We start from the raw sequence: 57,671 nt of genomic DNA, 5'->3' as shown, positions 1-57,671 counted from the left end.
GAGCAGGTCGACCTGCTCGAACGCTGCCTGGAAGTCGCGCTGGACGAGCGTCCGGACCTTCTGCGCGGACCCGTAGTAGGCGTCGTAGTAGCCGGCGCTCAGCGCGTAGGTGCCGAGGATGATGCGGCGCTTCACCTCGGGCCCGAAGCCGGCTTCGCGCGTCGCGGCCATGACGTCCTCGACGGTGGCGCCGTTCTCGGGCGTCACGCGGAGCCCGAAGCGGACGGAGTCGAACTTCGCGAGGTTCGACGACGCCTCGGCCGGGAGGATCAGGTAGTACGCGCTGATCGCGTAGGCGAACGAGGGGGCGTCGATCTCGACGACGACGGCGCCGGCCGACTCGAGCAGGGCCACGGTCTCCTGGAAGCGCTGGGTGACACCGGCCTGGAAGCCCTCGCCACCGGCCAGCTCCTTCACCACGCCCACGCGCAGCCCGCGCAGCGTGTCGGCCTGCAGGCCTTCTCGCGCGGCGGCGGCCATCGAGGGCCAGGCGTCGGGGATGCTCGTGGAGTCGCGGGGGTCGTGCCCGCCGATCACGTCGTGCAGGAGCGCGGCGTCGAGGACGGTCCGGGACACCGGGCCGACCTGGTCGAGGCTGGACGCCAGGGCGATCGCACCGTAGCGGCTGACGCCGCCGTACGTGGGCTTCACACCGACGGTGCCGGTGACGGCACCCGGCTGACGGATGGACCCGCCGGTGTCCGAACCGAGGGCGAGCGGGGCCTCGTGCGCGGCGACCGCGGCCGCCGAACCGCCGCCGGAGCCGCCGGGGATGCGGTCGAGGTCCCACGGGTTGTGCGTCGGGCCGTACGCCGAGAACTCGGTGGTCGAGCCCATCGCGAACTCGTCCATGTTGGTCTTGCCGAGCGGGACGAGACCGGCGGCACGGAGCTTCGCGACCGGGGTGGCGTCGTAGGGCGGCACCCAGCCTTCGAGGATCTTCGACCCGGAGGTCGTCGGCATGTCCTGCGTGCACAGGACGTCCTTGATCGCGATCGGCACGCCGGCGAGCGGACCGAGGTCGTCCCCGGCGGCACGGCGGGAGTCGATCGACTTCGCCGCCGCGATGGCGTTCTGGTTGACGTGCAGGAAGGCGTGGACGTCGCCGTCCACCGCCTGGATGCGGTCGAGGTGCGCCTGGGTCGCCTCGACGCTCGAGACGTCGCGCGCCACGAGGGCGTCGGCGAGCGCAGCGGCGCTCAGCTTCGTGATGTCGTCAGTCACTGGTCTTCGCCCTACTGTTCTTCGCCGAGGATGGCCGTCACGCGGAACCGTTCGCCGTCGGAGTCGGGGGCGCCCGAGAGCGCCTGCTCCTGCGTGAGGGTCTGGCCCACCACGTCGGGTCGGGTGACGTTGCCGAGCGGCACGGGGTGGCTCGTCGCCGGCACGTCCGGGGTCGCGACCTCGGTGACCTTGGCGACGCTGTCGACGATGTGCGACAGCTCCCCCGTGAGCTTCTCGATCTCTTCGGGCGTGAGTGCGATACGTGCGAGGTTCGCCAGGTGGGCGACCTGCTCGCTCGTGATGTCAGGCATGGTGCTCCGTCGATCGGTTCGTGGATTGCGCACCAGTCTATTGGAGCGTCAGTGGCCCTTCTGCTTCCCCGTCTGCTTCTGGGGAGACTGCTGCTGCCCCTGCTGCGCTGTGGACGTGGAGTCCCCCGGCGTGGAGCCGGTCGGCGTACTGGGCGACCCGTCAGCCGCCGCACCGGCCGAGGAGTCCGACGACCCGTTCGACGACGCGTCCGACGACGAGTTGGACGACGAGTTGGACGACGTGTGGCTGGTCTGCCCGATCATCGCCGCGTTCGGGGTCGGCAGCGTCCCGCCACCGACGGTCTGGTCGAGGTAGGACATCATCGACCTCCCGACGCCGAACTTCGCGCTGTACCCGGTGGTCCCCTGCAGGAACGGCCAGTTCGCGAGGCTCACGCTGCCCTGCACGTTGCCGATCCACGTCGCGTTCGTGTACTTCGTGCTCGAGGTGACGAGCCAGTTCTGCACGTCGCCGTCGGTCGTCCCGGTCTTGGCGAACTTCGGGACGCTGTCACCAGGGTTCGCGCTCGCGGCCGTGCCCGAGCCCGTGAGGACGCCCTGCAGCGCGTAGTCGACCGTGCCGGCCACGTCGGCCGCGACGCCCCGCGTGCAGGACGCGGGCGTCGGGGTGATCGTCGTGCCGTCGGCCTCGGTGACCGAGTCGATCGCGGTCGGCGTGCAGACGACACCGCCGTTCGCGAAGCCCGCGTAGGCCTCGGCGAGGTCGATCGGCGACAGGTTGTTCACGCCGAGGATGGACGACGGGGTCTGTCCGAGCGCGCCGCCGGATGCCGGGTGGATGCCCATCGCCTGGGCGACCCCGGCGATCTTGCACAGGTCGAGCTGCTTGCCCATCGCGGCGTACGCGGTGTTGATCGACTCGGACGTCGCCGCCTGCACCGTCATCGACGCGGGCACCGATTCGGCGTTCGACACCGGCCAGGTGCCGCCGCTGACGTTCTGGCAGGAGTTCGTGAACTCGGAGTTCTGGAAGGTGTGCTCCGTCGTCGACACCGACTGCGACAGCGTGTGCCCGGTCGCGAGCCACTCGGCGAGCGTGAACACCTTGTAGGTGGAGCCGGTCTGGAAGCCGCCGGAGTTGCCGTAGCCGCTGTCGGCGCTGTAGTTGACGGCGGTGGAGCCGGCCGCGCCGGTGTCGCCCTGGGTGTACGCGGTGTTCTGCACCATCGACAGGATCCGACCCGTCCCCGGCTCGACCGTGACGTTCGACCCGCCGACGTCGACGCCGGCCATCGTCGACGGGACGTAGGTCGACAGGGCGGTCTGCGCCCGGGACTGCAGGTCGAGGTCGAGCGAGGTGTGGATCTCGAGGCCCTTGGTGTCGAGCGTCGCGATGCGCTCGGCGGCCGTCTTGCCGAACGCCGGGTCCTGCAGCACCTGATCGCGCACGTAGTCGCAGAAGTAGCCCGCGTCGTACCCGCTCGCGGCCGACGAGCAGCCGTTCGCCGTGGCGGTGATCTTCGGCGTGATCGGCGTCGCCTTGGCCTGGTCGAGCTGCGCCTTCGTGATGTCGTGGTGGACGTACATCCGCTGCAGGACGTAGTCGCGGCGTTCCTTGGTCGCGGCGTAGCCGTTCTTCGCGCCGTTGTCCGTGTTCGTGGGCTGGTCGATGCGCAGGTTCGACGGGTTGTTCAGGATGGCGACGAGCGTGGCGGACTGCACGAGCGAGAGGTCCTTCGCGTGCACGCCGAAGTAGTACTCGGCACCGGCCTCGGCGCCGTAGACCCGGCCACCGAGCCCGACGAGGTTGAGGTACCCGGTGAGGATCTGGTCCTTCGAGTACTTCTTGTTCACGGCGATCGCGTACCGCATCTCCTGGAGCTTGCGCTGCGGCGTCACGCCGGCCGCGTCCTGGTAGCAGGCGGCGACCTTCTTCTCGGTGTCGGCCGCGTCCTTGCCGGTGAGCTCCTCGCACTGCTGCACGAGGACGTTCTTGACGTACTGCTGGGTGATGCTCGACCCGCCCTGCACGTCCCCGCCGACGACCGTCGCCGCCGCGCCCCGGAGCGTCCCGACGACGTCGATGCCGCCCTCGTCGTAGAAGCGCGGGTCCTCGGTGTCGATCGCCGCCTGCTTGAGGGACTTCGCCATCGCGTCGGACGCCACCGTGGTGCGGTTCTCGGCGTAGAACGACGCGATCTTGACCTGGTGCCCGTCCTTCGTCGCGTAGACGGACGACACCTGCTGCGGCGTCTGGATGTCGAGGTAGCTCGGCAGGTCCTCGAAGAAGGACACGGCACCGGACGTCCCCTCACCGGCGACGGCGACCGCGGGCGTGACCGCCACGGCGACGAGCATGCCGGCCAGCGCCGACATCGCCACGAACGTCAGGAGAGCACCAGGCCATCGCACCACACGCATGGGGGCACGGTACGAGGGCGGTCTGGACTGGTTCTGCCGCGGAACGAGTCCTGGCTGCGCCCGTGTTCAGGTTGCCACCCAGGATCAGTCGCGGGGCTGGAGGTCCTGTGGTCGCACGAGGTACATGTCCGGCGACGCCTGCGGCATCCCCTCACCGCCGCGCTCGCCCCGACGCACCTGCTCGCGGACGAGGTCGCCCCGACCGACGGCGATGAGCGCCACGTCGTGCAGCGACGCGGTCCCCGGCTTGAGGTAGTCGTTGTGGCCGACCGGTCGACGGAAGACGTCACCGGCGTCCTGGGCGTCGACGCCGCCGGTCAGGTCGAGCACGGTCGAGCCGAACCCCGCGGCTCCCGGGTCGGTGCCGAAGTACCCGGACCCGGCGACCGGGTCGCTGTGCGCGTCGCCGACGAAGACCTGCCCGCTGCCGACGGCCAGGTCGGCGGCGGAGCGGACGTCGCTCCCCGGGGACCCCAGGACGGTCAACGAGTCCGCGCGCATCCGTCCGGACGCCAGCGCCATGAGCGCGGTGGTCGACCCGTACGAGTGGGCGACGATGTTCACCCGCGGCTCGTCGCCGGCTCGGACCGCTCGGAGTCCGCCGACCGTGCGCGCGAGCCGGTCGGCACCGGTCTTCGCGAGGCCGAGGGACATGATGTTCGACAGGTCCGGCGTGCGGTAGCCCATCCAGGCCACCACGGCGACGCCGTTCCCCGACCCGGGAGCCGCCAGCCCGGCGACCGTCGCCTGTTCGGTGTACAGGTCGTTCGCGGTGTTCGTGAAGTCCGCCATCTGCCCGGTGACGGTGAAGAACATCCCGGGGACCACGACCGTCACGTCGGCGGCGGTCGCCAGGTCACCGACGGCGATGGCGGCCCGACCGGACCCCCGGGTGTCGAGCGTGATGAGGGAACGGTCCGGGGCGCCGACCTCGTGCACGAGCGCGTCGCGGACCTGGCCGAGCATGGCCTTCACGGCGGCACCGGCGGCGGCGTCGGCGAGTCCGCGGGCGAGGACGGCTCGGTTCGCGCGGTCGCGTTCGGCGTACGGCACGCCGTCGAGGTTGCCGATGACGGACGGTGCGCAGGAGGTCAGCGCCTCGCGCTCGTCGTCGTCGAGTCCCGACCACCAGGCGGCCACCTCGGCGGCGGTCGGCGGGTCGTCCTCGGCGGTCGCGAGCACGCGCCGGTCGCGATCGGCCCGGAACAGGTCCGCACGGTCGAGCGAGGACAGGTCGTCGAGGAACGCCCGACCGTGGTCGACGGTGACGTCGCCCGGCGCGGACATCGAGCTGGTCCCCGAGACCGGCGCGGACGTCGTGCCGGCCACCGAGACCGGCGCGGACATCGTGCCGGTCACCGAGACCGACGCGGACGTCGTGCCGACCACCGAGACCGACGCGGCGAGATGTACCCCGGTCATGACCGGTCGGGGTACTGAGGGTCCTTCAGGGACCTCGGCGACGGCGCGCACGACGGCAACCGACTGGACGGCGGGCACGACCGGGGCCTCGACCACTCCGAATGAGTGCATCGAGGCGGTGAGCAGAGCCGCGGCGATGAGCAGCATTCGGGTCTCCCCCGGGAAGGCCGTCCCGTCGCCTCCCTGCAGACGACGAGTGATGCTCCGTCAAGTGTATGGAGAATACCCGTCCGAGGGACGTGCGCGATGCAACTTGTCCCCTGAACTGGGTGCAGGACATGGCGCGCCGCGGTCGCCGGACAGTGCCCGGTCGTGCTCCTGAGCGGAACTCAGCCCTCGGTGCCGCCCTCGGCCTCGTCGTCTACCGCGTCGCCGAGCGCCGCCGGCCCCTCGGTGACGAGCACCCGGAACTGCTCGGCGTCGATGATCCGGACGCCGAGCTGCTCGGCCTTCGTGAGCTTCGATCCGGCTCCGGGACCCGCCGCGACGAAGTCCGTCTTCTTGCTCACGCTCGAGGCGGCCTTCCCACCGGCGGCGATGATCGCTTCCTGCGCACCTTCCCTGCTGTACCCCTCGAGAGACCCGGTCGCGACCACCGTGAGCCCGCTGAGCACACCACCCTCGACGGCCGCGGCGCCGGGCCCGGGGTGGCCGGGTGTCGTGAACTGCACGCCGGCCGCCGTCCAGCGGTCGATGATCTCGCGGTGCCAGTCGACCTCGAACCAGTCGAGCAGCGCGTCCGCGATGATGCCGCCGACACCGTCCACCGCGGCGAGTTCCTCGCGCGAGGCAGACCGGATGGCGTCGAGGGAGCCGAAGTGGTTCGCGAGCGCGCGCGCCGCCACCGGACCGACGTGCCGGATGCTCAGGCCGACCATGATCCGCCAGAGCGGCTTGGTCTTCGCGGCGTCGATGTTCGCGAGCATCTCGAACGCGTTCTTCGACGGGTACCGGCTCGGTTCGCCCGTGTAGTCCGCTCCGCGTGCGTCGGGGTCGAACGGCGGATCGGTCTTCTTGCGCGCCCGGCTGAACGGGGTGACCCGCTTCGGCGCACCGTCGTCGGTGGTCTTCTCCATGCCGGTCTCGGCGTCGCGGACGATGACCTCGATCGGGACGATGTCCTCCATCGTCAGGTCGAACAGCCCGGCCTCGGTGTCGAGCGGCGGCTGCTCGGGGTGCAGGGGCTGCGTCAGGGCGGCCGCGGCGACCTCGCCCAGCCCCTCGATGTCGAGCGACCCACGCGACGCGATGTGCTCGACGCGGCCGCGCACCTGCGCCGGGCAGCTCTTCGCGTTCGGGCAGCGGAGGTCGATGTCGCCCTCCTTCGCCGGGGCGAGGGGTGTGCCGCACTCGGGGCAGTTCGTCGGCATCACGAACTCGCGCTCGCTGCCGTCCCGGAGCTCGACGACCGGCCCGAGCACCTCGGGGATGACGTCGCCGGCCTTGCGCAGCACGACGGTGTCCCCGATGAGGACGCCCTTCGCCTTGACGACCTGCTGGTTGTGCAGCGTGGCCTGACGGACGACCGAGCCCGCGACCTCGGCCGGGGCCATCACCGCGAACGGTGTCGCGCGACCGGTCCGGCCGACGCTGACGACCACGTCGAGGAGGGTCGTGTGGACCTCTTCCGGCGGGTACTTGTACGCGATCGCCCAGCGGGGTGCGCGCGAGGTCGACCCGAGTTCCTCGTGCAGGGCGAGGTCGTCGACCTTGATCACGATGCCGTCGATCTGGTGCTCGACCGAGGCACGTCGCTCGCCGTAGTCCTTGACGAAGGCCAGCACCTCGTCGATGGAGTCGAAGACCCGGTAGTGGGAACTCGTCGGCAGGCCCCACGTCGCGAGGAGCTCGTAGACCTCGGACTGTGCGCGGACGTCGGTGTCCCGCTCGAGTTCGGGGACGGGCCACGCGCCGATGCCGTGCACGAGCATGCGGAGGCGGCGCAGCCGGTCGACCATGAGTTCGCGCTTCGCCTCGGACTTGCCCTCCTCCTTCTGGCGGAGGGACCCGGCGGCGGCGTTCCGCGGGTTGGCGAACAGCCGCTCGCCCGCGTCGCGCTGCCTGGCGTTGAGTTCGTCGAACTGCTCGACCGGGAAGAAGATCTCGCCACGGACCTCGACGATCGGCGGGTGGCCGGAGCCGGACAGCCGGTCCGGGATGGTGCCCATCGTGCGGACGTTGCCGGTGACGTCCTCGCCGACGACGCCGTCGCCGCGGGTCGCGGCCGAGACGAGCCGACCGTTCTCGTACCGCAGGTTGATCGCGAGCCCGTCGATCTTCAGCTCGGTGAGGAAGCGGACGCGCTCGGCGCCGGCGTCGCGCTGCACCTTCACCGCCCAGTCGACGAGTTCGTCGGGGCTGAACACGTTGTCGAGGCTGAGCATGCGCTCGGCGTGCTCGACCGGTGCGAACTGCACGGTCTGTGCCTGCCCGCCGACGGTCTGCGTGGGGCTGTCGTCCGTCAGCAGCTCCGGGAAGCGCCGCTCGATCGCGTCGAGTCGGTGGACGAGCGCGTCGTAGTCGCCGTCCGCGACCGTCGAGCCGTTCTCGTCGTAGTAGGCGTGCCGCAGGTCGTTGATCAGCGACCGCAGCCGGTCGACCTCGCGCTGCGCCTGCGCCGCGTCGAGTGCGGCGGGGTCGATCGTCTCGAACGTCGAGTCCGCGGGCGTCGTGTCGCTCATGCCTCCAGTTCTACCGGCAACCACCGACCGGACGCGCAGCGACCGGTCGGCCGGGAGCGTCGAGCGCTCAGACGGTGGCCGGGACCGCCGAGACCGTGGCGTCGATCGTGCACTGTCCGAGCACCCGCGTGCCGACGTAGACCACCGCGGTCTGCCCCGGCGCGACGCCCGAGAGCGGCTCGTCGACGTCGATGACCAGCTGGCCGTCGGTGACCCGTGCGGTGGCCGGCACCGGGTCGGCGTGCGCCCGGATCTGCACGTCGCACGCGAACGGCACGGCGGGGTCGGCCGGTGCCGTGCCCGCCCAGGTGAAGCGCGACCCGGACATCGAGGTCACGTCGAGCGCCTCCTTCGGGCCGACCACGACGGTGTTCTCCTTCGGGCGGATCTCGAGCACGAACCGGGGCTTGCCGTCCGGTGCTGGCCGTCCGAGGTGCAGGCCCCGACGCTGTCCGACGGTGTAGCCGGTCGCACCCTCGTGCGCGCCGACGACCGTGCCGTCGCGCTCGACGACGTCGCCCGGCGCGGTGCCGACGCGGTCCGCCAGCCAGCCGCGGGTGTCGCCGTCGGGGATGAAGCAGATGTCGTAGGAGTCGGGCTTCTGCGCCACGGTGAGGCCTCGCGCTGCTGCCTCGGCTCGGACCTCGTCCTTCGAGGGCGTCGCGCCGAGCGGGAACATCGCGTGCTGGAGCTGCTCCGCAGTGAGGACGCCGAGGACGTACGACTGGTCCTTCGCCCACGCCGCCGAACGGTGCAGCTCGCGCGACCCGTCCGGCCCCGTGACGATCGAGGCGTAGTGCCCGGTGCAGACGGCGTCGAACCCGAGGGCGAGCGCCTTCTCGAGCAGCGCCGCGAACTTGATCCGCTCGTTGCACCGCATGCAGGGGTTCGGCGTGCGACCGGCCTGGTACTCGGCCACGAAGTCGTCGACGACGTCCTCCTTGAACCGGGCCGAGAAGTCCCACACGTAGTACGGGATGCCGAGCGCGGACGCGGCGCGCTGGGCGTCCATCGAGTCCTCGATCGTGCAGCACCCGCGGCTGCCGGTGCGGAGGGTCCCGGGCATGCGACTCAGCGCGAGGTGCACGCCGACCACGTCGTGCCCGGCGTCGACGGCCCGTGCCGCGGCCACCGCCGAGTCGACCCCACCGCTCATCGCCGCCAGAACTCGCATGCCTCCAGGGTAACCCGCCGCCGAAGCGGTACCGCGGGCGTACCGTTGCACGAGCGATGACCTCCGAGACCCCTGCCTTCGACTTCCGGTCGGTCCTGCTGTCCGGGTTCCTGCCCGCCGCGCTCTTCGCGATCGGCGAGGGCGCGATCATCCCGATCATCCCGATCGCCGCGGACTCCCTCGGCGCGAGCCTCGCGTTCGCGGGCTTCGTCGCGGCCCTGATCCTCGTCGGCGAGCTCATCGGCGACGTCCCGTCCGGCGTCGTCGTCGCCCGGATCGGTGAGCGCAACGCAATGATCGGCGCCGCCGTGGTGTCCGTCGTCGGCCTCCTGGTCTGCACGATCGCGCCGAACCCGTGGGTCCTCGCCCTCGGGGTGTTCCTCGTCGGTGTCTCCACCGCGGTCTTCGCGCTCGCCCGGCACGCGTACATGACCACCGCGATCCCGCTGCACATCCGGGCCCGGGCGCTGTCGAGCCTCGGCGGGGTGTTCCGCTTCGGGTACTTCGTCGGCCCGTTCATCGCCGCCGGTGTCGTGCACCTGACGGGCACCACGCAGAGCGCGTTCTGGATCCACATCGTCTGCTGCCTGCTGGCGGCGCTGACGCTCGTCGTCCTGCGCGACCCGGCGACGGGCGCACGCGGCTTCCGGAGGCCGAGCCGCGCCTCCCGGCCCGCGACGGACGACGCGAGCGACGGGACCGTCGCGACCACCGCCGACACGACCGGCCGACCGGCCGCGACCGAGCCGCCGACCGACACCGGGGCGCAGTTCGTCCAGGAGGAGGCGCACGGCCTCTTCCGCACCATCCGCGCGAACCGGGCCGTCCTCCTCCGACTCGGCAGCGGCGCCGGCCTGATCGGCGCGCTCCGCGCCGGCCGCCAGGTCATCCTGCCGCTCTGGGCGGTCAGCGTCGGGCTCGACGACTCCACCGCGGCCCTCGTCATCGGCATCGCCGGCGCCGTCGACTTCGCGCTGTTCTACACGAGCGGGCAGATCATGGACCGGTGGGGACGGCTCGCGAGCGCCCTGCCCTGCATGGTCGGCCTGAGCATCAGCTACTTCCTGCTCGCCTGGTCCGGACACCTCGACGCCCGAGTCGGGTGGTTCGTCGCGATCGCGATGGGGATGTCGCTCGCGAACGGCGTCGGGTCCGGCATCCTCATGACGCTCGGCGCGGACCTCGCGCCCCGGGACCACCCGGCACCCTTCCTCGGCGCCTGGCGGTTCACCGGGGACTTCGGGCAGGCCGCTGCGCCGCTCCTCATCTCCGGCGTCACCGCCGTCGCGTCGATCGCCGTCGCGAGCGGGGTGATGGGCGTCCTCGGCCTCGTGGGTGCCGGCATCCTGCTGCGGTACGTGCCGCGGTACCTCCCCCGCACGCTGCGCTGACGCTCCGGCGTCCGCCGGCGGGTCCAGGAGGCACGGCTCGCTCCCGGCATGCCGGTCGCCCTCGGTAGACTGCCGCTGCTCGCGGGAGTGGTGGAATCGGTAGACACGCAGGATTTAGGTTCCTGTGCCCCTGGCGTGAGGGTTCGAGTCCCTCCTTCCGCACCAGAGGTTGCGTCCTCACGCATCTCATACCACCGAGGGACGTTGCCGTCATCCGCGGACGGTACCCTCGTCCTGCGGGACGACTCCCCGTGCCCCGCCTCCACGACCGGAAGAACCATGCACTCCGTCGCACTCGCCCTGATCCCCTGGCTGGATCCGCAGTACATCCTCGACAACTTCGGGGCCATCGCCGTGTTCGTGGTGTGCGCCATCATCTTCGCCGAGACCGGGCTGCTGGTCGGCTTCATCTTCCCGGGCGACAGCCTCCTCGTGATCACCGGCCTCTTCGCCTTCGACCGCGGCGGCGAGATCGGCGGCATCCCGGTCTGGGTCGCGGCGCTGATGATCGCTGCCTCGGCGTTCCTCGGCGGCGAGCTCGGCTACTACATCGGCAAGAAGGCCGGCCCCCCGATCTTCGAGCGCAAGGAGAGCGGGCTCTTCTCGAAGGCCAACGTCGACCGCACGAACGCGTTCTTCCACCGCTTCGGACCGCTCGCCGTGATCCTCGCCCGCTTCGTCCCGGTCGTGCGGACCTTCCTGCCGATCGCCGCCGGTGTCGGCCGGATGAACTACAAGAAGTACTCGCTGTACAACGCGATCGGCGCCGTCATCTGGGGCGTCGGCGTGACGTTCCTCGGGTACTTCATCGGGCACATCCCGTTCGTCGCGCACATCGTCCGCGAGTACATCGACATCATCCTGCTCGCGGCCGTCGTCGTGACGGTGGTGCCGATGGCGCTGACGTACGTGCGGAACGCACGCAAGGCCAAGCGCGACGAGGCCGCGGCCGAGGCGGGGACCGAACCGCAGCGCTGACGGTCCCGTCCTGCCGGACAGGAGGCGCGGTGGGGGGGGGCCCCGCGCCTCCTGTCCGTCCGCTTCGTCGCTTCGCCGCCGCGCCGCCGGGTCGCCGCTTCGCCGCCGAGCGGGCGAAGTACGTCACCCTCGGCGCGTCCAGTCGACACGTTCCGCCCGCTCGCCGGCGCGCATACGGCGTGTTCTACCCGCTCGACGCCCGGCCCGGTCCGGCGTCGGCCCCGTCGCCGCAGCCGCCGGGTCACCGCTTCGCCGCCGAGCGGGCGAAATACGTCACCCTCGGCGCGTCCAGTCGACACGTTCCGCCCGCTCGCCGGCGCGCATACGGCGTGTTCTACCCGCTCGACGCCCGGCCCGGTCCGGCGTCGGCCCCGTCGCTTTCGCCGCGCGGTCGCGCGGGCGCTTCGCGCAACCAAAGACACCCGGAACCACGTCGCGACGTAGTTCCGGGTGCCGTTGGTTGTGCGCCGTCGCCGACGCGAGTGCCCGTCAGACGCCGAAGTGTTCCCGCACCACGGGCGCGATCCCGCGGAACGCCTTGCTGCGGTGCGAGAGCGCGTTCTTCTCCTCGCGCGTGAGCTCCGCCGACGACCGGTCGGAGTCGTCGGACCGGAACACCGGGTCGTACCCGTGCCCGCCGGTCCCGGTCGGCTCGGTCAGCACCTCGCCGTTCCACACCGCCTCGACCACGTGCTCCTCGCCCTCGGGCGTGACGAACGCCGCCGCGCAGACGAAGGCCGCGGTCCGCTCCAGCACGCCCTCGAGGTTCCGCAGCAGCAGCGCGATGTTGTCCGCATCGACCCGGGTGCCGGCGTAGCGCGCCGAGTGGATGCCGGGCGCACCGCCGAGCGCGTCCACGGCGATGCCGGAGTCGTCGGCGAGCGCCGGGAGGCCCGTGTGCGCGACCGCTGCGCGTGCCTTGATGAGGGCGTTGGCGGCGTAGGTGTCGCCGTCCTCGACCGGCTCCGGGCCGTCGTAGCCGATGAGCTCGACACCTTCGCCCAACGCCGAGCCGAGGATCTCGCGCAGTTCGACGACCTTGCCCTGGTTGTGCGTCGCGAGGACGACGGTCCCGGTCACAGTCCGAGCACCTCGCGCTGGACGGCCGCGAGGGACTGGTTGCCGGCGAGCCCGAGGTCGAGCAGCGTGTTGAGCTCGTCGCGGTCGAACGGCGCGTGCTCGGCCGTGCCCTGCACCTCGATGAACTTCCCCGACCCGGAGGTGACGATGTTCATGTCGGTGTCGGCGGCGGAGTCCTCGGTGTACGCGAGGTCGAGCATCGGCTCGCCCTTGACGATCCCGACGGAGATGGCCTGCACGCTGTCGAGCAGCGGGGTCGCCTTCTTCCCGACGAAGCCGCGCTCGCGGCCCCACTCGATCGCGTCGACCATGGCGACGTACGCGCCGGTGATCGACGCCGTGCGGGTACCGCCATCGGCCTGCAGCACGTCGCAGTCGATGACGAGGGTGTTCTCGCCGAGGCCCTTGGTGTCGACGACGGCACGCAGGGAGCGTCCGATGAGACGCGAGATCTCGTGCGTGCGACCGCCGACCTTGCCCTTGATCGACTCGCGCTGCATGCGCTCGTTCGTCGAGCGGGGCAGCATCGAGTACTCGGCGGTGACCCAGCCGGTGCCCTTTCCGGCGAGCCAGCGCGGGACGCCGTTCGTGAAGGACGCGGTGCAGAGCACCTTGGTGTTGCCGAAGGAGATGAGCGCGCTGCCCTCGGCCTGCGTGCTCCACCCCCGCTCGATCGTGACGGGACGGTGGTCGGTCGCGGTGCGGCCGTCGATGCGGAGCGTGTCGGTCATGGGGTCCTTTCGATGCGGGGCAGCGTGATGGCCCCGGTCTGGAGGTGGCCGACGCTGGAGACCTCGGGGCCGAGGAAGCGTCGGGCGAGCCGGATGAAGCCGTTCTTGTCGTCGCCGGTCGCCTCGAACGAGTAGGTCGGCGGCTCGGTGGTGGTGCGTTCGAGTCCGTGTTCGACGAGTCGGCGGTACACGTCGTTGGCGGTCTCCTCGGCGCTGGAGACGAGCGTCACGTCCGGACCCATCACGTACTGGATCGCGGCGGACATGAGCGGGTAGTGGGTGCAGCCGAGCACGAGCGTGTCGACGTCTGCAGCCCGGATCGGTGCGAGGTAGCCCGCTGCGACCTCGCGGAGTGCCGGGGAGGAGGTGTCCCCGGCCTCGACGAACTCGACGAACCGCGGGCAGGCGGCGAGGCTGAGCGTGATGTCCGAGGCGACCGCGAAGGCGTCCTCGTAGGAGCGCGAGGCGATGGTGCCGACCGTGCCGATCACACCGATGCGTCCGGTGCGGGTCTGCTTCACGGCGGCGCGTGCGGCGGGCTGGATGACCTCGACGACGGGGATGCCGTACGCCTGCTCGTACCGTTCGCGGGCATCCCGGAGCACGGCGGAGGACGCGGTGTTGCATGCGATCACGAGCGCCTTCACCCCCTGCTCGACGAGGTCGTCCATCACCTCGAGCGCGTAGCGGCGGACGTCCGCGATCGGCTTTGGACCGTACGGCGAGTGCACGGTGTCGCCCACGTACCGGATGCTCTCGCGCGGCAGCTGGTCGATGATGGCGCGGGCCACCGTGAGCCCGCCGACCCCGCTGTCGAAGACTCCGATCGGTGCATCCGTCACGACACCAGCGTACCGACGCGCGGCCCCGCCCTTCCCGTCCGCTCCGCGAGCGGGCGGAACGCGCACCGCTCGGCACCCGAGCGGGACACACTCCGCCCGCTCGCCCCGCTGCACCCGCCGGTCCCCCGCGAGCGGGCGGAATCCGCACCGCTCGGCGCCCGAGCGGGACACACTCCGCCCGCTCGCCCCGCAGCACCCGCCGGTCCCCCGCGAGCGGGCGGAATCCGCACCGCTCGGCACCTGAGCGGGACACACTCTGCCCGCTCGCCCCGCAGCACCTTCCGGACCGCCTGGAGGCGCGACCTACCCCCGCCAGGCCGAGCTGCGCCTCCAGGCCGTCACCTCCACCCCCGCACCCGGCCACCCCGCGAGCGGGCGGAATCCGCACCGCTCGGCACCCGAGCGGGACACAATTCGCCCGCTCGCGCCGCCACACCCGCCGGCCGCCCTGCGAGCGGGCGGAATCCGCACCGCTCGGCACCCGAGCGGGACACAATTCGCCCGCTCGCGCGCCCGGTCGCGCGCCCGCTCGCGCCGCCGCACCCGCCCCGGCGGCCGGGGGCGCCGCCGCTCGGACCGCACCTCGGAGGCCGCGCGACACTAGTGTCGGAGAGGTGACCAGCGCGCTCCTGACGGACCAGTACGAACTCACCATGGTCGACGCAGCCCTCAAGGACGGCACGGCCGACCGCCGCTGCGTGTTCGAGGTCTTCGCGCGCCGACTGCCCGACGGACGTCGCTACGGGGTCGCCGCGGGCCTCGGCCGGTTCCTCACCGCGCTGACCGACTTCCGGTTCGGCGACGAGGAGATCGCCTTCCTGCGCGACCGCGGAGTCATCGACGCCGGGACGGCCGCGTACCTCGCCGGCTACCGGTTCACGGGCGACATCCGCGCCTACCGTGAGGGTGAGGTGTTCTTCCCGAACTCCCCCGTCCTGCAGATCGAGGGCACCTTCGCCGAGGCGGTGGTGCTCGAGACCCTCGCACTCAGCATCTTCAACGCGGACAGCGCGATCGCGAGTGCGGCGGCGCGCATGGTCTCGGCGGCCGACGGACGCCCGCTCGCCGAGATGGGATCGCGCCGCACGGGTGAGTGGAACGCGGTCGCCGCCGCCCGGGCCGCGTACATCGCGGGCTTCGGGGCGACGAGCAACCTCGAGGCCGGGCGCACCTGGGGCATCCCGACGATGGGCACCGCGGCGCACGCGTTCACGCTCCTGCACGACACCGAGGAGGACGCCTTCCGCTCGCAGATCGACGCCCTCGGGACCGGCACGACGCTCCTCGTCGACACGTACGACATCGAGGCCGCGGTCGACACCGCGGTCCGGCTCACCGACGGCAAGCTCGGAGCGGTCCGCATCGACAGCGGCGACCTGCCGTCCGTCGTGGCCTCGGTCCGTGCGCAGCTCGACCGGCTCGGCGCGACCGAGACGAAGATCACCGTCACGAACGACCTCGACGAGTACACGATCGCGGCACTCCGCGCGGCCCCGGTGGACTCCTACGGCGTCGGGACCTCGGTGGTGTCCGGCTCGGGGCACCCGGCCGCGGGCATGGTGTTCAAGCTCGTCGCACACCGCGACGCGAGCCACCGCGATGCGAGCCACCGCGACGCGAGCGAGGGCGGAACCGGAGGCGACTGGGTCCCGGTCGCGAAGAAGTCGGCCGAGAAGGCCACGGTCGGCGGCCGCAAGCAGGCCGGTCGCCGGCTCCGGAACGGCATCGCCACCGCCGAGGTCGTGCTCACCTCGGGGCAGGTCGGCCCGGACGAGCGCCCGCTGCTCGTCCCCGTGGTGACCAACGGCGAGGTGGACCCGGCGTTCCTCGGCGTGCAGGGCGTCGAGGCGGCCCGCGCGCACCACAAGATGGCGAAGGCCGAGCTGCCCGCCGACGCGTCACGCATCGGCCGGGGCGACCCGGCCATCCCCACGCTCGTCATCTGAGCGTCGGCGTCACTCTGCCTTCATCTTCTCGTAGATCGCCTTGCAGTCGGGGCAGACCGGGAACTTCTCGGGGTCGCGACCGGGGATCCACTTCTTCCCGCACAGGGCCTTGACGGGCTTGCCGGTCAGGGCCGACTGCAGGATCTTGTCCTTCTTGACGTAGTGCGAGAAGCGCTCGTGGTCGCCGGGCTCGATCGCCTCTTCCTCGAGGAGCTTCTCGAGCTCACGGTCCATCACGTCGAGGCCGCCACCGGGTTCCGTCATGCTCATGGCTCCAGGGTACGACGACCACGCGTGCGCCGCGACGGCGGCGGGCGGACGACCCGGGTGACCCGTGACGAACTGGAGGCGCGGTGCGGGGCCGACCCGCGCCTCCAGACCGTCAGGCGGTCACCTCCGGGACGCGACCCGGCTCAGTTGCGCTGCGCCGCGGCGAGCAGGTCCGGTCCGTGGCGGTCGAAGAGCCGGCCACCGATCGCGACGCCGGCCGCGAGGACGACCACGCCGACCAGGACCCCGACGACCAGGGTGGCCATCCCCCACGGCTCCGGGCCGTCGACGAACGCGAGCACCGCGAGCCACGCTGCGGGGACCGAGCAGACCAGGATCCCGAGCACCATCGACGACTGCGCGACCGAGGCGAGCACCCCGGCGGCCTGGGGCTGCTGGAAGGGGTGGTCACCGGGACGGACCGTCGGGTACGGCAGCACGACCGACACGACGCTCGACAGTCCGAGGCCGGACAGGAGCGCACTCGCACTCACGCCGATCAGCAGCGGGAACGCCGTCCAGTCGCCGAACAGCCACGCCGAGACCCACGAGCCCGCGACGAGCGCGGGGATGCCGACGGCCAGCACGGGCACGAGGCGACCGAGCCGGTCGCTCCACCCGGGTGCCCCCGAGGCGACGTGCAGCCACACCGCCGTGTTGTCGTAGGAGACGTCGTTGTGCGGCAGGAACCCGGCGATGAGCGCCATCAGCGGCAGCGGCACGAGCGCGGTCCAGTGCCACGGCACGCCGGCCACCCCGAGCGGGATGACGACGATCGGGACGAAGACGATGATCAGGTACGACGCGCGGTAGCGCGGGTCCCGGCCCCAGTAGGTGAGCGCCCTGGCCGCGACCGCGCCGACGGGCGTGGAGCCGAGCGTGTCGAACCAGCCGAGTCCCCGGTAGCGACGGGTCCGAGCCCGGCCGTCGACCGTCTCGAGCGCCCGTCCCACCAGCGCCCACCAGGCGAGTCCGAGCAGTGCGACGACGACGACCGCGATGAGGAGCTTGACGATCCCCTCGCCCACGCGTCCGCTCGCGACGTCGGCCGGGACCGCCCACGCGGCGCCCCACGGCGTCCACCCGGCGACGTCGGCGACCCGCTGCGTCTCGGCGCCGGTCGGGTCGAGCCAGTCGACCCGCAGCAGGAGTGACACGGCCGGGAGCGCCAGGACGACGATGACCAGGGCGACGAACCAGCCGGCGTCGCGGGAGCGGTGCGCACCGATCAGGGACGCCCCGACCGCGCTGCCGACGCGGATGAGCAGGGCGCAGGTGACGATCGCGAGCAGGGCCGCGACGACACCGAGGACGCCCACGGCGCCGCCCCGCATCCACGTGACCGACTGCGCGACCGCGACGATCGCGACCGAGACCACCGGCACGCCGATGAGCCCGGCGACCCCGAGCCCGACGGCCAGCTCGCGACGGTCGATGCCGAAGACGGTGAACCGCCTCGGGTCGAACTGGTCGCCACGTCCGACGACGATCGGGACGACGGTGAACGCGAAGGCGATGAGGGCGCCGACCGGGACGACCACGGAACGTGCGACCTCGGGCGCGGCGTCACGGAGCCCCGCGATCTCGATCGCGACGAGCACCGCGGCGACGAGGCCGGCGAGACTGCCGAGCACGACCAGGACGGAGCGTCGCGCGCTGCCGCGGACCGAGCCCGCGAGCAGGTCCGCCCTCAGCCGGAGAAGCTGTGCAACCATTCCATGCTCTCTGCCACGACGCGGCCGCCCGCGAGTTCGACGAACTTGTCCTCGAGGCTCTTGCGCCCGCGGACCTGCGCCATCGTGCCGGACGCGAGGACCTTGCCGCCGACGATGATGGCGACCGAGTCGCACGTCCGCTGGACGAGCTCCATCGAGTGGCTGGAGAGCACCACCGTGCCGCCCCCGCGCGTGTAGCGACGGAGGATCTCGGTGATGGTCGCGGCGCTCACCGGGTCGACGGACTCGAACGGCTCGTCGAGCACCAGGACCCGGGGCGAGTGGATGAGCGTGGCGGCGAGGGCGATCTTCTTCGCCATGCCGACCGAGTAGTCGGCGACCTGTCGGCCGAGCGCCTCGCCGAGACCGAAGGCCTCGGCCAGGTCGCTGCTGCGCTTCCGCGCGGTCGCGCCGTCGAGCCCGCGGAGGGTCGCCGAGTAGTAGAGGAGCTGCGCGCCGGTCAGCCGGTCGAACAGCCGCAGGCGGTCCGGCAGGACGCCGAGGTCGCGCTTGGCGGCGGTCGGGTCGGCCCAGACGTCGTGGTCGAGCACCGTCACGCTGCCCGCGTCGGGACGCAGGAGTCCGGTGACCATCGACAGCGTGGTCGTCTTGCCGGCGCCGTTCGGGCCGACGACGCCGAAGATCGAGCCCTGGCGGATCTCGAGGTCGACCTCGTCGACGGCGAGCGTCTGCCCGTACCGCTTCACGAGCCCGGAGGCGCGGAGGACGACGGGCTGCTGGGGCTGCTTGGTCGTGGGAGCGGGGCGCTTGGTCCCGCTCGGGCGCTTCTTGGCGGGCTTGGTGCCGGTCGCGGACGCGCCCGTCGTCGGCGTGTCCGTCGCGGTCGCGCCGTCGGTCGCGGATGCGGCCGTCGCCGGCGCGTCCGCGGGTGCGTCCGTCGCGGGTGCGTCCGTCGCGGGTGCGTCCGTCGCGGTGGTCCCGTCCGTCGCGGCGGTGCCGTCGGTCGCGCGGCCGGGAGGCACGGTGCCGGTCTTCCCCGCCGCCTGCGTCGGGCGGGTGGCGCGTCCCTTGCCGCCGCGCGCCTTGGCAGGGCGGCTCGTGGTCGTCGGGGCGACCGCCTGCGCGGCGACCCGGTCCCCGTCCGTCTCCGTCGTGTCGGTGGCCGTCGTGTCGTCGGTCATCGCGTCCTCAGCGGAGGCGTCGTGCGCATCCCCGTCCCCCATGTCGTCGTCCGCGACGTCGTCCGTCGCGGTGGCGTCGTCGTCCTCGGTGGCCGCGTCGTCCGGGTCAGCGGTGTCGTCCGCGTCGGCGGTGTCGTCCGCGTCGGCGGTGTCGTCCGCGTCGGCGGTGTCGTCCGCGTCGGCGGCGTCCGCTTCCGCTTCCTCGGTCAGCCAGGCGGCGTCCGACGTGGCGTACACGTCGTCGTCTTCCCCTGCTGCTGCGGCCACCGCCCCACCGTACCAACGCTCACCCGGCTGCGGGGGACGCCCGGGGCGCGCTGTCCCGAATCCCCGGTGCCGGGTCACGAATTGAGCACGAAGCGCCCGGAGCTGTACCCCGTCGGCGGGTCGTTCCGTATCATTCACCGAGGCACGACGAAGTGTTCACCACTTGGAAACCTGTCCCGGCCGGCCTCCCCGTGACGATCCCTCCCTGCGAATGCGCGCAGAGACGGCGGTCCTCCCGGGCAGATCGAACCTTGCGGGGGCAGACTCGACGAGGCCCGCCCGTGCCCCAGGGCGCGCGGGCGGACACCAGAAGGGACCAGCATGACCACGCAGATCGTCATCCTCGCAGCAGGGATGGGCAGCCGCCTCGGGCGCAGCCTGCCGAAGCCGCTGACCGAACTGAGCGACGGCCGCACCATCATGCAGCAGCAGTTCGACAACATCCGCGCCGCGTTCGGCTCGAGCGCTCGCGTCACGATCGTCGTCGGCTACAAGTCGGAGTACATCGTCGAGGCGTTCCCCGAGGCGAACTTCGTCTACAACGAGTCGTACGACTCCACCAACACCTCGAAGAGCCTGCTCCGTGCGCTCAAGGCCACGGGCAAGGGCGGCGTGCTGTGGATGAACGGTGACGTCGTCTTCGACCCCCGTGCGCTCGTCCGTGCCGCCGACATGATCGACGAGGACCGCTCGTTCGTCAGCGTCAACACCGACAAGGTCTCCGACGAAGAGGTCAAGTACACGGTCGACGCCGAGGGCTTCATCCACAAGCTGTCGAAGCAGGTCGTGGGCGGGCTCGGCGAGGCCGTCGGCATCAACTACGTGTCCTCGTCCGACAAGCAGGCGCTCATCCGCCAGCTCGGCCGCGTCGACGACCAGGAGTACTTCGAGGGCGGCATCGAGGCGGCCATCGCCGAGGACGGGCTACTCTGGAGCCCGATCGACATCTCCGACCTCTACGCCGTCGAGATCGACTTCGCCGAGGACCTCGAGCGCGCGAACAACCTGTTCGCCTGAACCAGCGTCAGGACCCCCTCGGCGGTTCCGCCCGAAGGGATACCGTGACCACAGCGAGCGCGCCGACCGCGACCCCGACCGCCACACCGATGGCGTCCCGGAGCGCGGCTCGGCGCTATCGCCATGCCCTGTGGTTGTTGACGGCACGTGACCTCCGGGTCCGGTACTCGACCTCGGCGCTCGGCTACCTCTGGTCGATCCTCGACCCGCTCGTGATGTCGGCGATCTACTGGTTCGTCTTCACCCAGGTGTTCCACCGGGGCAAGGTGGGCGAAGAGCCGTACATCGTGTTCCTGCTGTCGGCCCTGCTGCCGTGGATGTGGTTCACCGGCGCGGTGTCCGACTCCACCCGCGCCTTCGTGAGCGAGACGAAGCTCATCCGCTCGACGACCATCCCGCGGAGCATCTGGGTGGCCCGGGTGAACGCCTCGAAGGGCATCGAGTTCCTGCTGAGCCTGCCCGTGCTCGCCGTCTTCGCGATCGCCACCGGGGCCCACCTGCACTGGCAGGTCGCGCTCTACCCGCTCGCGATCGTGCTGCAGGCCGCGCTGGTGTACGGCATCGGCCTGATCGTGGCGCCGCTCGTGGTCTTCTTCCGCGACCTCGAACGCGCCGTGAAGCTCATCCTGCGGTTCTTCTTCTACGCGTCACCGATCATCTACAGCACGACGGCGCTGCCCGATCGACTGCACGACATCGCCGCGTTCAACCCGCTGAGCGGCATCTTCGGCATCTACCGGTCCGCGTTCTTCCCGTCCCAGCTCAACTGGTTCGAGATCGCCGTCTCCGCCGTGGTCACCGTCGTCGTCCTCGCGATCGGGCTCGTCGTGTTCCGCCGCAGCGAGCACCGCGTCCTGAAGGAGCTGTGATGACCGCCACCCAGCAGACCACCCGCAGCCAGGCGGTCGCCCCCGTGATCTCCGTGCGTGACGCCGGCATCCGGTTCAAGCGCAACCGTCGGGCGAGCCGCAGCTTCAAGGACCTGTTCGCCGGCAGCAACCGCCGCAAGCGAGCGGACGAGTTCTGGGCGCTCCGGGGCGTGTCGTTCGACGTCCGTCCGGGCGAGGCGATCGGGGTCGTCGGGCGCAACGGGCAGGGGAAGTCGACGCTGCTGAAGCTGGTCGCGCAGGTCATGCTCCCCGACGAGGGTCGGGTCCAGGTCGGTGCCGGCGTGGCACCGCTGATCGAGATCACCGGCGGCTTCGTCGGGGACCTCTCGGTGCGCGACAACGTCTACCTCACCGCCGGCCTGCACGGCATGTCCCGGGCCGAGATCCGTGACGCCTTCGACGAGATCATCGAGTTCGCCGAGATCGGCGACTTCGTGGACACCCCGTACAAGCACCTCTCCAGCGGCATGAAGGTACGCATCGCGTTCGCGGTCATCTCGCGGCTCGACGAACCGGTGATCCTGGTCGACGAGGTGCTGGCGGTCGGTGACAAGGGGTTCCGCGAGAAGTGCTACAAGCGGATCGAGGAGCTCCTCGCCGGTGGTCGCACGCTGTTCTTCGTCTCGCACAGCGACAAGGACCTGCGCCGCTTCTGCGATCGCGGGCTCTACCTCGACAAGGGCCGCCTGCAGTTCGACGGCACGATCGAGGAAGCGTTGCAGCGGTACTCGGCCGACTACACCGTCTGACGACCTCACCCGTCCACAACCAGGGTCCCCCGCACCGCTCTCCACAACGATCGCTCCCCCACGCCGAACCGGCCACCCGACGTCAGACCCTCACCCTACGGTGACGGCATGCACCACCCGACACCGGCGTACGCCGTCCCGTTCTCGATCGACCGTTCCCGAGCGCCCCACCGCTACGACCTGCTGAACGTCGGGGACGAACCCGTCGACGGCATCACCCTGACCCACCTCGGCAACGGCTACTCGCCGCCCCTGGCCGTGCACCGGCTCGAGCCCGGCCGGTCCCTCTCGATGGCCGTCTTCGGCGCCGACCCCGAGGACACCGGCGTCGTGATCGTCCGCTGGCGTCGTCCGGACCGCTCCGAGTACGTCTGGCGGATGTGCCTGGTGGGTGACGCCCGTGCGGCGTGACGCCCCGCGCCGCGCCGCGCCCCCATGGGCCGATCCGGCCAGTCGGTCAGTCCTCGCCGCGAGCCGCCGCGACCTCGTGCCAGCGGGCGAGCAGACGCTCCACGGCGTCGTGCAGACGCCGGGTCGCCGCACCCGGCGTGGTGTCCCCGAAGTACCGCTCCACCCAGTGGCGCAGCTTCGCGAGCTCGGCGGCGTCGCTGACCGCGGCGTCCACCCGTGCGACCACGTCGTGCGCGTCCGTCGCGGTCAGCCAGTTGGCGTCCCCGAGGTACCCGCGTTCGTCGACGTCCGCCTCGGGCGAGACCGGCCGGGTCACGATGAGCGGCTTCCCGACGGCGAGCCGGTCGTAGATCATCGCGCTGATGTCCGTGATCGCCACGTCGGCACCGGCGAGCTGCCAGCCGAGGCCGGGTCCGTCGTCGTACACGTGGTGCGCGCTCGGGTCGGCGGCGTTCGCGCTCGCGATGCCCGCGACGATCCGTTCGTGTGCGGCCTTGTACGCGGGGTCGCTGACGCCGCTGCGGGGGTGCGGGCGGTAGACCAGCCGGTGCGCCGGCGACGCGAGCACCCGCTCGGCGATCGTGGTGCCGTGGCTCGCGATCGAGCCGTAGGCGGCAGCGGCCCGGTCGCCCTCCCAGGTCGGCGCGTACAGCACGACCGTCCGACCGTCGGCCGGGTACGGTGCGGCACCGGCGAAGTGGTCGGCCTGCGGGCGACCGATCGCGATCGTGCGGGTGTCCAGGTCGTAGTCCCAGAGCGCGTCCGACAGGCGTTCACGAGCGGCGTCACCGGCGATCAGGGCGTAGTCGTACGCCTTGAACTGGTTCGTCGTCATGTACATCTTGTCGCTCTCGCCGTGGTTCACGAACACGTGCCACATGCGCCCGTACCGCATCATCTGGAAGTTGCGGGCGTTCTGGTTGACGTAGAAGACGATCTTCGGTGCCTGCTCGTCGACGAACCGCTCGAGGTCCACGACCTGCCTGGCGTACACCACCGGCACCGGCGACTCGTCGAGCAGGGCGAGCATGGTGCCGGGGCTCCGCGCGATGATCGCCACGGGGTGCGTCGCCGCGAGCTCGGCCAGGGGCGCGTACCACTGCCGCACCTGGTACATGTTCACCGGGCCGTCCGCGAAGTAGACGGCGATCTCCACGCTCCCCCGCGCGGGTTCCGGGACGGACGGCAGACGCCGTGCCAGTTCGCGGCGGCTGCGACGGGACTTGAGCAGGCGTTCGGCGAGCCGCAGGGCCGTGCGCGCGTCGCTGATGATCGGCATGGTCTCTCTTCCGGGGTCCGGGGACGGTTCGGGGCGGGTGGGTCAGACGACGGGCGGGCGACCGGCGAGCGTCATCCGGCCGATCGTGAGCCACCCCATCACGTGCACCGGGCCGCAGTCGGTGCGCCATCCTTCGCGGACGCCAGCGAACCAGGTCGCCAGCCGTCGCGGGTGCCGCCACCACCGGGCGACCTGGATCGCCGCCCAGGACCCGACGTACAGCGGCCGGAGCACCGCCGGCAGGTTGCGCCGCGCGAGCCAGACCCGGTTCCGGGCGTTCAGCCGGTAGTACTCGGTGTGCCGTGCCGGGTCGATCGCGGGGTGGTGTGCGACGAGGTCCCCGGCGTACCAGGTCCGTCGGCCGGCGTCCCACACCCGCCAGGCGAGCTCGATGCCCTCGTGCGCGTAGAAGTACGCCGCGCCCCATCCCCCGGTCGCGCGGTACACGTCCATCGGCAGGATGACCGCGCCCTCCCACACCGAGAACACCGGCGACGAGTGGTCGGGCTCCCCCTTGCGGATGCGGGGGATCCACCGGGTCGGGTTCGCGGCGCCGGTGGGGTCGACGACCCGGGGTTGGACGAGCCCGAGCGACGGGTCGCGCTCGAACAGGGCGATCGCGTCACGCAGGAAGGTCTCGGACGGCACCGAGGCGTCGTCGTCGAGGAAGAACACGTAGTCGCCGTCGACCACGTCGGCGCCGGCGTTCCGTCCGGCGGGGATGCCGACGTTCTCGGGCAGCGCCAGTGTCCGGACGCCCTCGGGCAGGCCGGTGGGCTCCCATCCGTTGCCGACGCAGACCACGTCGAGCTCCACGTCCTGCTGCGCGAGCACGCTCTCGAGACCACGACGCAGCTCGTCGGGTCGGGTGCCCTGCGACAGGCTCACGACGGCGACGCGGGGCCGGTCACGGTGCGGCACGGCGTGGCGACGGAGCGTCCCAGGGGTCACGCCCGGACCCGCTTCGACGAGATGATCGCGAGGAAGTGCCCGAAGGTCGCCAGCACCGCGAGCGGCAGCAGCGCGCCCACGAGGATCCGGTCGGCCAGCGGATGACCGATCACGAGCCCGAGCAGCGCGAAGACGAACGCGAGGATGCTCAGTTCGACCGAGTGGTACAGGCGGTGGAACGGCAGGAACCGTGCGGCCCGGCGCAGCGTCGCGAGCCGTCGGCCGGACGGCACGGTGCCGGCGTCACGGCGGTCGACGAGCTTCTCGAGCCCGGCGTTCGCGCGTGCGACGTGCACCATGTCGTTGAGCGCCTTGTTCAGGACGATCACGAGGCCCAGTGCGCAGCCGATCGTCGTCCACATCCAGTCCGCACCGTGGATCGGCCACGTGGCGGCCCGGACGCCGAGCGCGATGGGGATGAGTCCCTCGGTCGTGTAGTGCCCGACCTTGTCGAGGAACACGCCTGCGGGCGAACGGGTCCCCCGCCACCTTGCGACCTCGCCGTCCGAGCAGTCGACGAGCATCTGGAGCTGGCCGAGCACGAGGGCGAGCGCCGCGCCCCAGATCCCCGGGATGAGCAGCGCCGCGGCGACGCTCCACCCGACCAGGATCATCAGACCGGTCACCTGGTTCGCGCTCACCCGTGTCTTCAGGAGCACCCACGTCAGGTACGGCGAGACGTCCCGCAGGTACAGCGAGGCCGTCCAGTGCTCGGCGTTCGCCCGCGAGCGCACCTCGTCCGGTTGGGCGACGGCGCGGAGTTCGGCGATCGAGGAGGGGCGGGCGTTCCCGCGGCCGGTCGTGTCGTCGGTCAAGAGGTCAGGTCACCGTCCCGTGTGCGTGGTCAGTTCGGACGTCCGGGTCAGGAAGCCGATGATGAAGCCGAGTCCCCACCCGACGTGGATGCACGGCAGCACCACGACGAGCCAGAGGAGCGTCGGGAGCCCCGACCGCCGGGCGACCGCGACGGCCCCCAGGACGACGAAGACGAGGTAGACCGCCGGGACGACGAAGCCGAGCAGCGCCCATGCCGCACCGGTGCCGAGCGCGGCGCCGATGATCCCGACGACCCCGGCGACGATGCCGAGTGCCATCGCCGCGACCATGGCCGGCGGGACGAAGTAGCGCAGGCCGTTGTTGGCGGGGAATCGGCGTGCGAGTTCGCCGCGCCACAGCCCGGTGGCGACGAACTGCCGGACCAGGCGCTTCAGGCTGGGCCGCGGGCGGTAGGTGACGACGAGCTCGGGCGTGAACCAGACGGTGCCGCCGGTCTGCCGCAGTCGCCGGTTGAGTTCCCAGTCCTGCCCGCGCTTGATGCCCTCGTCGAACAGCCCGACCTCGAACAGGCGGTCGCGGCGGAACACACCGAGGTACGCGGTCTCGGCCGGACCGGCCCGTCCGCCGACGTGGTGCGGCGTCCCGCCGAGGCCGACGCGGCTGCCGTAGGCGAGCGCGACGGCGCGTTCGAAGGGGGTCCGTCCCTCGGCGCGCATGATGCCGCCGACGTTGTCGGCACCCGATTCCTGCAGCACCCGCACCGCGATGCGCGTGTAGTCCGTGGGGAGGACCGAGTGGGCGTCCACGCGGACGACGACCGGGTGCACCGATGCACGGATCGCCACGTTGAGGCCGGCGGGCGTCGAGCCGGCCGGGTTCTCGATCGCGCGGATCCGAGGGTCGGCGGCGCTCATCTCGGCGACGAGTTCGTTCGTGCCGTCGATCGACGGGCCGAGGGCGAGGATGACCTCGAACGGACCGGAGTAGTCCTGCTCCAGCAGACTCTGGACGGCTGCCCGGACCTCGGTGACCTCGTTGAGGACGGGCATCACGTACGAGACGCCCGGCAGGGGCTGTCCGTCTGTCTGCATCGGTACCTCGGGGTCCTCACCTGGGTGCACGGGACGCACCGCGGACGGTGCCGCCCCGCAAGAGCGACCCTGAGCCTATCAAGTCGCCGCGGGTCGTCGGGGCGACCGGCAGAGGGGCGGGGGGGGGGGGGGGGGGGGGGGGGGGGCGGCCCCGGCCGGGCCCGGGGCGGGGGCCGGCGGCCGGCGAGCGCGCGGGGGGGGCGCGCGCCCCCCCCCCGCCTCCCGTCCGTTGCTGGTCGCGTCAGCCCTTGTAGGTCCCGAGGGTGACGTCCGCCTCACGCGTCTGGCCGTTGCGGATGAAGGTGATCGTCGTCTTCGCACCGCCCGCGAAGTAACGGACCTGCGCCGTCAGGTCGGTTGCGTCGGAGACCGTCGCCGACCCGATCTTCGTGACCACGTCGCCCTTCTGCAGACCGGCCTTCGCCGCTGCACCGCCGGACGACACCGACTTGATGAGGCCGCCCATCTGCGTGGCGTTCGCGTCCTCGGCGGCGTCGCCGACGGTCGCGCCGAGCAGCCCGTGCGTCGCGGAGCCGTTGTCCTTGATCTCGTTCGCCACGCGCTTGACGAGGTTCGACGGGATCGAGAAGCCGACGCCGATGCTGCCGGACTGGCTCGACGACGAGTCGGACGAGCTGCCCGCGCTCGCGATGGCCACGTTGATGCCGATGAGCTTGCCCTTGGAGTCCAGCAGCGCGCCACCGGAGTTGCCCGGGTTGATCGACGCGTCGGTCTGGATGACGGGCAGCGAGACCGTGCTGTTCGTCGAGGAGTTGCTGCCGTTGCCGCCGTTGCCCCAGAAGTCGAAGGGACCGCCGCTCGAGCCGTTCCCGCCCTCGTTCGAGTCGCCGCCCTCGGTGGGGGCGCTCGAGGTGACCTGGATGCTCCGGCTCAGGGTCGAGACGATGCCGTCCGTGACGGTGTTCGACAGTCCGAGCGGAGCACCGATCGCCACGGCCGTGTCGCCGACGTTGAGGTCGCCGGAGTCCGCGAACGTGATCGGCTTCAGGTCGGTCGCGTCGATCTTGATGACCGCCAGGTCGACCGTCGGGTCGGTGCCGACGAGCTTCGCCGGGTAGATCTTGCCGTCCGAGGTGGTGACCGTGATCGTGCCGTTCGAGCTGTCACCGTCGAGCGTCACCACGTGGGTGTTCGTGACGATGTAGCCGTCCTTGCTGAACACGACGCCCGATCCGGTGCCCGCTTCACTGCTCGACGAGACGTTGATCGTGACCACCGACGGGGTCGCCTGCGCGGCCACCGCGGTGACGACCGTCGCGTTGTTGTAGTCGTTGACGGTGAGGTTGCCGCCGCCCTGGCTGGTGGACGACCCGACGACGGTCCCCCCGCCCTGGCTCGATCCGGCGAGCCATCCGGCACCGCCGCCCACGAGACCGGCGATGACGACGCCGGCGATGATCGGGAGGGCGAGGCGGCCTCGGCCGGTGCCCGTGCGACGGCTGGCGGGTGCCGCACCCGGGACGCCGGCGGCGCCGGCTGCTCCGCTCTCGAAGTAGTGGCCGTTCCGCTGGTTCGAGCCGTCGACGTCGCCGAACGCGCTCGTGGCGGAGGCCGGAGCCTGGGCCGATGCGGTGGCGTACTCGGAGGCCGAGGCGGGAGCCGAGGTGGGCTGGGCGTACTCGCCGTAGCGGGGCTGCTGGCCGTACTGCGACTGCTGGCCGTACTGGTTCTGCTGGCCGTACTGCGACTGCTGGCCGTACTGGCCGTGCTGCTGCTGTCCGTACTGGTCCTGTTGGCCGTACTGGCTCTGCTGGCCGTACTGCGACTGCTGGCCGTACTGACCGTGCTGGCCGTACTGCTGCTGTCCGTACTGGTCCTGTTGGCCGTACTGGCTCGTCTGGGACTGGCCGTACTGCGGCTGCTGCGTCGGCTCGGTGCCGTAGGGCGTCCCGTGCGCGCCGTAGCCGCCCGAGGCCTGCCCGTACTGGCTCGTCTGGTCGGCCTGACCCTGCTGGCCGGACTGGTCGGCCCGGCCCGGCTCCGACGCGTGGTCGGACAGCGTCGGGTACAGCGCCGTGTACCGATCGGTCGGGTGGTCGTTCGCGGACGCGATCACGTCGGTGTGGTCCGCGTCGGTGTGGTCCGCGTCGTGGAGGTGCTCGGAGTCGTTCGGCGAAGCGTCCTCGGATGCGGCCTTGGCGGCCGCGTCGTCCGGACGGATGTCGTCGCCCTGCCCGTTGGGCGTGGTGTCGGTCATGCTGGACGTGCTCCTTTCAAGCTCGTGCAGTCTGTCGCACGCACCTGAGCGGTGCTCCTGGTGACGCTGGAAGCGACCTATGGCGATCTTATGCGTGGGCTGTGCGACCCTTCCCGGGGTGCGCTCGACTCGGCCGCTAGGTTGGGGTCCGTTCAGCGCCGCGAGCGCGATCGACATCCCGGAGGGAACCACATGCGCCACGCAGGACCCTGGTTGCGAGCCGCCGAGGGAGCGATGCTCCTCGGACCGGACGGCGTCCCCGCGCCGACGGTGTTCGCCGAGATGAGCGCACTCGCGGCCGCGACGGGCGCACTGAACCTCGGGCAGGGGTTCCCGGACGAGGACGGCCCGGCCGAGGTCCTCGAGGCAGCGGTCGCAGCCATCCGCGACGGCGTCAACCAGTACCCGCCGGGACGAGGGACCCCAGACCTGCGGGCCGCGATCAGCGAGCACCAGGCCCGTTGGTACGACCTCGACGTCGACCCCGACCGCCAGGTACTCGTCACCGCCGGCGCCACCGAGGCCCTCGCCGCGACGCTCCTGGCGCTCGTCGAGCCGGGCGACGAGGTCATCACGTTCGAGCCGTTCTACGACGCGTACGGTGCGCTCATCGGGCTCGCCGGCGGGACGCACGTCACCGTGCCGCTGTCTGCTCCCGACTTCCTGCCGGGCGAGACTGCCCTCCGCGCCGCGTTCTCCGACCGCACCCGCGCCGTGCTCGTGAACACGCCCCACAACCCCACCGGCCGCGTGCTGCCGACCGAGGTCCTGACGACGATCGTCGAACTCGCGACGCACCACGACGCGGTGATCGTCACCGACGAGGTCTACGAGCACCTGACCTTCGACGTGCCGCACGTCCCGATCGCCACCCTGCCCGGTGCCGCCGAGCGGACCGTGACGATCTCGAGCGCTGGGAAGACCTTCAGCACCACCGGTTGGAAGATCGGCTGGCTCACGGCTCCCCCAGCGCTCGTCGACGCGATCACCAGCGTGAAGCAGTTCCTCACGTTCGTGAACGGGGCTCCGTTCCAGCCCGCGGTGGCAGCCGGCCTCCGGCTCCCCGACCGGGTCTTCACGGGCATCGCCGCCGAGCTGTCCGCCAAGCACGACCTGCTCGCGGGTGGGCTGGCCGCCGCGGGCTTCGAGGTGATGCGTCCCGACGGCGGGTACTTCGTCATCGCGGACGTCGCGCCGCTCGGGTACGACGACGCCCGGTCGTTCTGCCTGCGACTCCCCGAGCTCGCCGGCGTCGTCGGGGTGCCGGTCTCGGCGTTCGTCCGTCCCGACCACGCGGCCGACTACCGGACCCTCGTGCGGTTCGCCTTCTGCAAGCGCCGCTCGGTGCTCGAGGACGCCGCAGCTCGACTCGCCGGTCTCGCTCGGCGCGGCTGACCCGCCGGCGCCACCACCCGCCGCACCGCTCGGGCCGGGCGCATTCCGCCCGCTCGGGGCCGGGCGTCCGCCTGAGGCGCGCTTCGAGCGGGCGAAACACGGCCCACCCGAGCCCTCAGCCGGACGCAAATAGCCCGCTCAGCGTGAGCGCGTCCCGTGCCGGCGTCGAGCGGGCGAAATACTGCCCGCCCTCCCCTCCAGCGGTACGTATTTCGCCCACTCGGGTCGGGCGCACCGCATGGGCGAAGCGAGCGGGCGAGATCTGGCCCACCCGCGCCTCCAGGCAACCCGGTTTCGCCCGTTCGGCGGGAGCGCGTCACGGGCACATCGAGCGGGCGAAAGGTGGCCCATCCGCGCCTCCAGTCGGACGGATTTCGCCCACTCGGGTCGGATGCACCGCCTAAGCGAGCCGAGCGGGCGAAATCTGGCCAGCCCGTGCCTCCAGGCAACCCGCTTTCGCCCGTTCGGCGGGAGCGCGTCGCGTGCCGTCGTCGAGCGGGCGGAATCTGGCCCGTCCGCGCCTCCAACGGGACGGATTGCGCCCACTCGGGTCGGGCGCACTGCCCGGACGAGGCGAGAGGGCGGAATCTGGCTCGCCCGCGCCTCCAGGCGGACGTGGTTCGCCCGTTCGGCGTCGGCGTGTGCGTAGGCGCGCCGCGTGCAGGCGGCGCGCGAGCAGCTGACCGCGCGCCGGGTCAGGCGCGGGGCGTGACCTCGTAGCGGCGGAGCGCGAGCGACGGGTTCGTCCGGCGGACGGCCTCGGTCACAGCGGTGTCGACCTCCGCGACGAGCATCCCCGGGACGGCCCCGGCAGCGGCGACCGCGACGCCGGAGGGGTCGAGCACGAGCGAGCCTCCGATGCCGATCGGCGGCGTCTGGCCGACGCCCACCACCCAAACGGTGTTCTCGATCGCGCGAGCGGTGAGCAGGGTCCGCCAGTGGTGCTCCTTGCCGGGACCCCGCACCCACTCGGCGGGCAGGACCACGACGTCCGCCGCCCCGTGTTCGGGCGCGACGAGTCGGCGTGTGACCTCGGGGAAGCGCAGGTCGTAGCAGGTCTCGAGGCCGACGCGGACGCCCCCGAGCGAGAACACGGGCAGCTGCTCGGGGTCACCGGACTCGATGCGGTCCGACTCCTTCGAGCCGAAGGCGTCGTAGAGGTGCACCTTCCGGTACGTCTCGGCGATCGATCCGTCGGGCAGGACCGCGACGAGGGTGTTCCGGAAGCGGCCCGGGGTGTCGGCGCACTCGGCGATGCCGACGACGAGGGCGATGCCGACCTCGCGGGCGATGGTCTGCAGGCCGGTGACGAACGGGCCGTCCAGGGGTTGTGCGGCGGCCACGAACCGGTCGTCGATGTCGGCGGTGAAGTACGAGGTGTACTCCGGCGTGACGAGCAGGTCGGCCCCCCGGGCGGCCGCGTCGACGGCAGCGGTCCGGACGGTCTCCAGGTTCGCGGCGGGGTCGTCCACGGGCGCGAACTGCGCCGCGGCGACGGTGAGGGTGCCCATCCGCCGAGCGTACCGGGCGGCCCGAGACTCGGCCCCGCGGACGTTGCTCGCGCCACGAGCGCGCGAAAGTGTCCGCCCAGCCGAGACTCGGCCCCGGCGCGACGGCCAGCGCGACAGCCAGCGCGACGGTCGGCGCACGAAGAAGGCCCCGGTCCGACTGGACCGGGGCCTTCTCTGTGACGCTTGGTTGCGGGGGCAGGATTTGAACCTACGACCTCTGGGTTATGAGCCCAGCGAGCTACCGAACTGCTCCACCCCGCGGCACGTTGAACAGCCTACACGGGGCCGTGGCGGGGCACAAATCGAGCGCCCCGCCACGGTGTGTCTCAGTTCCCGCCCTCGGCCTCGGTCGCGGCCTGGATGGCCTCCTGCAGGCGCTGGTCGGCCTCGGCCGCGGCGACCAGGTCGTTCTCGGCGTAGGCGTCCTGACGGTCCTGCAGCGCCTGCTTGGCGTCGTTCAGGGCCTTCTGCAGCGCCTCGTTGTCGACCGTCCCGGAGCCGGTCGACGATCCCGAGCCGGTCGACGATCCCGAGCCAGTCGACGAACCGGAGCCGGAATCCGACGAGCCCGAGCCGGAGTCGGACGAGCCGGAGCCCGACGACGAGCCGGAGCCCGACGACGAGCCGGAGCCGGACGACGCACCCTGGTCACCGGCCGACGCACCCGAGTCGCCGCCGAACAGGCTGTTGAGCGCCTCGTCGAGGGTGTCCTCGAACGCGATCTTGTCACCGAAGGCCACGAGCACCTTCTGCAGCAGCGGGTACGAGCCGCTCGACGTCGACTGCACGTACACGGGCTGCACGTAGAGGAAGCCGCCACCGACCGGGAGCGTGAGCAGGTTGCCCTGCTTCACGGTCGAGTTCCCGCGCTTCAGGATGTTGAGCTCCTGCGACACGGTCGAGTCACCGTTGAAGAGGCTCTGCACCTGTCCGGGGCCCGGGATGTTGTCGGTCTTCGGCATCGTCAACAGCGTGAGCTTGCCGTAGCCGGACGCCTTCTTCCCCTCGCCCGCGCCACCCGCGTCGGAGTCCACCGCCAGGTACCCGGTGAGCACGTTGCGGTTGTTCGTCCCGGCGGACTGCTGCGGGATGTACGTCGTGTACAGGGAGTAGGCGGTCCCCTGCCCCGGCACCTTCATCGTGAGGTAGTACGGGTCCTGCAGGTTGCCCCTGGTCGTCGTCGTGGTGGTCGCCCCGAGCGCGTTCGTGCCCGTGTTGGTCGTGGTCGACGCGTCCGACGTGTCCGTCTCGTTCGTGCCGGACGTCGGCTCCTGCGGCACGTTCCAGGCGTCGTCACCCGAGTAGAACGAGTTCGCGTTGGTGACGTGGTAGGTGCCGAGGATCGACCGCTGCACCTTGAACAGGTCGGTCGGGTACCGGACGTGGTCGAGCAGTTCCGCGCTCATCTTCGACACGGGCTGCATCGACGTCGGGAAGATCTTCTGCCACGTCTTGAGCACCGGGTCCTGGGTGTCCCACGCGTAGAGCGTCACCTTGCCGGTGTACGCGTCGACCGTGGCCTTGACCGAGTTGCGGATGTAGTTGACCTGGTCGGTCCGGTACGACGAGCTCTCGGCGCCGGCGATGGTGTCCGACAGGCTCTGGCTCTGCGAGTACGGGTAGGCGTCGCTCGTCGTGTAGCCGTCGACGACCCACTGGATGCGGTGGTCGACGATCGCCGGGTACGCGTCGCTGTCGAGCGTCAGGTACGGCGCGACCTTCTGCACGCGGGTGATCGGGTCGCGGTCGTAGAGGATCTGCGAGTCCTGGTTCACCGCGTTCGACAGCAGGATCTGCTCCGACTGGAACTTCGCCGCGTAGACGAGCCGGTTGAAGAAGTTCCCGAGGCTCGGGCCACCGTTGCCGGCGTACGTCGTCGTCGCGTTGCCGCCACTGTCGTCGTTCTCGTCCGAGCCGGACGGGTAGTCGAGCTCGACGTTCTTCGAGCCCTTCGGTGCACCGACGATCGAGTAGGCGGGCGACGTCTCACCGAAGTACACGCGCTGCTGGAAGTCGCCGAGGGCGCCGTTGGACGGGATCCCCGACTCGAGGAACACCGGCTTGCCGTCGCTCGCGCGCTGGTTGCCGTACGCCGCCGTCACGCCGTAGCCGTGCGTGTAGACGAAGGCCCGGTTGTAGGGCGTGTTCGCCTGCGCGCTCAGGCCGTCGAGGTCGATGTCGCGCACCGCGATGACGGTGTCCTCGGTCTCGCCCTTGACGTCGTAGCGGTCGACGTCGAGCTCCTTCGGGAACTGGTAGTACTGCCGGTACTGCTGGAGCTGGCTGAAGGTGTCGGAGACGATCTTCGGGTCGATCAGGCGGATGTTCGCCGTCGTCTGGGCGTCCTGCGCGAGGGCACCGGAGCTCGCCTCGGTCGTCGCGTCGTAGTTCCGTTCCTGGACACCGGCGACACCGTAGGCGTCACGGGTCGCCTTGATGTTCCGCTCGATGTACGCCGACTCGAAGGTGCGCTCCGAGGGCTTCACCTGCAGGCGCTGGACGATCCACGGGTAGATGCCACCGATCACGATCGCGGCGACGAGCAGCAGGCCCGTCCCGACGATCGAGATGCGCCAGCGACCGATGACGGCCGTCACGATGAACAGGATCGCCACGATCGCGGCGATGCCGGCCATGATCTCGCGACCCGGGATGACCGCGTTCACCTCGGTGTACTGGGCACCGGTGATGAGCGAGTTCGACTTCGTCAGGGCGGCGTACTGGTCGAGCCACAGGCTGACGGCCTGCAGCGCGACGTAGACGGCCGCCGTGACCGCGAGCTGGATGCGCGCGGCCTTCGAGATGCGGACCTCTCGCCCGCCGAAGCGCATCGCGCCGTACAGGTAGCAGGCGGCCAGGGCGGCCAGGCCGGCGATGAGCACGACGGCCGACGAGTACGCCACGATCGCACGCCAGAACGGCAGTTCGAACACGTAGAAGCCGATGTCGAGCCCGAACTGCGGGTCGGTCTTGCCGAACGGCGTCCGGTTGAAGTACTCGAGCACCATGCTCCAGCGCCCCGCGGTCGAGAGTCCGGCGAAGATGCCGAGCACGACCGGGATGCCGATCATGACGGCACGACGCAGCGGCTCGATGACCTGCTGGTAGCGGTCGAGCTGCGAGTTGAGCTTCGCGTAGACCGGCCGGAACCGGAACGCGAGCGCGATGCTCGCGTACACCGGGACCGCCATCCCGAGGAAGCCGGCGAGGAACATCAGCGTCCCGGCGATCCACCTGGTGGTCAGGACCTGCTGGAAGCCGAGCTGCGCGAACCACGCGTAGTCGGTGTACAGGCTCGCGAAGATGAAGAAGGCGATCACCAGTGCGGCCAGCACGATGATCGTGACCACGATCGGGACCCGCGGCGAACGCCGCCCCGAGGTGGACGAGGTTGTCGTCACTTGATGTGCTCCAGACGTGTCGAACCGGCGGGCCCGGCGCGGCGGGCCGTCAGTGCATCGATCCTATGTGGCGCGAGCACCCCTGAAACTGTACGGCGACTCAGGAACGGGTGTCGCGCCTCCAGGCTGACCGCTCGGGAGGCACGGATCGCGCCGTCCGCGGACGTCGCCCGGAGCGCATGGCCGGGTCTAGGACGTGCAGCGCGCGAGCTTCGCGGTGCTCTTCCCGGAGGCGATCGTCTGCAGATCGGTGACCGCCTGGTCGAGGGTCGCGACCCGGTAGACGTCGAGCCCGTCCGGGACGTGACCGACCACCTCGTCGCAGTTGTCGGCCGGTGCGAGGAAGACGGTCGCGCCGGCGTCCTTCGCGCCGTACATCTTCTGGCGGATGCCGCCGATCGCACCGACCTCGCCGTCGGCGGTGATCGTGCCCGTCCCGGCGACGTGCTTCCCGCCGTTGAGCTTGCCCGGCGTGATCTCGTCGATGATCCCGAGTGCGAACATCATCCCGGCCGACGGGCCGCCGACGTCCTGGAGCTCGATGGAGACGCGGAACGGGAAGTCGTACTGCTCGGTCACGCCCACACCGATCAGGGCCGTGCCCTGCTCGGTCCGCGGCGTCAGCTCGACCGTCTTCTCGGCGCCGTCGCGTTCGACGACCACCGTCGCCGGGCCCGAGGTGCCGTGCTTCGCGACCAGCTCACGGAGCGAGGTCGCGTCGGCGTTCTCGGTGAGCGAGGTCCCGTCGAACGACCGGATGACGTCCCCCTCGTCGATGACGCCGTCGGCCGCCGAGCCCTTCTGGACGGTGCCGACCTCGAGCTCGGTCGGCAGGCGGTACCCCTGGTGGATGAGCGCCGCGGCGACGGCGGACTGCTGCGACTGCTGCATGTCGGCCGTGTCCTGCTGGTTCACCTGGTCGGTGCTGACGCCCTCCGGGTAGATCGCGGACGCGGGGATCACCGCCTCGGACTTCGTGAAGAGGGCACGGATGACGCTCGTCCACGACGGCCGGTTCGTCGCGTCGCCCTGGATGCCGACGGTGAGCATGTCGAGCGCGCCGCCGGTCGGGTAGGTCGGGTGCCCGTCGATCTGGATGAGCTTGACCTGCTTGGCGTCTTTGCCGGTCCCCTGCTCCTGCGTGCCGATGGTGTTGTAGACCGGGCCGGGGACCTCGATGAGGTACGGGCTCGGCAGCAGGCTGGCGAGCAGGCCGAGGACGACGGCACCGATCACGAACGCCCAGCCGACGGTCCGGGAGCGCGGACGTCGGCGGGGTTCGGGGGCGAAGAGGGTCACGCAGCGTCCTTCCACGGTGGGCTGTTCGCCCTCGGCGCAGCGGTTCGGGCGTTCCCACGGGGGCGTCCCAGGCGCGGCCCCGTGAGCAGCGATTAGCGTAGTCGTCATGCCTGATGAACCGCAGCCGGGGCCGGACGACGACTTCCAGGAGATGCTCCGGAAGCTCCTGTCCGGCGAGGGCCAGATCGACCCGTCGCAGCTCGCCGGAGCCGCGGGGCTGCCGAACGACCCGGCCTTCGTCGCGAACCTGATGAGCCAGCTGCAGCGTGCCGCGCAGTCCGGCGGCGACGGCATCGACTTCTCGGTCGCCTCCGAGCGGGCCACCGCGATCGCCCGTGAGGGCGGCCACCCCGTCGACCCCGCGACCTCGCAGGCTGCCGACCAGGCGTTCCAGGTCGCCGCGCTCTGGCTGGACGAGGCCACCTCGGTCGCCGAGCTCACCGCGACGCCGAGCCTCTACACGCGCGAGCAGTGGGCGAAGGCGACCACCCCGGTGTGGGCGCAGATCGCCGAACCCGTGGCGCTGAGCATCTCGAACGCGCTCACCGAGGCGATCGAGCAGCGCGCGCCGGAGCAGCTCAAGGCGATGCTCGGCGACGTCTCGAAGGCGATGCGCGGCGTCGGCGGCGCACTCTTCGCGATCCAGCTCGGCCAGGTCGTCGGGCAGCTCTCGAAGGAGGTCGTGTCCGGCGGCGACGTCGGCGTGCCGCTCCTCGACGAGCAGGTCGCCGCCCTCCTGCCGCAGAACGTGGCCGAGTTCGCCGAGGGACTCGACGTCCCCGAGGACGAGGTCCGGATCTACCTGGCCGTCCGCGAGCTGGCGCACGCTCGGCTCTTCCGCTCGGCCCGGTGGCTCCGGCTGCACATCATCTCGTCGATCACCGACTACGCCCGGGGCATCCACATCCCGTTCGACCGCGTCGAGGAGCTCGCCTCCGAGATCGACCCGACGAACCAGGAGCAGCTCCGCGACGCCCTCGCGTCCGGCGCCCTCATCCCGCCGCGCACCGAGGAGCAGGAGGCCGCCCTCGCCCGCCTCGAGACGATGCTCGCGCTCGTCGAGGGCTGGGTCGACACCGTGACCGCCGCCGCCACCGAACGCCTGCCGAAGTCCGGCGCGATCGCCGAGATGGTCCGCCGCCGTCGTGCGGCAGGTGGGCCGGCCGAGTCCGCGTTCGCCACGCTCGTCGGGCTCGAACTCCGCCCCCGTCGCCTCCGCGAGGCCGCCGCGATGTGGCAGCGCGTCACCGACGAGCTCGGCACCGAGCAGCGCGACGCCCTCTGGTCGCACTTCGACGCCGTCCCCACCTCCGAGGACATCGACGCGCCCGACGCCTTCGTCGCCCGGCTCCGGAACCCCGGCCGGTCCGCCGAGGACGACGAGTTCGACAAGGCGCTCGAGGACCTCCTCAACGACGCGACCGGCGACCGCCCGCGCGAGGACGAGGACGGCAACGTCGAGGACGGCCCCGCCGACGACCGCGGCGACGCTCCGAAGTAGTTCTCCACAGATCCGCCGCCCCTCCCCCACGCCCGGGCCCCGTCCGCCAGCGTGGGGGCATGGGCATCCGCATCGATCCGTCCCTCGAGTTCGTCTGGCGCGACCCGACCACCGTCCAGCTCGGGGTCGACCCGCCGCGCGCCGTCGTGCCGGTCCCGAGCACGGCCGAGGAACGCTTCCTGTGCGCACTCCGACGCGAGACCGGTCGGGACGCGCTCTCCGGGGTCGCCGCGGCGAGCGGCTGCCCACCCGGTCTCGCCGCACGCGTCCTCGGGGACGCCTCACCGGCGGTCGTGGACGTCCTCCCCGAGCCGCTCGCGCGCGTCGAGGTGCACGGCACCGGCGCGCTGCCCGACGCGGTCGCCGAACTGCTCTCGGGCGAAGGCGTCACGATCGTGCGCACCACTGCGCCGCGTGGTGGACCGGTGACCGTCCCCGACCCGGATCCCCAGCTCGCCGTGGTGGTGGCCGACCACGTCGTCGACCCGGCGGTCCGCGCGGCCTGGACCCGGCGGGGCACCGCCCACCTGCCGGTCGTCGTCGGGGACGGACGCGTGCGCCTCGGGCCGTTCGTCGTCCCGGGTGCCGGGCCGTGCCTCCAGTGCGTCGAGTACGCGCGCGTCGACGACGACCAGTGCTGGCCGGCCATCGCGGCGCAGGTGTGGGGCCGCCCCGCGGCACCGCTCTCGCCCTACCGGATCGCAGCGGTCGCGGCGGCGACGACCCGGATGCTCCTCGAACGCATCCCGTCCCGGACCCAGCACCCCGATCCGGACCAGCTCGTCTTCGACCGCGACGACCTGTCGGTCAGTCGGCAGCCGGTGACGTTCCATCCGCGGTGTTCGTGCCGAGCGCTGCCAGGAAGCGACTCGCCACCCGGGCTCCCCCACGCGTGGACCCCTGTCGCGACCACGTGAGGGTCACCGAACGGCGGGCACGGGTGAGCCCGACGTAGAAGAGCCGGCGTTCCTCGTCGACCTCGTCGTCGGTGGTGGCGTACGAGATGGGGAGCAGCCCCTCGGCCACGCCGATCACCACGACGTGCGGCCACTCGAGGCCCTTCGACGAGTGCAGCGTGGCGAGGGTCACCGCGTCGAGCTCCGGCTCGTGGTGCGTCGCCGCACGGTCGACCAGGTCCTGCGTGAACTGCTGCATCGTCGTGCCGGCGGGCGCGTCCTCGGCGAGGCCCATGATCGCCTGCAGTGCCTCCCACTGCTCGCGCACCGCACCCGTGCCCTCCGGGGGCGTCGGCGTCCACCCGCTCACCTGGAGCACGAGGCCGACCCGCCGGGTGAGCTCGTCGTCGGTCTGTCGGACGGCCTCGCCCCGCATGTGGTGCACCGCCAGCTTGACCTCGGGTCGGTCGAAGAACCGGGTGCCGCCCTGCACCCGGTACGGGATGCCCGCGCGCCCGAGCGCCGACTCGATCGCGGCGGCCTGGGCACCCAGACGGTAGAGCACCGCGACGTCCCCGTAGGACGCGGGCGAGGCCGGGTCGGCGACGAGCGCGGCGATCGTGCGCGCGACCGTCTGGGCTTCGTCGCCGTCGTGCACGCACGCCAGGACCTCGGGCCGCGGGCCCGGCTCGGTGTGCTGCGCGACGAGGTCGAGGGCCCCTGGCTGCCCGCGCATGAGCGCGTTCGCGGCGTGCACGACCTCGCGCGTGGACCGGTAGTTCCGCTCGAGCCGCAGCACGGACCCGCGGGGGAACTCGGAACCGAAGCCGAGCAGGTACCGGCTCGACGCCCCCGCGAACGAGTAGATGGTCTGGCTGGCGTCGCCGACCACGCAGACGTCGTCCCGGCCGCCGAGCCAGGCGCGGAGCAGGTCGTGCTGCACGGGCGAGACGTCCTGGTACTCGTCGACCACGAAGAACCGGTACTGCTGCCGGACGTAGGACGCCACCCGGGGTTCGGACTCCACCATGCCGAGCGTGGCGAGCAGGACGTCCTCGAAGTCGAGCTGTCGACGGTCGTCCTTCAGCTGCTCGTAGGCGCGCATGAGGTCGAGGACGCGACGCGGCGCGGTGTCCCGGGGCATCACCCGGTCGGCGGCGGCGGCCTCGTACTCGTCGTAGGAGAGCATCTGGACCTTGCGCCACTCGACCTCGCCGGCCAGGTCGCGGAGCGTCGGGGTGTCCACCTGCAGCCCCACCGAGTCGGCCGCGTGCGCGATCATGCGGCCCTTGGACTCGACGATCTTCGGCGCGTGGCCGCCGACCGTGTCCGGCCAGAAGTAGCTGAGCTGTGCCATCGCGGCCGCGTGGAACGTGCGGGCCTGCACGGTCCCCGCACCGAGGGACCGCAGCCGCGATCGCAGCTCGCCGGCCGCCCGGGTCGTGAACGTCAGCGCGAGGACGTGGTTCGGCGCGTAGGTGCCGGTCGCGACGCCGTAGGCGATCCGGTGTGTGATCGCCCGGGTCTTGCCGGTGCCGGCACCGGCCAGCACGGCGACCGGCCCGAGCAGGGTGCGGGCGACGGTGCGCTGTTCGGCGTCGAGGGCGGCGAGGAGCTCGTCGGGCGACGGCGGACGGAGCGGCTCGGCGGAGGCCCCGGCGGCGGTCCCGCTCACGGCAGGTCCAGCGGCCCGCCGTACCACTCTTCGATGATGGCGCGGGCGATCGACGTCTTCCCCGGCAGGAGCAGGGTGTCGCCGGCGCGCTCGCGGATCTCGTCGCGCGAGAACCACCGGACGTCCAGGATCTCGACGCCGTCCGGTCGAGCGGTCGTCGGGTCGCCGTCCACCGCGCGGGCACGGAACCCGAGCATGAGCGAGGCCGGGAACGGCCACGGCTGGGACCCCAGGTACTCGGGCTCCTCGACGCGGACGCCCGACTCTTCCCAGACCTCTCGCCGGACGGCGTCCTCGAGGGACTCCCCCGGCTCGACGAAGCCCGCGAGGAGCGAGTACCGGTCGGCGTCCCACGCGGCGTTCGAGCCGAGCAGGATCCGGTCGTCGGCGTCGGTCACCCCGACGATGATCGCCGCGTCGGTGCGCGGGAAGTGCTCGTGCCCCTCGGGGTCCCGGCGGACCCAGCCGCCGGTGACGACGTCGGTCGCGGACCCGGTGCGGGGTGAGAAGCCGTGCACCGCGTGCCAGTTCGCCATCGCCACGGCCTCGACCGCGAGGCCCTGGTCGCGCGGCGAGAGCTCGGTCCCGAACATCCGGAGGCTCGCCCACGCGTCGTCGTTGGGCTCGATCGCGGCCGCGGCGCCGGCGTCGAGGAACGCGGCGACGAACCGGGTGCCGGTCGGCGCATCGGGTGCGTCGGACACGGCACGGCCGAGGTACAGCGTCACGGCGTCGTGCGGCACGGCGTCGGCGGACACGAAGCGCAGCGTGTCGTCGCCGTTCCGCAGCAGCTCCGAGCCGCGGACGGGCAGGTAGCGGGTCGACGGGTCGTCCCGGAGCACGCGGTCGAGGTCGTCCGTCGTGCGGAACTCCGCGTCGCGGTCGAGGTCGTTGCGGGAGAGCGGCAGCCGGGCGGCGAACTCGACGGTCACGGCAGGGGGCTCCTCGGGTCGGGTCGGGTCGGTGTGCGGGAGCCCGGGCTGTCGCGGGCCAGCGTGGCGCACGCTCGACCACCGGCTGCGGACCTACCCTGAGGGGCATGGCGGGATCCCAGTTCACTCTAGCCGCGTTGGCGACCACGGCCGTCTCCGGCCTCGTCGTCACGGGCACGCGCACGCTCGGCTCGGCGGCGTCCGGGGACTACGAATCAGCCGTCCTCCGCGACGTCGACGGCGCCTGGTCGGCGATCCGTCGTCCGCGCAACCAGCGGGCCGAGGCACGGCAGTCCGCCGACCTCGTCGCGATCCGGGCGCTGAGCGCCGGGATCCGCACGCGCCTCCCGTTCGGTGTCGCCGAGTACCGCGGCCAGGCACCCATCGGGTCGACCCGCGCCATCGTCACCTCGTACCTGCCCGGTACGCACCCGACGCTGCAGGACCTCGTCGACCGGCCGGAGCTCGCCACCAGCGTCGGCCGCGCGGTCGCCGCCGTCCACCAGCTCCCGACGAGCTTCGTCACCGACGCCGGCCTGCCGTCGCTCACCCCCTTCGAGGTGCTCCGCTCGGCGGTCTCCGTGATGGACCGGGCGGTCGCCACGAAGCTCGTGCCGGCAGCGCTCAAGGAACGCTGGGAGGGGGCCGCGCGCGACCAGCAGCTGTGGCAGTTCACCCCGACCGTCGTGCACGGTTCGCTCGGGACCGAGACGATCCTCGTCGAGGGCGACGACGTCTCCGGGGTCATCGACTGGGGCGAGCTGCGACTCGGCGACCCGGCGAAGGACCTCGCGTGGGTGCTCGCGGGACGGGCGCAGGCCTTCGACACCGTCCTCAGCGCCTACGAGGCGAACGGCGGCGGCCGCGACCGGCAGCTCGCCCAGCGCGCCCGGGTCCACCACGAGCTCGAGACGGCCCAGTGGCTGCTGCACGGCGTGCAGGTGAAGAGCACCGAGGTCGTCGACGACGCCGTCGCGATGATGCACCGCCTGGTCGACGCCGTCCAGACGCCGAGTGCGGCACCGCTGCAGTCGGTCTCACCCGAGACGATGGAGATCGGCGAGGTCGAGCAGCTGCTCTCGTCGACCGAGCGCCGGCACGGCTGACACCGGCCCGCTCCGCTGACGCGCGTCGGCCCAGGAGGCGCGGCTCGTCTCCGCCCCGTCGCCGGCGGTCCGACGCGGCGCGAGTCCGGATCGAACCACGGTTCCGACATCGAACCAGCGTCCGCGCGTGGTTCGACGTCGGATTCGTGGTTCGACGTGCAGGCCGGCGTCGGCGCGGCCGGCCGGCGGCGGGCGTCAGCCGACCGCGTCGCGCCAGGCGCGCTCGAGCCCGGCACGGTCGAGCAGTTCCCGCGGCCGGACCTCGAGGTCGTCGGCCACGAAGTAGAACACGGCGTCGACCTCGTCGATCGGACGCCCGGTGAACTCGGCGTAGGCGACCCGGTACAGCGCGAGTTGCAGCTGCCGCTTCGCCAGGTCGTCGTCGCGCGTCGGTGCCTTGCCGGTCTTCCAGTCGACGACCTCGGCCCGCCCGTCGATCTCGTACACCGCGTCGAGCTTGCAGACGACGCTGTGGCCGAGGAACGGGATGTGGATCTCACGCTCGACCTCGATCGGGGTCAGTGCCGCCCAGCGGGACCGGGCGAAGGTCGCCTGGAAGTCGGCGAGCCGCCGGGCGTCGTCGTCGGTGACCACGGCGTCAGCCGAGGCGTCGACCACGTCGTCCCGGTCGAGGTCGAGCTCGTCCGGCCAGGCGTCGAGCGTCTCGAGCGACCCGCCGCTGCGGGCGCGCTGCTCGACCCACTGGTGGAACAGGGTGCCGAGTCGCGTCGCCCGGTACGGCCGTTCCGGCATGGGCCGGCGCAGCCGCTCGGCGACGGCGTCGGGTTCGGCGAGGTAGTCCTTGAAGCCGGACGCCGGGACGCGGTGCGGGACGACCACCCGGTGCCGGGCCGTCCGGTTCGCGGCGCGCTCGGCGAGCAGCAGGTCGATGTCGGCGCTGAAGCGTCCGGCAGCCCCGGGGTTCGCGTTCCGCACGCGCTCGGCGGCGGCGACGACCCGGGTGGCTCGGTGCCCGAACGGCACGTGCGGCCAGGACTGCATGGCACCGGCGTCGCCGAGCGGGTTCTCCTCGTGCTCGGTCGTCTCGGGGACGGCGGCGGCGTCCACCACACCGGCGTCGACGAGGTCGCGCAGGTACCGACTCGGCTCGGTGGGACGGACCCCGCCCGCCCAGAACGACCCGGAGACGAGCAGGTCGTGCTTCGCCCGGGTGAGCGCGACGTAGGTGAGACGCCGTTCCTCGTCCTCGTTGCGGGCCTTCACCTGCTCCTTGTAGGCGTCGATCGCGAGCGTGACGTCCTTCTGCGTGTCGTGCCCCCGCCAGTCGAGCCGCGGCAGTTCGTCGGCGTCGCCGCGGAACTCGTACGGCAGCCGGCCGAAGCCGATCCACCCGGACGAGCCCTCCTGTGGGCGGGCGGGGAGCGCGCCCTCGACGAGCCGTGGGACCGCGACGGCGTCCCACTCGAGGCCCTTCGACCCGTGGATCGTCAGGATCTGCACGGTGCCGGCCTCGGGCTCCTCGGAGCGCGGGCCCATGTCGTCGCGACGGGCAGCGGCGTCGATCCACCCGAGGAACGCGCCGAGGTCGGCCCGGTCGTCCGTCGTCACGAAGCCGGCGAGCTCGTCGATGAAGGCGTCGAGGAACGCGCCGCTGCCCTGCTCGTGCGCGGCGACCTCGATGTCGAGCCGCATCTCCTGCACGACGAGCGTGACGAAGTCGACGAGGTCGCCGCTCGCCCGGGACCGCAGCGCCTGCAGCTGCCGGCCGAGCGCGCGCATGCGTCGACGACCGGTCTCGCTGATGTCGGACAGTGCACCGTGCTCGTCGGGGGCCGTCGCGACGAAGTCGAGGGCGTCGACGATCGACCCGTGCTCCCCCGCGGCGACGGATGCGCGGAACGCCGCCGTGACGTCGTCGTCGAGTCGCTGCTGGGTGTGGTCGCGGCCGAACAACCAGCGAGCGAGGGCGTGCAGGGCGACGATGTCCGCGGCGCCGATCCGCCACCGTGCCCCGGCGAGGAGCCGGATGAGGTCGTTGCCCGCGGCGGGGTCGTGCAGCACGCGGAGGCACGCGACGAGGTCGACGATCTCCGGGCGCTGCAGGAGCCCGCCGGTGCCGAGCACGTGGAACGGCACCCGACGGTCGCCGAGGGCGGCGGTGAACGCGGCGAGGTCCTTCCGGGACCGCAGCAGCAGCGCCATCGAGCCCGTCGGGTCGGCGGCACGGCGCTCGGCGAACCACCCGGCGACCGCGGCGGCCTCGTCCGGCAGGGTCTCGGGGAAGACGGCGCGGACCGTCCCGGCGTCCGCACCGGGTCGGGGCACGAGGCGCTCGACGTCGACCTCGGACGCCTCGGACAGCGGCGCGACGACGGCGTTCGCACCGGCGAGGACGTCGACCGGGTTCCGCCAGCTCGTCGAGAGCGCGAAGGTCACGGGCCGGACGGCGTCGCCACCCGGCTCGGCCGCGGCACCGAAGTCCCGCGGGAACCGGGCGAGGTTCGCCGCACTCGCACCACGGAACCCGTAGATCGACTGGTGCGGGTCGCCCACCGCCATCACGGGGTGCCCGCGGAACAGCCGGGCGAGGAACCGGGTCTGCACCACCGAGGTGTCCTGGTACTCGTCGAGCAGCACCACGCCGTACCGCTGCCGCAGGTCGGTGACGACCCGGGGCGCCGACTCGGCCGCGGCGAGCGCCAGGGCGATCTGGTCGGAGAACTCCACGAAGCCCCGGTCGACCTTCTGCCGGCGGAACTCCTCGACCAGGTCGACGAGGGGTTCGAGCGCACCGATCGCGGCGACGGCGTCGGTGATCGCCTTGTACGCTCCGCCGCGGCCGTTCCCCGGCAGCTCGAGCAGCCCGGCGAACTCGATCGCGAAACGTCGCAGTCGCTCGGGCTCGACGAGGTGCTCGGACATTGCCCCGGCGAGCGCCACGACGGCCGCGGTCACGGTGTCGACGTCGCGGTCGAGGCCGGACAGCCGGTCGTCCCGCGCGGCGACGACGACCCGGCGTGCGAGCTGCCAGGCGGACGGCTCGGTCAGCACCTGCGACTCGCCGTCGCGGCCCACGAGCAGCGCGTTCTCGCGGAAGACCGAGTTGGCGAACGCGTTGTAGGTGGACACCGTCGGGGCCTCGAACGCGTCACCGGCTGCGAGCAGTCCGACGTCCTCGAGCGCGCGGATGCGGTCGTTGATGCGGACCGAGAGTTCCCCGGCGGCCTTGCGGGTGAAGGTCAGCCCGAGGATGCCGTCGGGGCGGACCATCCCGTTCGCGAGGAGCCAGACGACGCGGGACGCCATGGTCTCGGTCTTGCCGCTGCCGGCTCCCGCGACGACGAGCGCCGGGGTGAGCGGCGACTCGATGACGGCGCGCTGCTGCGGCGTGGGGCGTGGGCGTCCGAGGGCGTCCGCGATCGCGTCGGCACCGTGGCGGGGTGCGGCGAGGTCGTCCGGGTCGACCGTGGTGGCGTCGTCGGGTCCGAGCAGCTGGTCCTCGTTCACCAGGTCACCTCGCCCACGACGTGGATCCGGCACGGGGCGCCGGTCCGGGCCTTCTCGCAGTGGTCGTCGACGTTCGCCAGGAAGGTCCGTCCGGCCATGCCCGTCGCGACGGTGTGCAGCCGCTGGCGGTAGGTCTCACGTGCGTCGTCGTCGAACGCCTGCTGCGTCCGTTCCGAGTAGGCGCGGCCGCTCCGGGCGTTCTGCACGAAGACCAGCCGGGCGTCGGCCATCGTCGAGCCGGCGGGCACTCCCTCGACCGCGCCGTCCTCGACCGCGAGCTGGTAGGCGCCGAGCTGGGGGTGCTCCGGCATGTCGTTCTTCTCGCTCGGCATCGACCGTCCGGTCTTCAGGTCGACCACGCTGACGCGGCCGTCCGGGTCCACCTCGATCCGGTCGATGCTGCCGCGCATCCGTGCCGGCCCGGTGACGAGCGCGAACGAGGTCTCGGCGCCGAGCAGTCGGCGTCCGGCGCTCGCGAAGGTGCGGAGGTAGTCGCTGAGGCCCTCGATCATCCGGCGCGTGCGGGCGCGTTCGCGGTCGGCGATCCACGGCGACTCGAACGTGAGCTCGTCCCACCGTCCCTCGACGTGCTGCCACAGGGACTCCACGTCGACGGCGGTCGCGTGCTCCATCGTCTCGTGCACGATCGTCCCGATCCCCATCGCCGGGCTCGGCGCACTGCCTCCGAACGTCTGCACGAACCAGTGCACGGGGCACTCCTCGAACGTGCCGATCCGCGACGGCGAGACGGACACGGTCGGTGCGACCGGTTCACCCCCCTCGTGCTCGGGTGCCGGCGGGGCGTCGAGGTCGACGAGCGGGTCGTCGGTCGAGGGCTCGGCGAGTCCGTACCAGTCGTCCGGAGCGGCACCGGGGACCTCGGCCTCGGCCAGGCGGGCGAGGGCGGACGCGGCCTCGTGGTCGCCCGAGGCCACCACGCGACGTCGGAGCGAGCCGGCGAGCCCGCGCAGCGAGAGCGGGTGGACGGTCGGCTGCCGGTCGGGCGGCACCGGCACGAGGCGGACGAACGGGGACGGTGCCTCGTCGTCGTTCGCCACCGTCCCGATGATCACCTGGGTGGTCGCGCGGGAGACCGCACGGGCGAACAGTCGGAGTTCGTCGGCGATGACCGCGGCACGGTCGTCGATCGTCTCGTGGTCGATCCCCGCGGCCGCACGGACCAGGCCGTCGGGGTCGAGCAGGCTGCCGCGGACCCGCGTGTTCGGCCAGACGCCGTCCTGCAGCCCGAGCACGACGACCACGTCGCACTCGAGTCCGATGGTGGCCGAGGGGGTGAGCACGCGGACCCGTCCGGCGGTGCGGTCGGGTCCGATCGAGTCCTCGGGCAGGTCGGCGCCGAGCAGGTCGTCGACGAACACGCGTGCCGGGGCGTCCGGCGTGCGTTCGACGAACCGCTTCGCGGCGGTGAACAGCCCGACCACGGCGTCGAGGTGCCGATCGGCCTCGGCCGCGCCGACCCCGCCCGCGGCGGACTGTCCGCCCCAGGTGCCGGCGAGCCCGCTGCGCTCCCAGAGTCCCCAGAGGATCTCCTCGATGCTGGCCCCCGCTGCGGCGTCCTGCTGCGCCTGCACCAGGCTGCGCGCCAGCCGCGTGGCACGCCGGGCGAACCCGGCGTCCACCGTCGCCAGGCGTTCGGGGGCGCCGAGCGCGTCCACGAGGAGTTCGTCGGCCGTGCGGGTACCGCCGCCGGCGAGTTCTTCGCGGCGGAGGGCGAGCCGGAGCCGGCGCATCGCGAGGGTGTCGAGGCCGCCGAGGGGACCGGTCGCGAACGAGGTGGCGAGCACGGGGTCGAGCGGGAACACGCCGAGTGCGACCGCCGCGGCGTCGAGCAGCGACCGTGCCGCGGTGTCGTCACGGGGTCGGACGGGGGCGGCTCCGGCGGTCGCCGGGACCTCGGCCACCGAGAGGGCACGGACGAGCTCGGGGATCGCGGCCCCGCTGCGGGTGACGACCGCCATCCGGTGCCACGGCACGCCGTCGAGCAGCCGGTGCTCGCGGAGCCGCCGGGCGATCGCGACCACGAGGGCCGCGCGGCTCGCTCCCTCGAGGTGCACGACGGCGTCGGGGCGGGCGTCCGCCGTGGTCGCGACCGCCGTGCGTTGCCGACCGGCCGCCGCCGCACCGATGCGTGCCGTGATGCCGGACACGAGGGCACGGCCCGGGGCCGCGTGCCGGTGCACCGTGCCGAGGACGAGCTCGTCGACGCGGTCCACACCGAGGCGGGACGCCAGCCGGCCGAGCACGTCGGGTTCGGCCCCACGGAAGGCGGACGCCGCGATGTCCGGGTCGCCGAACGCGACGATCTGCACGCCGGAGCGGGCGAGGGCGCCGAGGAGGGCGATCTCCCCCTCGACGAGTTCCTGGGTGTCGTCGACCACGACGAGGCGGAGCGCCTGGACGCTCGCCGGCAGCTGGCCGCGCAGGACCGCCGCCGTGGCGTAGGCGACGAGTTCGGCGGCGTCGAGGCTGGTGGCGCGGAACGCGGTCAGTGCTGCGCGGTACTCGTCGACGAAGTCCCCGACCGCCCGCCACTCCGGCCGCCCGGTGTCGTCGCCGAGCTCGCGCATGTCCTCGGGTTCCACGCCCGCGGCGACCGCCCGCATCATGACGTCGCGGAGCGCGGTGCGGAACCCGGCGCGTTCGCGGACGACCGCGGTGATCGGCGCCGGCCACTCCGGCCCGGTGCCGTCGGTCTCGTGCCCGTCGAGCAGGTCGGCGATGATGCGGTCCTGCTCCCCTCCGGTGAGCAGGGTCGGCGTCTCGAGGCCCTGCACGGCGGCGGCGTGCGCGACGACCTGGAACGCCAGGGAGTTCACGGTGCGGGCGAGCGCCCCCGGCACCGGCCGGTCGACCGCGGCGGCGAGCCGGTCGCGGAGCGCGGTGGCGGCGGTGCGGGCGCTGGTCAGGGCGAGGACGGTCGCGTGGCCGTCGGCCGAGATCGCGTCCGCGCGGGTGAGCCGGGCCGCGACCAGCCGGGTCAGCGTGGTGGTCTTGCCCGTGCCCGGTGCGCCGATGACGGCGGCGTGCCGGCCGTCCGGCAGCGCGAGCACCGCCGCCTGGGTCGGGTCGGGCGCCAGGGCCCGCACGACACCCGTGTCCTCGGGAGCGGGCGCGAGCGTGGTCTGGGGCACCCCCGTACGGTAACCGGAGCGACCGACACCGACGAGGTGCCACGACGCCGGTCCACGAGACGCCGGACCGGCGGGCGCAGTGCGCCTGCGGCGAACGCCCGATGGGGTCCACGGCTGCTCGGATACGCTGTGCTCGTGGACATCAAGATCGGCATCACCAACAGCCCGCGCGAGATCGCGTTCGAGACCGCCCAGACCGCCGACGAGATCGAGCAGGCCGTCGCGGCCGCCCTCGGCGAGAAGTCGACGCACCTGTCGCTCCAGGACGACAAGGGCCGTCGGTTCATCGTCCCCGTCGGCTCGCTCGCCTACGTCGAGGTCGGCGCGGAGGAGTCCCGTCGCATCGGTTTCGTCGCCTGACGTGGAACTGCTCTTCGCGGTCCTCGGCGGCCTGATCGTCGGGGCCGTCGCGCACGTGGTCGTGCCGTGGCGCTCCAGCCGCGGTTCGCTGCTCGGGCCGGCGCTCGGCGGCATCGCCGCCGCCGTCCTGTGGGAGGCCCTGACCTGGGCCGGCTGGCGCTACGACGCGACCTGGATCTGGGTCGTGGCCCTCGTCGGCGCCGGCGTGGTCGCCCTCGCCGCGGAGTGGTTCCTCGGCCGGCGCCGTACGGCCGCCGACACGGCGTACTTCGAGCGCGCCAAGGCCGAGGGCGCCTGAGTCCGACGACGCACCACCCGCGGGACGTGACGGGACCGCCCGGCGCGAGCCGCGCCTCCTGGACCGCCGTCAGGCCGTCAGGCCGTCAGGCCGAGCGCGTCCATGCGTCGCGTGTGCGCGGCGATGAGCTCCGTCCACACCGGCTCGAGCCGCTCCTGGTCCTCACGCGCGTGGGACGCGAGCGCCGAGCGGGCCACGAGCAGGGTGTCGCCGACGAGTCGTCGGCCCCACATCGCGAGCCGTGAGCCGATCTTCGGGTCCTCGGCGATGCGCTCGGTGAGCTCCTCGACGACGGCGGCTTCCTCGCGCGCGTCGAACACGGTCTTCAGCCGCTGGCGCACCTCGGCCGGGAGCGACCGCAGCAGCGAGCCGAACAGGTCGTTCAGGATGCCGGCGGTGACGTAGCCGGTGAGCATCGACTCGTACCAGTCGGCGCCGCTCGTGCGTTCGAGGAAGAGGTCGATCGCCTCGCGGTGGGGTGCCATCAGCGCTGCGGGATCGCCGCCCGTCCGCTCGATCTCGGCGACGATCGCCCGGTGCCGCTCGAGTGCCGTGGTCGCGAGCACGCCCGTGACGAGCCGTCCGGACAGCGTGGGCGCTCCGGCTCCGGCGCGGCCCATCGTCTCGTAGAGCGAGAGTTCGAGGTACGCGGCCTGGCCGAGGTACACGTCGAGCTCGGGGCTGACGTCGTCGAGCTGCAGGCGTTCGACGGGCGAGGCGTTCCGCGGGTTGCGCGACGCGAGCCACGCGGCGGCGAGCTGCGCAGCGCGCTTCCGGTTCCACCACGACACCACCCGACGAGCATAGCGGGAACCGCCCCGGCACCCCGCCCGACCGGCCCGTCGGTAGACTGGTCGGGACTTCCACCAGGACTAAGGTGATTCTTTGACTTTCGCAGACCTCAACATCGAGCAGGACATCGTCGACGCGCTCGCGACGAAGGGCATCATCGAGCCCTTCCCGATCCAGCAGCAGACGATCCCGCTCGCCCTCACCGGCCAGGACATCATCGGCCAGGCCAAGACGGGTACGGGCAAGACCTTCGGCTTCGGCCTGCCCCTCATCCAGCGACTCGGTGCCGACCCGGACCACGGCGTGAAGGCCCTCGTGGTCGTCCCGACCCGTGAGCTCGCGGTCCAGGTGACCGAGGACCTCGAACTCGCGACCTCGAACCGCCCGACGACCATCGTGTCGATCTACGGCGGCAAGGCGTACGAGGGCCAGATCGAGCAGCTCAAGGCCGGCGCGCAGATCGTCGTCGGCACCCCGGGTCGACTCATCGACCTGCAGCGCCAGCGCCTGCTCGACCTCTCCCACGTGCAAGAGGTCGTCCTCGACGAGGCCGACCGCATGCTCGACCTCGGCTTCCTGTCCGACATCGAGCGGATCTTCCAGGCCGTCCCCGACGTCCGGCACACGATGCTGTTCTCGGCGACGATGCCGGCGCCGATCGTCGCACTGGCCCGCCGCTTCATGAGCCGCCCGGTGCACATCCGCGCCACGGACCCCGACGAGGGTCTGATGCAGGCGAACATCAAGCACGTCATCTACCGCGCGCACTCGCTCGACAAGGACGAGGTCATCGCCCGCATCCTGCAGGCCGAGGGGCGCGGCAAGACCGTGATCTTCACCCGCACGAAGCGCGCCGCCGCGAAGCTCGTCGAGGAGCTCAAGGACCGCGGGTTCAACGCCGCGGCCGTGCACGGCGACCTCAACCAGGAACAGCGCGAGCGCGCCATGGCCGCCTTCAAGGCCGGCAAGCGCGACGTGCTCATCGCCACCGACGTCGCGGCCCGCGGCATCGACGTCGACGACGTCACGCACGTGATCAACCACACGATCCCGGACGACCCCGACACGTACCTGCACCGCGCCGGACGCACCGGTCGCGCGGGCAAGACCGGCATCGCGGTCACCTTCGTGGACTGGGACGACCTGCACAAGTGGACGCTGATCGACAAGGCGCTCGAGTTCGGCATCCCGGAGCCCGTCGAGACGTACTCGTCGTCGCCGCACCTCTTCGAGGAGCTCGACATCCCGGCCGGCACGAAGGGTCGTCTGCCCGGTGCCTCGGCGCACGCAGCCTCGGCCGGTGGCCCCGCCGAGAAGTCCTCCGGCGACCGTCAGCGCAGCAGCTCGCGTCCGCCGCGCACGCGGACCCGGTCCGGCTCGGGCTCCGGTTCCCGTTCGGGAGGCGCGGCACCCGCGCACACGCAGCCCCCGGCCGCCGGCGCCCGGGCTCCGCCGGCCGCCGGCACCGCGGGCGCGTCGGCCGACGGTTCCACGGACGGTGCCGCGAAGCGTCGGCGTCGCCGCCGCCGTCGCGGGGCCGGCGGCGGGTCGTCCGAGGCGACCGCCTCGGCACCGCAGGGGTCGTCGGACGGCGAGTAGCGCCTCCGGACCGAAGGGCCCGTCGCTGACGCGACGGGCCCTTCGTCGCATCCGCCGCGGGACCGTTCTCACGCCCTGAGCGACAGATCACGCGCACGCTGATCCGTGAGGTGTCGCTGAGTCCGAAAGGTCGTCGGGGCCCAGACCCGCGGGGGCGCCGGTCAGGGCAGGCGGGAGCCGGCTCCGACGACGGGCGCGCTGCCGGTCGCCTCGGAGCGGATCGCGTCGAACGCGGCCAGTGCCGTCCGGTGCTCGCCCAGCCGGTTCGGCTTGCCGGTGCCGTGGTAGTCGCTCGACCCGGTGACGAACAGCCCGTACCGCGTCGCCCAGTCGAGCAGGGTGCGCTTGCCGTGCGCGAGGTTCTCGCGGTGGTCGACCTCGAGGCCGCCCAGCCCGGCCTCGACCAGCTCGCGGAGCATCGGCTCGTCGATGACGATCCCCCGCGACGACGCCGCCGGGTGCGCGATCACCGGCACGCCGCCGGCCTGCCGGATGAGCTCGACGCCCCGGAGCGGACTCGGCGCCTCGTGCGGCTCGTAGTACCCGGAGGCCGGGTGCAGGATGCCGCGGAACGCCGCGCTGCGGTCGGGCTCGAGCCCGCGGGCGACCAGGGCGTCGGCGATGTGCGGACGGCCGATCGTCGCACCGTCCCGCGACTGCGCGAGCACGTCGTCCCAGGTGATCGGGTGGTCCTTGCCGATGCGCTCGACCATGCGCCGCGCACGCGCCAGACGGCCGTCCCGGATCCGCTGGGTCTCGGCGACGAGGGCCGGGTCCGAGGGGTCGACCAGGTAGCCGAGGACGTGCACGCTGCGGTAGCCGACACGGGTGCTCAGTTCGAGACCCGGGAGGAGCGTGAGCGGCAGGTCGCGGGCCGTCGCCGTGGCCTCGTCCCACCCCGCGGTCGTGTCGTGGTCCGTCAGCGCAACGGCGTCCAGTCCGGCGGCCGCTGCCGCCCGGACGAGGTCCGCGGGTCGCTCGGTGCCGTCGGAGACGCTCGAGTGCGCGTGCAGGTCGATGAACGGATCGGGCACGTCGCCAATGCTATCCGCAGGTGAGCGGGCGCACAGGCCGCGGTGCGAGCGGCGGTGCGATGATGGGTGCATGTCCGACACCACGCCCCGCGCGACGAGCAACCGTTCCACCACCCCCGGATCCTCGACGTTCAAGGACTACATCGGCTCGCAGTGGGCCGATCGTGACCGTCCGCTGCCCGAGCCCCGCGAGCAGGCCGCGTTCGCCGCCGACCGCCGCGCCAAGCTGTCCGAGCTGCACCCCGGCCGGACGATCGTCATCCCCGCCGGGCAGGCGAAGGTCCGCTCGAACGACTGCGACTACCCGTTCCGTCCGCACTCCGCCTTCGCCCACCTCACCGGCTGGGGAACCGACACGGTCGTCGGATCCGTGCTCGTGATGACGCCGAACGGCACCGGCCACGACGCCACGCTGTACTTCCGCGCGACCGCCGGCCGCGACTCCGAGGAGTTCTACGCCAACCCCGAGATCGGTGAGTTCTGGGTCGGTCCGCGTCCCTCGCTCGACGAGGTCGCGGCGGACCTCGGGCTCCGGACGGCCGACCTCGGCGCGTTCGACGCCGTCCGCGACGGGCTCGACGCGTCCGCCCTCGTCGTCCGCGACGCCGACACCGACCTCACGCGCGGCCTCGACGACCGGATCGGCAGCGCCGTGGGTGGCGCGCCCGAGGCCGACGGCGTGCCCGCGACGGACGACGCCGCCGCGCGCGACCTCTCCGAGCTGCGGCTGGTGAAGGACGCGTACGAGATCAACGAGCTGCGCAAGGCCGTGAACGCGACCAAGGCCGGGTTCGACGACGTCATCGCCGACTTCGACGCCGTCCTGGCGCACCCCCGCGGCGAGCGCATCGTCGAGGGCACGTTCAACCGCCGTGCACGTGCCGACGGCAACACCGTGGGCTACGACACCATCGCGGCCTCGGGCCACCACGCCTGCATCCTGCACTGGACCCGCAACGACGGCGCAGTCGAGCCGGGCGACCTCATCCTCATCGACGCCGGTGTCGAGGTGGACTCGTTCTACACGGCCGACATCACCAGGACGCTCCCGGTCAGCGGCACCTTCACCGACGTGCAGCGGCTCGTCTACGAAGCCGTGCTCGAGGCGGCGGACGCGGCGTTCGCGATCGTGAAGCCCGGCATCACCTTCCGGCAGGTGCACGCCACCGCGATGGAGGTCATCGCGCGCAAGACCGCCGAGTGGGGCTTCCTGCCCGGCACGGCCGACGAATCGCTGCAGCCCGACAACCAGTTCCACCGCCGCTACATGGTGCACGGCACGAGCCACCACCTCGGTCTCGACGTGCACGACTGCGCGAAGGCCCGTCGCGAGATGTACATCGACGGCATCGTGCAGCCCGGCATGGTGTTCACGATCGAGCCCGGCCTGTACTTCCAGCAGGACGACCTGACCGTGCCCGAGGAGTTCCGCGGCATCGGCGTCCGGATCGAGGACGACATCCTCGTGACCGAGGACGGCGCCGAGAACCTGTCCGTCGGCATCCCCCGGACCCCCTCGGAAGTGGAGGGGTGGATCGCCCGCTCCGGCCGCTAGCCTGAGCGTGTGACGACTCCCGAGGTCTCCCCCAGCATCCCGTCGGACCCCGTCGACGGCGCGTTCTCGATCGACGTCGAGCACTTCGACTCGCCGGACGCCCAGCGACTCCGAGCTGCCCAGCGGCTGGAGATCGACCGCGCCTACGGCGGCGACACCGAACCGGGCGAGAAGCCGACGGCCGACTCGATCGCGGTCTTCTTCCTCGCCCGCGACGACGACGGCACGCCGCTCGGATGCGGCGGGCTGCGGATCGTGCAGGACGGCATCACCGAGATCAAGCGCATGTACGTCCGGCCCGAGTCCCGCGGAGCGGGCGTGGCGACGGGGCTGCTGCGCCGACTCGAGGACGCCGCGCTCGACCTCGGTTCACCGGCGCTCGTGCTGGAGACCGGCAACGAGCAGAAGCGGGCGATCGGGTTCTACGAGCGCGAGGGGTTCACACGCATCGCGAACTTCGGGCCGTACGTCGGGGTCCCCACCTCGATCTGCTACTCGAAGGTCCTGTAGTCCGCCGCACCACGGACTGCGTCCCGCCGAGCGGGCGAAATCCGTCCCGCTCGGCGTTCGGACGCGACGTACTCCGCCCGCCGGGCGTCGTGCCTGCGGCGTGTTCTGCCCGCTCGGCGCCGCGCCCAGGTGGCCCGGGTAACGGCAACCGGCCCCGGACGCGCCGACGGCCGCTCCCCGCGACGGGGAGCGGCCGTTCGTGCGACCTCGGCGGGCGTGAGCGGCGAGCCGTGCGACCGGAGCGGCCGCGAGGCCTCAGCGGGACTCGTCGTCCTTCGACCCGGACTCGGGAGCACTCGGCGGCGGCGTGGCCCCGGTGACCCGTTCCCCGTAGCGCGGCGGCTCGTCGGCACGCGGCTGTGCAGCGGGCGTGGGCTCGGCCGGGGCAGGGGCGGTCGCGGGGGTCTCGCCGTAGCGCGGCCCCTCGTTCGTCCCGTAGCGCGGCGCACCCGCCTGCGTGCCGGAGGCCGACGTGCCGGACTGCTGCGCGCCTCCCGGCTGCTGGTGCGGTGTGGCGTGCCCACCGTACGGCGATCCCTGCTGACCGCCTCCGTACGGCGATCCCTGCTGGCCGCCACCGTAGGGCGATCCCTGCTGACCGGCGCCCGGCCCGCCCGCCGGACCACCGGCCGGAGGACCCGGCCGCCACGGCTGCTGCCCGTGGAGCCCCGGACCACCGGCGCCCGGACCGCCAGTGCCCGGACCACCGGCGCCCGGACCACTCTGCGGGCCCGGGGCACCCGGGGTCCCGGGGTTCCAGTGGGTGGCCGGCGCGATCCCGGCCTCGCCGAGGATGCGGCGGGCCTGCCCGGTCAGCTGCGGGGCGACGACGATCTGGTAGTTCGTGGCGAGCACCTGGTGCACGCTCGTGAAGTCGCGCTGGCGCTTCGTGATCGCGAAGGAGACGATGCCGTAGAGCATGCCGAACGCCGCGCCGATGATGGCCGCGGCGAGGATGAGTCCCCCGGCGCTCGGCGAGAAGAGCGTCAGCACGATGCCGAAGAAGATGCCGAGCCAGAGACCGGACAGCGCGCCGGCGATCGCCGCACGGCCGTACGTCATCTTGCCGGTGACCCGCTCGACGGTCTTGAGGTCGTTGCCGACGATCGAGAGCTGGTTGACCGGGAAGTCGGCCTCGGCGAGCTTCGCCACCACGCGCTGGGCGTCGGGGTAGCTGTCGTAGGTGCCGAGGACGTCGCCCTTGGGCAGCGTCGGGAAGGCCTGGGCGGTGCGGCCGCCGAACGGGCTCTGATTGCTCACACAGCCATCATTCACCGCACACCTTGCAATCGCACGTGCACTCTCAGGGAAGCCGCCGACCGCCGCGGCGGTTCCGCTCGGACGTACCGACTACGCTGGGTCGGGTGAGCGCCACGAAGGTCTTCGTCGCCCGTCTCGCCGGGTGCTCCGTCTTCGACCCCGCCGGCGATCGCGTGGGTCGCGTCCGGGACGTCCTGGTCGTGTACCGCCGAGCCGACCCTCCGCACGTCGTCGGCCTGATCGTCGAGGTCCCCGGCAAGCGCCGGATCTTCGTCAGCATCGGCCGCATCACCTCGATCGGCGCCGGGCAGGTCATCACGACCGGCCTCGTGAACATGCGCCGCTTCGAACAGCGCGGCGGCGAGGTCCGGGTCATCGCGGAGATGCTCGGTCGCAAGGTCCTCATCAAGAAGGAGCGCACGCGCGCCACCATCGAGGACGTCGCGATCGAGGACCGCGGGCAGGGCGAGTGGGAGGTCTCGCAGCTCTTCCTCCGGAAGCCCAAGACCACGCCGTCCCCGTTCGGCAAGGGCCCCACGACGTTCGCGACCTGGAACGAGGTCACCGAGGACGAGCTCCCCGGCGAGGCCCAGTCGGCCGAGCACGTCATCGCCGCCTACTCCGACCTGCTGCCGGCGGACCTGGCGTCCACGCTGCTCGACCTCCCCGCCGAGCGTCGGTTCGAGGTCGCCGAGGAACTCCCCGACGACCGGCTCGCCGACGTGCTCGAGGAGATGCCCGACCAGGAGCGCATCGAGATCCTCACCCGGCTCGAGGACTCCCGGGCCGCCGACGTCCTCGACCACATGCAGCCCGACGACGCGGCCGACGTCCTCGCGCAGTTCTCCGACGAACGCAGTGAAGCGCTCCTCCAGCTCATGGAGCCGGAGGAGGCGCAGGACGTCCGCATGCTCCTCGAGTACGAGCCGGACACCGCCGGTGGGCTCATGACGACCGAGCCGGTGATCGTCTCGGCGGACGCCACCGT

At 72.1% G+C, this 57,671-nt stretch carries 44 protein-coding genes and 2 tRNA genes (2 of these 46 cut by a window edge); 18 read left to right on the top strand and 28 right to left on the bottom strand.

Annotated elements, in window-relative coordinates:
- The 6 genes from gatA to mnmA form a co-directional block, all read right to left on the bottom strand.
- Positions 1-1,224, bottom strand: the 5' portion of a protein-coding gene (gene gatA / locus ACNQOV_RS07855) for an Asp-tRNA(Asn)/Glu-tRNA(Gln) amidotransferase subunit GatA (RefSeq protein WP_402264370.1). It extends 324 nt beyond the left edge of the window; only the first 1,224 of its 1,548 coding nucleotides appear in the window; the start codon lies at positions 1,222-1,224; the stop codon falls past the left edge of the window.
- 11 nt (positions 1,225-1,235) lie between these two features.
- Positions 1,236-1,535 (bottom strand): Asp-tRNA(Asn)/Glu-tRNA(Gln) amidotransferase subunit GatC, encoded by a 300-nt coding sequence (gene gatC / locus ACNQOV_RS07850; RefSeq protein ID WP_022907359.1) that lies wholly within the window; start codon positions 1,533-1,535, stop codon positions 1,236-1,238.
- Positions 1,536-1,583: 48 nt separating this feature from the next.
- On the bottom strand, positions 1,584-3,917 hold the full coding sequence (locus ACNQOV_RS07845; protein WP_416394049.1) for a transglycosylase domain-containing protein: 2,334 nt from the start codon (positions 3,915-3,917) through the stop codon (positions 1,584-1,586).
- Positions 3,918-4,001: 84 nt separating this feature from the next.
- Positions 4,002-5,339, bottom strand: coding sequence for an alpha/beta hydrolase (locus ACNQOV_RS07840; RefSeq protein WP_416394048.1), 1,338 nt, complete (start codon positions 5,337-5,339; stop codon positions 4,002-4,004).
- A gap of 329 nt (positions 5,340-5,668) precedes the next feature.
- A complete protein-coding gene (gene ligA / locus ACNQOV_RS07835) occupies positions 5,669-8,020 on the bottom strand; it encodes an NAD-dependent DNA ligase LigA (RefSeq protein ID WP_022907362.1) in 2,352 nt (783 codons plus the stop codon).
- A 67-nt stretch (positions 8,021-8,087) separates the two neighbouring features.
- Entirely contained in the window at positions 8,088-9,194 is a 1,107-nt protein-coding gene (gene mnmA, locus ACNQOV_RS07830; RefSeq protein WP_416394047.1) for a tRNA 2-thiouridine(34) synthase MnmA, read from the bottom strand.
- Positions 9,195-9,250: 56 nt separating this feature from the next.
- On the opposite strand from mnmA, the gene ACNQOV_RS07825 reads away from it, so the two are divergent.
- The 3 genes from ACNQOV_RS07825 (at position 9,251) to ACNQOV_RS07815 (ending at position 11,563) form a co-directional block, all read left to right on the top strand.
- The gene (locus tag ACNQOV_RS07825) at positions 9,251-10,585 is read left to right on the top strand and encodes an MFS transporter (RefSeq protein WP_022907364.1); all 1,335 of its coding nucleotides are present in this window, start codon (positions 9,251-9,253) and stop codon (positions 10,583-10,585) included.
- Between the two features lie 81 nt (positions 10,586-10,666).
- Positions 10,667-10,750, top strand: a tRNA-Leu gene (locus tag ACNQOV_RS07820).
- Positions 10,751-10,864: 114 nt separating this feature from the next.
- Positions 10,865-11,563: a DedA family protein gene (locus tag ACNQOV_RS07815; RefSeq protein WP_402264389.1), complete on the top strand. Its 699-nt coding sequence runs from the start codon at positions 10,865-10,867 to the stop codon at positions 11,561-11,563.
- A gap of 489 nt (positions 11,564-12,052) precedes the next feature.
- Here the strand turns inward: ACNQOV_RS07815 and rdgB are convergent, their stop codons facing one another.
- The 3 genes from rdgB to murI are packed head-to-tail and all read right to left on the bottom strand — an operon-like array spanning position 12,053 to position 14,216.
- Positions 12,053-12,643, bottom strand: a complete 591-nt coding sequence (gene rdgB, locus ACNQOV_RS07810; RefSeq protein ID WP_022907366.1) for an RdgB/HAM1 family non-canonical purine NTP pyrophosphatase — start codon at positions 12,641-12,643, stop codon at positions 12,053-12,055.
- Positions 12,640-13,374: a ribonuclease PH gene (rph, locus tag ACNQOV_RS07805; RefSeq protein WP_416394046.1), complete on the bottom strand. Its 735-nt coding sequence runs from the start codon at positions 13,372-13,374 to the stop codon at positions 12,640-12,642. The genes rdgB and rph overlap by 4 nt, the downstream gene beginning before the upstream one ends.
- Positions 13,371-14,216 carry a glutamate racemase gene (murI, locus tag ACNQOV_RS07800; RefSeq protein WP_022907368.1) on the bottom strand — a complete coding sequence of 282 codons (846 nt, stop codon included), beginning with the start codon at positions 14,214-14,216 and terminating at the stop codon, positions 13,371-13,373. Before murI ends, rph begins: the two co-directional genes overlap by 4 nt.
- Before the next feature lie 614 nt (positions 14,217-14,830).
- Between murI and ACNQOV_RS07795 the strand changes: the two genes are divergently transcribed.
- On the top strand, positions 14,831-16,162 hold the full coding sequence (locus ACNQOV_RS07795) for a nicotinate phosphoribosyltransferase (RefSeq protein ID WP_416394045.1): 1,332 nt from the start codon (positions 14,831-14,833) through the stop codon (positions 16,160-16,162).
- A 9-nt stretch (positions 16,163-16,171) separates the two neighbouring features.
- Here the strand turns inward: ACNQOV_RS07795 and ACNQOV_RS07790 are convergent, their stop codons facing one another.
- The 3 genes from ACNQOV_RS07790 to ACNQOV_RS07780 form a co-directional block, all read right to left on the bottom strand.
- Positions 16,172-16,432 carry a DUF3039 domain-containing protein gene (locus ACNQOV_RS07790; RefSeq protein WP_092384164.1) on the bottom strand — a complete coding sequence of 87 codons (261 nt, stop codon included), beginning with the start codon at positions 16,430-16,432 and terminating at the stop codon, positions 16,172-16,174.
- A gap of 143 nt (positions 16,433-16,575) precedes the next feature.
- Positions 16,576-18,147, bottom strand: a complete 1,572-nt coding sequence (locus ACNQOV_RS07785) for an ABC transporter permease (RefSeq protein WP_416394044.1) — start codon at positions 18,145-18,147, stop codon at positions 16,576-16,578.
- Positions 18,123-19,556, bottom strand: a complete 1,434-nt coding sequence (locus ACNQOV_RS07780) for an ABC transporter ATP-binding protein (RefSeq protein ID WP_416394042.1) — start codon at positions 19,554-19,556, stop codon at positions 18,123-18,125. Before ACNQOV_RS07780 ends, ACNQOV_RS07785 begins: the two co-directional genes overlap by 25 nt.
- Positions 19,557-19,877: 321 nt before the next feature.
- Between ACNQOV_RS07780 and ACNQOV_RS07775 the strand changes: the two genes are divergently transcribed.
- The 4 genes from ACNQOV_RS07775 (at position 19,878) to ACNQOV_RS07760 (ending at position 22,623) form a co-directional block, all read left to right on the top strand.
- The gene (locus ACNQOV_RS07775; protein WP_022907220.1) at positions 19,878-20,573 is read left to right on the top strand and encodes an NTP transferase domain-containing protein; all 696 of its coding nucleotides are present in this window, start codon (positions 19,878-19,880) and stop codon (positions 20,571-20,573) included.
- An 89-nt stretch (positions 20,574-20,662) separates the two neighbouring features.
- Positions 20,663-21,442 (top strand): ABC transporter permease, encoded by a 780-nt coding sequence (locus ACNQOV_RS07770; RefSeq protein ID WP_416394051.1) that lies wholly within the window; start codon positions 20,663-20,665, stop codon positions 21,440-21,442.
- Positions 21,442-22,212 carry an ABC transporter ATP-binding protein gene (locus ACNQOV_RS07765; RefSeq protein ID WP_022907222.1) on the top strand — a complete coding sequence of 257 codons (771 nt, stop codon included), beginning with the start codon at positions 21,442-21,444 and terminating at the stop codon, positions 22,210-22,212. The genes ACNQOV_RS07770 and ACNQOV_RS07765 overlap by 1 nt, the downstream gene beginning before the upstream one ends.
- Positions 22,213-22,320: 108 nt before the next feature.
- Complete coding sequence (locus tag ACNQOV_RS07760) at positions 22,321-22,623, top strand: hypothetical protein (protein WP_022907223.1); 303 nt, start codon at positions 22,321-22,323, stop codon at positions 22,621-22,623.
- A gap of 46 nt (positions 22,624-22,669) precedes the next feature.
- On the opposite strand, the gene ACNQOV_RS07755 is transcribed toward ACNQOV_RS07760, so the two are convergent.
- From ACNQOV_RS07755 to ACNQOV_RS07735, 5 genes are all read right to left on the bottom strand, one after another.
- Positions 22,670-23,902, bottom strand: a complete 1,233-nt coding sequence (locus ACNQOV_RS07755) for a CDP-glycerol glycerophosphotransferase family protein (protein ID WP_022907224.1) — start codon at positions 23,900-23,902, stop codon at positions 22,670-22,672.
- Positions 23,903-23,944: 42 nt separating this feature from the next.
- The gene (locus ACNQOV_RS07750) at positions 23,945-24,853 is read right to left on the bottom strand and encodes a glycosyltransferase family 2 protein (RefSeq protein WP_022907225.1); all 909 of its coding nucleotides are present in this window, start codon (positions 24,851-24,853) and stop codon (positions 23,945-23,947) included.
- Positions 24,850-25,668 carry a CDP-alcohol phosphatidyltransferase family protein gene (locus ACNQOV_RS07745; RefSeq protein WP_416394039.1) on the bottom strand — a complete coding sequence of 273 codons (819 nt, stop codon included), beginning with the start codon at positions 25,666-25,668 and terminating at the stop codon, positions 24,850-24,852. Before ACNQOV_RS07745 ends, ACNQOV_RS07750 begins: the two co-directional genes overlap by 4 nt.
- 9 nt (positions 25,669-25,677) lie before the next feature.
- Positions 25,678-26,721 (bottom strand): glycosyltransferase family 2 protein, encoded by a 1,044-nt coding sequence (locus ACNQOV_RS07740; protein WP_416394038.1) that lies wholly within the window; start codon positions 26,719-26,721, stop codon positions 25,678-25,680.
- A gap of 241 nt (positions 26,722-26,962) precedes the next feature.
- The gene (locus ACNQOV_RS07735) at positions 26,963-28,939 is read right to left on the bottom strand and encodes a S1C family serine protease (protein ID WP_416394037.1); all 1,977 of its coding nucleotides are present in this window, start codon (positions 28,937-28,939) and stop codon (positions 26,963-26,965) included.
- A gap of 192 nt (positions 28,940-29,131) precedes the next feature.
- On the opposite strand from ACNQOV_RS07735, the gene ACNQOV_RS07730 reads away from it, so the two are divergent.
- Positions 29,132-30,334 (top strand): aminotransferase class I/II-fold pyridoxal phosphate-dependent enzyme, encoded by a 1,203-nt coding sequence (locus ACNQOV_RS07730; RefSeq protein ID WP_416394036.1) that lies wholly within the window; start codon positions 29,132-29,134, stop codon positions 30,332-30,334.
- A 695-nt stretch (positions 30,335-31,029) separates the two neighbouring features.
- Here ACNQOV_RS07730 and ACNQOV_RS07725 read toward each other — a convergent pair.
- The 4 genes from ACNQOV_RS07725 to ACNQOV_RS07710 form a co-directional block, all read right to left on the bottom strand.
- A complete protein-coding gene (locus tag ACNQOV_RS07725) occupies positions 31,030-31,845 on the bottom strand; it encodes a carbon-nitrogen hydrolase family protein (protein WP_416394035.1) in 816 nt (271 codons plus the stop codon).
- Between the two features lie 184 nt (positions 31,846-32,029).
- Positions 32,030-32,106: transfer RNA gene (locus ACNQOV_RS07720), tRNA-Met, on the bottom strand.
- Positions 32,107-32,171: 65 nt separating this feature from the next.
- Entirely contained in the window at positions 32,172-35,195 is a 3,024-nt protein-coding gene (locus ACNQOV_RS07715; RefSeq protein ID WP_416394034.1) for a UPF0182 family protein, read from the bottom strand.
- Positions 35,196-35,435: 240 nt separating this feature from the next.
- The gene (locus ACNQOV_RS07710; protein WP_416394033.1) at positions 35,436-36,545 is read right to left on the bottom strand and encodes a PDZ domain-containing protein; all 1,110 of its coding nucleotides are present in this window, start codon (positions 36,543-36,545) and stop codon (positions 35,436-35,438) included.
- Between the two features lie 106 nt (positions 36,546-36,651).
- On the opposite strand from ACNQOV_RS07710, the gene ACNQOV_RS07705 reads away from it, so the two are divergent.
- Positions 36,652-38,046 (top strand): zinc-dependent metalloprotease, encoded by a 1,395-nt coding sequence (locus ACNQOV_RS07705; RefSeq protein WP_416394032.1) that lies wholly within the window; start codon positions 36,652-36,654, stop codon positions 38,044-38,046.
- A gap of 59 nt (positions 38,047-38,105) precedes the next feature.
- Entirely contained in the window at positions 38,106-38,963 is an 858-nt protein-coding gene (locus ACNQOV_RS07700; RefSeq protein WP_416394031.1) for a hypothetical protein, read from the top strand.
- Here the strand turns inward: ACNQOV_RS07700 and ACNQOV_RS07695 are convergent.
- Positions 38,854-40,617 (bottom strand): ATP-dependent helicase, encoded by a 1,764-nt coding sequence (locus ACNQOV_RS07695; protein WP_022905922.1) that lies wholly within the window; start codon positions 40,615-40,617, stop codon positions 38,854-38,856. The two genes, ACNQOV_RS07700 and ACNQOV_RS07695, sit on opposite strands and share 110 nt — an antisense overlap.
- Entirely contained in the window at positions 40,614-41,549 is a 936-nt protein-coding gene (gene nudC, locus ACNQOV_RS07690; RefSeq protein ID WP_416394029.1) for an NAD(+) diphosphatase, read from the bottom strand. The genes ACNQOV_RS07695 and nudC overlap by 4 nt, the downstream gene beginning before the upstream one ends.
- Before the next feature lie 107 nt (positions 41,550-41,656).
- On the opposite strand from nudC, the gene ACNQOV_RS07685 reads away from it, so the two are divergent.
- Positions 41,657-42,655 (top strand): phosphotransferase, encoded by a 999-nt coding sequence (locus tag ACNQOV_RS07685; protein ID WP_416394028.1) that lies wholly within the window; start codon positions 41,657-41,659, stop codon positions 42,653-42,655.
- 195 nt (positions 42,656-42,850) lie between these two features.
- On the opposite strand, the gene ACNQOV_RS07680 is transcribed toward ACNQOV_RS07685, so the two are convergent.
- Positions 42,851-46,123 carry an ATP-dependent DNA helicase gene (locus ACNQOV_RS07680; protein ID WP_416394027.1) on the bottom strand — a complete coding sequence of 1,091 codons (3,273 nt, stop codon included), beginning with the start codon at positions 46,121-46,123 and terminating at the stop codon, positions 42,851-42,853.
- The gene (locus ACNQOV_RS07675; protein ID WP_416394026.1) at positions 46,120-49,275 is read right to left on the bottom strand and encodes a PD-(D/E)XK nuclease family protein; all 3,156 of its coding nucleotides are present in this window, start codon (positions 49,273-49,275) and stop codon (positions 46,120-46,122) included. Before ACNQOV_RS07675 ends, ACNQOV_RS07680 begins: the two co-directional genes overlap by 4 nt.
- 135 nt (positions 49,276-49,410) lie before the next feature.
- Between ACNQOV_RS07675 and ACNQOV_RS07670 the strand changes: the two genes are divergently transcribed.
- Together ACNQOV_RS07670 and ACNQOV_RS07665 are read left to right on the top strand one after the other, a co-directional pair.
- Positions 49,411-49,635, top strand: a complete 225-nt coding sequence (locus tag ACNQOV_RS07670) for a DUF3107 domain-containing protein (RefSeq protein ID WP_031261735.1) — start codon at positions 49,411-49,413, stop codon at positions 49,633-49,635.
- A gap of 1 nt (position 49,636) precedes the next feature.
- On the top strand, positions 49,637-49,933 hold the full coding sequence (locus ACNQOV_RS07665; RefSeq protein ID WP_416394025.1) for a hypothetical protein: 297 nt from the start codon (positions 49,637-49,639) through the stop codon (positions 49,931-49,933).
- Between the two features lie 77 nt (positions 49,934-50,010).
- On the opposite strand, the gene ACNQOV_RS07660 is transcribed toward ACNQOV_RS07665, so the two are convergent.
- Positions 50,011-50,724, bottom strand: a complete 714-nt coding sequence (locus tag ACNQOV_RS07660; protein WP_416394024.1) for a ferritin-like fold-containing protein — start codon at positions 50,722-50,724, stop codon at positions 50,011-50,013.
- Positions 50,725-50,818: 94 nt separating this feature from the next.
- Between ACNQOV_RS07660 and ACNQOV_RS07655 the strand changes: the two genes are divergently transcribed.
- Positions 50,819-52,324 carry a DEAD/DEAH box helicase gene (locus tag ACNQOV_RS07655; RefSeq protein WP_416394023.1) on the top strand — a complete coding sequence of 502 codons (1,506 nt, stop codon included), beginning with the start codon at positions 50,819-50,821 and terminating at the stop codon, positions 52,322-52,324.
- 161 nt (positions 52,325-52,485) lie between these two features.
- Here ACNQOV_RS07655 and ACNQOV_RS07650 read toward each other — a convergent pair whose 3' ends face one another.
- On the bottom strand, positions 52,486-53,358 hold the full coding sequence (locus tag ACNQOV_RS07650) for a PHP domain-containing protein (protein ID WP_416394022.1): 873 nt from the start codon (positions 53,356-53,358) through the stop codon (positions 52,486-52,488).
- 70 nt (positions 53,359-53,428) lie between these two features.
- Between ACNQOV_RS07650 and ACNQOV_RS07645 the strand changes: the two genes are divergently transcribed.
- Together ACNQOV_RS07645 and ACNQOV_RS07640 are read left to right on the top strand one after the other, a co-directional pair.
- Positions 53,429-54,913, top strand: a complete 1,485-nt coding sequence (locus ACNQOV_RS07645; RefSeq protein ID WP_416394021.1) for an aminopeptidase P family protein — start codon at positions 53,429-53,431, stop codon at positions 54,911-54,913.
- A gap of 9 nt (positions 54,914-54,922) precedes the next feature.
- Complete coding sequence (locus tag ACNQOV_RS07640) at positions 54,923-55,423, top strand: GNAT family N-acetyltransferase (RefSeq protein WP_022906261.1); 501 nt, start codon at positions 54,923-54,925, stop codon at positions 55,421-55,423.
- Positions 55,424-55,678: 255 nt separating this feature from the next.
- On the opposite strand, the gene ACNQOV_RS07635 is transcribed toward ACNQOV_RS07640, so the two are convergent.
- Positions 55,679-56,683, bottom strand: coding sequence for a general stress protein (locus ACNQOV_RS07635; protein ID WP_416394020.1), 1,005 nt, complete (start codon positions 56,681-56,683; stop codon positions 55,679-55,681).
- 104 nt (positions 56,684-56,787) lie between these two features.
- On the opposite strand from ACNQOV_RS07635, the gene ACNQOV_RS07630 reads away from it, so the two are divergent.
- Positions 56,788-57,671, top strand: partial view of a magnesium transporter MgtE N-terminal domain-containing protein gene (locus tag ACNQOV_RS07630; RefSeq protein WP_402264478.1) — the 5' portion only. Its footprint extends 436 nt past the window's final position; the window shows 884 of its 1,320 coding nt (coding positions 1-884); it begins with the start codon at positions 56,788-56,790; the stop codon falls past the right edge of the window.

It is taken from the genome of Curtobacterium sp. LFS084 (assembly GCF_047977705.1).
Lineage (GTDB): Bacteria > Actinomycetota > Actinomycetes > Actinomycetales > Microbacteriaceae > Curtobacterium.
The sequence above is the reverse complement of the archived record's forward strand: the minus strand, read 5'-3'. Positions and strand labels throughout refer to the sequence as shown.

Bases quoted from the DNA above. Each gene is read 5' to 3' on its own strand.
- gatC (WP_022907359.1), bottom strand. From the start codon at position 1,535: ATGCCTGACATCACGAGCGAGCAGGTCGCCCACCTGGCGAACCTCGCA.
- ACNQOV_RS07845 (WP_416394049.1), bottom strand. From the start codon at position 3,917: ATGCGTGTGGTGCGATGGCCTGGTGCTCTCCTGACGTTCGTGGCGATG.
- ACNQOV_RS07840 (WP_416394048.1), bottom strand. From the start codon at position 5,339: ATGACCGGGGTACATCTCGCCGCGTCGGTCTCGGTGGTCGGCACGACG.
- ligA (WP_022907362.1), bottom strand. From the start codon at position 8,020: ATGAGCGACACGACGCCCGCGGACTCGACGTTCGAGACGATCGACCCC.
- mnmA (WP_416394047.1), bottom strand. From the start codon at position 9,194: ATGCGAGTTCTGGCGGCGATGAGCGGTGGGGTCGACTCGGCGGTGGCC.
- ACNQOV_RS07825 (WP_022907364.1), top strand. From the start codon at position 9,251: ATGACCTCCGAGACCCCTGCCTTCGACTTCCGGTCGGTCCTGCTGTCC.
- ACNQOV_RS07815 (WP_402264389.1), top strand. From the start codon at position 10,865: ATGCACTCCGTCGCACTCGCCCTGATCCCCTGGCTGGATCCGCAGTAC.
- rph (WP_416394046.1), bottom strand. From the start codon at position 13,374: ATGACCGACACGCTCCGCATCGACGGCCGCACCGCGACCGACCACCGT.
- ACNQOV_RS07790 (WP_092384164.1), bottom strand. From the start codon at position 16,432: ATGAGCATGACGGAACCCGGTGGCGGCCTCGACGTGATGGACCGTGAG.
- ACNQOV_RS07785 (WP_416394044.1), bottom strand. From the start codon at position 18,147: ATGGTTGCACAGCTTCTCCGGCTGAGGGCGGACCTGCTCGCGGGCTCG.
- ACNQOV_RS07775 (WP_022907220.1), top strand. From the start codon at position 19,878: ATGACCACGCAGATCGTCATCCTCGCAGCAGGGATGGGCAGCCGCCTC.
- ACNQOV_RS07770 (WP_416394051.1), top strand. From the start codon at position 20,663: ATGGCGTCCCGGAGCGCGGCTCGGCGCTATCGCCATGCCCTGTGGTTG.
- ACNQOV_RS07765 (WP_022907222.1), top strand. From the start codon at position 21,442: ATGACCGCCACCCAGCAGACCACCCGCAGCCAGGCGGTCGCCCCCGTG.
- ACNQOV_RS07760 (WP_022907223.1), top strand. From the start codon at position 22,321: ATGCACCACCCGACACCGGCGTACGCCGTCCCGTTCTCGATCGACCGT.
- ACNQOV_RS07755 (WP_022907224.1), bottom strand. From the start codon at position 23,902: ATGCCGATCATCAGCGACGCGCGCACGGCCCTGCGGCTCGCCGAACGC.
- ACNQOV_RS07740 (WP_416394038.1), bottom strand. From the start codon at position 26,721: ATGCAGACAGACGGACAGCCCCTGCCGGGCGTCTCGTACGTGATGCCC.
- ACNQOV_RS07735 (WP_416394037.1), bottom strand. From the start codon at position 28,939: ATGACCGACACCACGCCCAACGGGCAGGGCGACGACATCCGTCCGGAC.
- ACNQOV_RS07730 (WP_416394036.1), top strand. From the start codon at position 29,132: ATGCGCCACGCAGGACCCTGGTTGCGAGCCGCCGAGGGAGCGATGCTC.
- ACNQOV_RS07725 (WP_416394035.1), bottom strand. From the start codon at position 31,845: ATGGGCACCCTCACCGTCGCCGCGGCGCAGTTCGCGCCCGTGGACGAC.
- ACNQOV_RS07705 (WP_416394032.1), top strand. From the start codon at position 36,652: ATGCCTGATGAACCGCAGCCGGGGCCGGACGACGACTTCCAGGAGATG.
- ACNQOV_RS07700 (WP_416394031.1), top strand. From the start codon at position 38,106: ATGGGCATCCGCATCGATCCGTCCCTCGAGTTCGTCTGGCGCGACCCG.
- ACNQOV_RS07685 (WP_416394028.1), top strand. From the start codon at position 41,657: ATGGCGGGATCCCAGTTCACTCTAGCCGCGTTGGCGACCACGGCCGTC.
- ACNQOV_RS07645 (WP_416394021.1), top strand. From the start codon at position 53,429: ATGTCCGACACCACGCCCCGCGCGACGAGCAACCGTTCCACCACCCCC.